The 57,671-nt window shown below is 64.3% G+C and carries 46 protein-coding genes and 1 pseudogene (1 of these 47 running past the window's edge); 17 read left to right on the top strand and 30 right to left on the bottom strand.

Going from position 1 to position 57,671, the window contains the following annotated elements:
• The 8 genes from QZ409_RS14615 to QZ409_RS14580 form a co-directional block, all read right to left on the bottom strand.
• Positions 1-784 carry the 5' portion of an NAD(P)(+) transhydrogenase (Re/Si-specific) subunit beta gene (locus QZ409_RS14615; protein ID WP_296712747.1) on the bottom strand. Its footprint begins 620 nt before the window's first position, so the window shows 784 of its 1,404 coding nt (coding positions 1-784); its start codon is at positions 782-784; its stop codon lies beyond the left edge, outside the window.
• A gap of 5 nt (positions 785-789) precedes the next feature.
• Positions 790-1,236 carry a proton-translocating transhydrogenase family protein gene (locus QZ409_RS14610; protein WP_296712743.1) on the bottom strand — a complete coding sequence of 149 codons (447 nt, stop codon included), beginning with the start codon at positions 1,234-1,236 and terminating at the stop codon, positions 790-792.
• Positions 1,237-1,329: 93 nt separating this feature from the next.
• Positions 1,330-2,466 carry a Re/Si-specific NAD(P)(+) transhydrogenase subunit alpha gene (locus QZ409_RS14605; protein ID WP_296712741.1) on the bottom strand — a complete coding sequence of 379 codons (1,137 nt, stop codon included), beginning with the start codon at positions 2,464-2,466 and terminating at the stop codon, positions 1,330-1,332.
• A 96-nt stretch (positions 2,467-2,562) separates the two neighbouring features.
• Positions 2,563-2,724 carry an aa3-type cytochrome c oxidase subunit IV gene (locus QZ409_RS14600; protein WP_296712738.1) on the bottom strand — a complete coding sequence of 54 codons (162 nt, stop codon included), beginning with the start codon at positions 2,722-2,724 and terminating at the stop codon, positions 2,563-2,565.
• Between the two features lie 167 nt (positions 2,725-2,891).
• The gene (locus QZ409_RS14595; RefSeq protein WP_296712733.1) at positions 2,892-4,235 is read right to left on the bottom strand and encodes an AarF/ABC1/UbiB kinase family protein; all 1,344 of its coding nucleotides are present in this window, start codon (positions 4,233-4,235) and stop codon (positions 2,892-2,894) included.
• 48 nt (positions 4,236-4,283) lie between these two features.
• Positions 4,284-4,838, bottom strand: coding sequence for a YbhB/YbcL family Raf kinase inhibitor-like protein (locus tag QZ409_RS14590; RefSeq protein WP_296712729.1), 555 nt, complete (start codon positions 4,836-4,838; stop codon positions 4,284-4,286).
• A gap of 1 nt (position 4,839) precedes the next feature.
• Entirely contained in the window at positions 4,840-5,805 is a 966-nt protein-coding gene (locus tag QZ409_RS14585) for an alpha/beta hydrolase (RefSeq protein ID WP_296712725.1), read from the bottom strand.
• 22 nt (positions 5,806-5,827) lie between these two features.
• Positions 5,828-7,627: a M3 family oligoendopeptidase gene (locus QZ409_RS14580; RefSeq protein ID WP_296712833.1), complete on the bottom strand. Its 1,800-nt coding sequence runs from the start codon at positions 7,625-7,627 to the stop codon at positions 5,828-5,830.
• A 249-nt stretch (positions 7,628-7,876) separates the two neighbouring features.
• On the opposite strand from QZ409_RS14580, the gene QZ409_RS14575 reads away from it, so the two are divergent.
• The 5 genes from QZ409_RS14575 (at position 7,877) to QZ409_RS14555 (ending at position 15,068) form a co-directional block, all read left to right on the top strand.
• Positions 7,877-9,361, top strand: a complete 1,485-nt coding sequence (locus QZ409_RS14575; protein ID WP_296712831.1) for a sigma-54 dependent transcriptional regulator — start codon at positions 7,877-7,879, stop codon at positions 9,359-9,361.
• A gap of 175 nt (positions 9,362-9,536) precedes the next feature.
• Complete coding sequence (locus QZ409_RS14570) at positions 9,537-11,189, top strand: L,D-transpeptidase family protein (protein WP_296712722.1); 1,653 nt, start codon at positions 9,537-9,539, stop codon at positions 11,187-11,189.
• 284 nt (positions 11,190-11,473) lie between these two features.
• Complete coding sequence (locus QZ409_RS14565) at positions 11,474-13,129, top strand: DUF882 domain-containing protein (protein WP_296712718.1); 1,656 nt, start codon at positions 11,474-11,476, stop codon at positions 13,127-13,129.
• Positions 13,130-13,644: 515 nt separating this feature from the next.
• The gene (locus tag QZ409_RS14560) at positions 13,645-13,848 is read left to right on the top strand and encodes a hypothetical protein (protein WP_296712716.1); all 204 of its coding nucleotides are present in this window, start codon (positions 13,645-13,647) and stop codon (positions 13,846-13,848) included.
• 38 nt (positions 13,849-13,886) lie between these two features.
• Positions 13,887-15,068 carry a DUF459 domain-containing protein gene (locus tag QZ409_RS14555; protein WP_296712713.1) on the top strand — a complete coding sequence of 394 codons (1,182 nt, stop codon included), beginning with the start codon at positions 13,887-13,889 and terminating at the stop codon, positions 15,066-15,068.
• A 37-nt stretch (positions 15,069-15,105) separates the two neighbouring features.
• On the opposite strand, the gene QZ409_RS14550 is transcribed toward QZ409_RS14555, so the two are convergent.
• The gene (locus tag QZ409_RS14550; protein WP_296712710.1) at positions 15,106-16,101 is read right to left on the bottom strand and encodes a MaoC/PaaZ C-terminal domain-containing protein; all 996 of its coding nucleotides are present in this window, start codon (positions 16,099-16,101) and stop codon (positions 15,106-15,108) included.
• Positions 16,102-16,541: 440 nt separating this feature from the next.
• Between QZ409_RS14550 and QZ409_RS14545 the strand changes: the two genes are divergently transcribed.
• The 4 genes from QZ409_RS14545 to QZ409_RS14530 all read left to right on the top strand — a co-directional run bounded on the left by QZ409_RS14545 (position 16,542) and on the right by QZ409_RS14530 (position 21,920).
• Positions 16,542-17,414, top strand: coding sequence for an S-methyl-5'-thioadenosine phosphorylase (locus QZ409_RS14545; RefSeq protein ID WP_296712707.1), 873 nt, complete (start codon positions 16,542-16,544; stop codon positions 17,412-17,414).
• A gap of 108 nt (positions 17,415-17,522) precedes the next feature.
• Complete coding sequence (locus QZ409_RS14540) at positions 17,523-18,161, top strand: 50S ribosomal protein L25/general stress protein Ctc (RefSeq protein WP_296712702.1); 639 nt, start codon at positions 17,523-17,525, stop codon at positions 18,159-18,161.
• A gap of 134 nt (positions 18,162-18,295) precedes the next feature.
• Positions 18,296-18,874: an aminoacyl-tRNA hydrolase gene (gene pth / locus QZ409_RS14535; protein ID WP_296712697.1), complete on the top strand. Its 579-nt coding sequence runs from the start codon at positions 18,296-18,298 to the stop codon at positions 18,872-18,874.
• A 46-nt stretch (positions 18,875-18,920) separates the two neighbouring features.
• A complete protein-coding gene (locus QZ409_RS14530) occupies positions 18,921-21,920 on the top strand; it encodes an L-glutamate gamma-semialdehyde dehydrogenase (RefSeq protein WP_296712694.1) in 3,000 nt (999 codons plus the stop codon).
• Here the strand turns inward: QZ409_RS14530 and ppk2 are convergent.
• Positions 21,917-22,702, bottom strand: a complete 786-nt coding sequence (gene ppk2, locus QZ409_RS14525; protein WP_296712829.1) for a polyphosphate kinase 2 — start codon at positions 22,700-22,702, stop codon at positions 21,917-21,919. The genes QZ409_RS14530 and ppk2 overlap by 4 nt on opposite strands.
• A gap of 327 nt (positions 22,703-23,029) precedes the next feature.
• Between ppk2 and QZ409_RS14520 the strand changes: the two genes are divergently transcribed.
• A complete protein-coding gene (locus tag QZ409_RS14520; protein ID WP_296712691.1) occupies positions 23,030-23,791 on the top strand; it encodes a hypothetical protein in 762 nt (253 codons plus the stop codon).
• Positions 23,792-23,974: 183 nt separating this feature from the next.
• Positions 23,975-24,775, top strand: coding sequence for a lytic murein transglycosylase (locus tag QZ409_RS14515; protein WP_296712827.1), 801 nt, complete (start codon positions 23,975-23,977; stop codon positions 24,773-24,775).
• 97 nt (positions 24,776-24,872) lie between these two features.
• Here the strand turns inward: QZ409_RS14515 and epsC are convergent, their stop codons facing one another.
• Together epsC and cysK are read right to left on the bottom strand one after the other, a co-directional pair.
• Entirely contained in the window at positions 24,873-25,793 is a 921-nt protein-coding gene (gene epsC, locus QZ409_RS14510; protein ID WP_296712825.1) for a serine O-acetyltransferase EpsC, read from the bottom strand.
• A 17-nt stretch (positions 25,794-25,810) separates the two neighbouring features.
• The gene (gene cysK, locus QZ409_RS14505) at positions 25,811-26,788 is read right to left on the bottom strand and encodes a cysteine synthase A (protein WP_296712688.1); all 978 of its coding nucleotides are present in this window, start codon (positions 26,786-26,788) and stop codon (positions 25,811-25,813) included.
• Between the two features lie 347 nt (positions 26,789-27,135).
• On the opposite strand from cysK, the gene QZ409_RS14500 reads away from it, so the two are divergent.
• The 4 genes from QZ409_RS14500 (at position 27,136) to cysE (ending at position 31,554) form a co-directional block, all read left to right on the top strand.
• A complete protein-coding gene (locus QZ409_RS14500) occupies positions 27,136-28,083 on the top strand; it encodes a family 2A encapsulin nanocompartment shell protein (protein ID WP_296712686.1) in 948 nt (315 codons plus the stop codon).
• Positions 28,084-28,175: 92 nt separating this feature from the next.
• Positions 28,176-30,161, top strand: a complete 1,986-nt coding sequence (locus QZ409_RS14495) for a family 2A encapsulin nanocompartment cargo protein cysteine desulfurase (RefSeq protein ID WP_296712684.1) — start codon at positions 28,176-28,178, stop codon at positions 30,159-30,161.
• A gap of 124 nt (positions 30,162-30,285) precedes the next feature.
• The gene (locus QZ409_RS14490) at positions 30,286-30,663 is read left to right on the top strand and encodes a hypothetical protein (protein WP_296712682.1); all 378 of its coding nucleotides are present in this window, start codon (positions 30,286-30,288) and stop codon (positions 30,661-30,663) included.
• 9 nt (positions 30,664-30,672) lie between these two features.
• Positions 30,673-31,554: a serine O-acetyltransferase gene (gene cysE, locus QZ409_RS14485; RefSeq protein WP_296712680.1), complete on the top strand. Its 882-nt coding sequence runs from the start codon at positions 30,673-30,675 to the stop codon at positions 31,552-31,554.
• Between the two features lie 6 nt (positions 31,555-31,560).
• Here cysE and QZ409_RS14480 read toward each other — a convergent pair whose 3' ends face one another.
• From QZ409_RS14480 to QZ409_RS14445, 8 genes and pseudogenes are all read right to left on the bottom strand, one after another.
• Entirely contained in the window at positions 31,561-32,844 is a 1,284-nt protein-coding gene (locus QZ409_RS14480) for an O-acetylhomoserine aminocarboxypropyltransferase (protein WP_296712823.1), read from the bottom strand.
• Between the two features lie 123 nt (positions 32,845-32,967).
• Positions 32,968-33,291: pseudogene (locus tag QZ409_RS14475) on the bottom strand (CoA-binding protein); the annotation flags it as partial.
• 67 nt (positions 33,292-33,358) lie between these two features.
• Positions 33,359-34,144: an enoyl-CoA hydratase gene (locus QZ409_RS14470; RefSeq protein ID WP_296712676.1), complete on the bottom strand. Its 786-nt coding sequence runs from the start codon at positions 34,142-34,144 to the stop codon at positions 33,359-33,361.
• A 28-nt stretch (positions 34,145-34,172) separates the two neighbouring features.
• Positions 34,173-34,967 carry a CoA-transferase gene (locus tag QZ409_RS14465; protein ID WP_296712675.1) on the bottom strand — a complete coding sequence of 265 codons (795 nt, stop codon included), beginning with the start codon at positions 34,965-34,967 and terminating at the stop codon, positions 34,173-34,175.
• A complete protein-coding gene (locus QZ409_RS14460; RefSeq protein WP_296712672.1) occupies positions 34,964-35,956 on the bottom strand; it encodes a CoA-transferase in 993 nt (330 codons plus the stop codon). Before QZ409_RS14460 ends, QZ409_RS14465 begins: the two co-directional genes overlap by 4 nt.
• 32 nt (positions 35,957-35,988) lie before the next feature.
• Entirely contained in the window at positions 35,989-36,780 is a 792-nt protein-coding gene (locus QZ409_RS14455; protein ID WP_296712670.1) for an ABC transporter ATP-binding protein, read from the bottom strand.
• Positions 36,774-37,796: an ABC transporter permease subunit gene (locus tag QZ409_RS14450; RefSeq protein WP_296712668.1), complete on the bottom strand. Its 1,023-nt coding sequence runs from the start codon at positions 37,794-37,796 to the stop codon at positions 36,774-36,776. Before QZ409_RS14450 ends, QZ409_RS14455 begins: the two co-directional genes overlap by 7 nt.
• A 9-nt stretch (positions 37,797-37,805) precedes the next feature.
• Positions 37,806-38,900, bottom strand: coding sequence for an ABC transporter substrate-binding protein (locus QZ409_RS14445; protein WP_296712666.1), 1,095 nt, complete (start codon positions 38,898-38,900; stop codon positions 37,806-37,808).
• Positions 38,901-39,210: 310 nt separating this feature from the next.
• On the opposite strand from QZ409_RS14445, the gene QZ409_RS14440 reads away from it, so the two are divergent.
• On the top strand, positions 39,211-39,831 hold the full coding sequence (locus QZ409_RS14440) for a hypothetical protein (RefSeq protein ID WP_296712663.1): 621 nt from the start codon (positions 39,211-39,213) through the stop codon (positions 39,829-39,831).
• A gap of 26 nt (positions 39,832-39,857) precedes the next feature.
• Here QZ409_RS14440 and QZ409_RS14435 read toward each other — a convergent pair whose 3' ends face one another.
• The 9 genes from QZ409_RS14435 to QZ409_RS14395 all read right to left on the bottom strand — a co-directional run bounded on the left by QZ409_RS14435 (position 39,858) and on the right by QZ409_RS14395 (position 54,001).
• The gene (locus tag QZ409_RS14435) at positions 39,858-40,865 is read right to left on the bottom strand and encodes a metallophosphoesterase (RefSeq protein WP_296712661.1); all 1,008 of its coding nucleotides are present in this window, start codon (positions 40,863-40,865) and stop codon (positions 39,858-39,860) included.
• A gap of 57 nt (positions 40,866-40,922) precedes the next feature.
• Positions 40,923-42,608 carry a GMC family oxidoreductase gene (locus QZ409_RS14430; protein ID WP_296712658.1) on the bottom strand — a complete coding sequence of 562 codons (1,686 nt, stop codon included), beginning with the start codon at positions 42,606-42,608 and terminating at the stop codon, positions 40,923-40,925.
• Positions 42,605-43,825, bottom strand: a complete 1,221-nt coding sequence (locus QZ409_RS14425; RefSeq protein WP_296712657.1) for a cellulase family glycosylhydrolase — start codon at positions 43,823-43,825, stop codon at positions 42,605-42,607. The genes QZ409_RS14430 and QZ409_RS14425 overlap by 4 nt, the downstream gene beginning before the upstream one ends.
• 44 nt (positions 43,826-43,869) lie before the next feature.
• Complete coding sequence (locus QZ409_RS14420) at positions 43,870-46,146, bottom strand: glycosyltransferase (protein WP_296712655.1); 2,277 nt, start codon at positions 46,144-46,146, stop codon at positions 43,870-43,872.
• Between the two features lie 54 nt (positions 46,147-46,200).
• Positions 46,201-47,472 (bottom strand): glycosyltransferase family 4 protein, encoded by a 1,272-nt coding sequence (locus QZ409_RS14415; RefSeq protein WP_296712653.1) that lies wholly within the window; start codon positions 47,470-47,472, stop codon positions 46,201-46,203.
• Positions 47,472-48,254 (bottom strand): hypothetical protein, encoded by a 783-nt coding sequence (locus QZ409_RS14410; protein WP_296712651.1) that lies wholly within the window; start codon positions 48,252-48,254, stop codon positions 47,472-47,474. The genes QZ409_RS14415 and QZ409_RS14410 overlap by 1 nt, the downstream gene beginning before the upstream one ends.
• Positions 48,241-50,271: a hypothetical protein gene (locus QZ409_RS14405; protein WP_296712649.1), complete on the bottom strand. Its 2,031-nt coding sequence runs from the start codon at positions 50,269-50,271 to the stop codon at positions 48,241-48,243. Before QZ409_RS14405 ends, QZ409_RS14410 begins: the two co-directional genes overlap by 14 nt.
• Before the next feature lie 94 nt (positions 50,272-50,365).
• Complete coding sequence (locus QZ409_RS14400; RefSeq protein WP_296712647.1) at positions 50,366-51,142, bottom strand: glycosyltransferase family 2 protein; 777 nt, start codon at positions 51,140-51,142, stop codon at positions 50,366-50,368.
• A gap of 57 nt (positions 51,143-51,199) precedes the next feature.
• On the bottom strand, positions 51,200-54,001 hold the full coding sequence (locus QZ409_RS14395) for a glycosyltransferase (RefSeq protein WP_296712645.1): 2,802 nt from the start codon (positions 53,999-54,001) through the stop codon (positions 51,200-51,202).
• Positions 54,002-54,976: 975 nt separating this feature from the next.
• Between QZ409_RS14395 and QZ409_RS14390 the strand changes: the two genes are divergently transcribed.
• Entirely contained in the window at positions 54,977-55,486 is a 510-nt protein-coding gene (locus QZ409_RS14390) for a helix-turn-helix domain-containing protein (RefSeq protein ID WP_296712642.1), read from the top strand.
• Between the two features lie 121 nt (positions 55,487-55,607).
• On the opposite strand, the gene QZ409_RS14385 is transcribed toward QZ409_RS14390, so the two are convergent.
• The coding region (locus tag QZ409_RS14385; protein WP_296712638.1) for a hypothetical protein at positions 55,608-57,671 on the bottom strand (2,064 nt) is incomplete at its 5' end.

Here is a 57,671-nt window from a genome sequence, read left to right as displayed (position 1 = left end):
ACATGATGTAGGACAGGATCGCGCCTGAGGAGCCGACCAGCGCGCCGGTGATGATCAGCGCCAGGTTGCCCAGGGTGAAGCCGATGCCCGCGGCCGCCCAGCCGGAATAGGAATTGAGCATCGAGATCACGACCGGCATGTCGGCGCCGCCGATCGGGATGATGAGCAGCACGCCGAGCGCCAGCGAGACCAGCACGATCAGCAGGAACAGGAAAGCGCCGCCCGTGCCGAAGAAGGCCGCCATCAGCAACACGAGCGCGATAGCGAGCGCGAGATTGATGACGTGGCGCTGCGGCAGCATGATCGGCTTGCCCGACATACGACCGTCGAGCTTCAGGAAGGCGATGATCGAGCCGGTGAAGGTGAGCGCGCCGATCGCCGCGCCGAGCGACATTTCGATCAGGCTGGCGCGGTGAATGTCGCCGGGCACGCCGATGCCGAAGGCCTGCGGGGCGAACAGGGCGCCCGCCGCCACCAGCACGGCGGCGAGGCCGACGAGCGAGTGGAAGAAGGCGACCAGCTGCGGCATCTTGGTCATTTCGATGCGGCGGGCGACCACCGCGCCGAAGCCGCCGCCGATCAGCAGACCGAAAACGACCAGCAGCCAGCCGGACACGCTCGACGGCGGCCGCAAGGCCAAAGTGGTGACAACGGCGATGGCCATGCCGATCATGCCGTTGCGATTGCCCTGGCGCGAGGTCGTCGGATGCGACAGGCCGCGCAAGGCGAAGATGAACAGGACGCCCGAGACGAGATAGAGAAGGGCCGCGAGATTGACGTTCATGGACCTCAGCCCTTCTTCTTGTACATGGCGAGCATGCGCTCGGTGACGAGGAAGCCGCCAAAGATGTTCACCGACGCGAGGATCAGCGCGATAAAGCCGAAGATATGCGCCCAGGCCGGGCCGCTATCGCTCGTTCCCGCCGCGTCGACGCCGACGGACAGCAGCGCGCCGACGACGATCACCGAGGAAATGGCGTTGGTGACCGACATCAGCGGCGTATGCAGCGCCGGAGTCACCGACCACACGACGTAATAGCCGACGAAAATCGCGAGCACGAAGATCGCGAGGCGGAAGACGAAGGGATCAATCGCCCCGCCGCTCGCGCCATGAGCGGCCGCTCCGGCGGCGTCGGCAATCTGGTCGGCGTAATTTTGCGCGGCGTCGGCCGCGGCGCGGGCGTTCTGCGCCGCGGACCGGGCGGCGTCGACGAGCGTTTGTGCGTCAGTAGCCATGGAATGCGCCCCTCTCTCGGGCTGTCACAATGGGATGGACCGCTTGGGCCGGGACGGCGGCCTGAGGCCGCCGCGAAAGGAAGTTGGACGGCCTCAGGCCGCCGCGAAACTGGGATGGACGATCGCGCCATCGGCCGTGAGCCGCGTCGCCTTGACCAGCTCGTCCTCGCTGTCGATCTTGAGAGCCTTGCTCTCCTTGTCGATCAGGGTTTCGAGGAAGGCGAACAGGTTCTTGGCGTAAAGCTGCGAGGCGGTGGCCGCGAGACGGCCCGCGACATTGAGATGGCCGACGATCTTGACGTGGTTGTCGGTGACAACGACCTCGCCCGGACGCGCCAGTTCGCAATTGCCGCCACGCTCGACCGCGAGATCGACGATGACCGAGCCCGGCCGCATCGAGGCGACCATGTCGGCGGTGATGAGCTTCGGCGCCGGACGCCCAGGAATGAGCGCCGTGGTGACGACGATGTCCTGCTTGGCGATATGCGAGGCGGTGAGAGCCGCCTGCTTGGCCTGATATTCCTTGGACATTTCCTTGGCGTAGCCGCCCGCCGTCTGGGCCTGCTTGAACTCCTCGTCCTCGACGGCGAGGAATTTCGCGCCGAGCGATTCCACCTGCTCCTTGGTGGCGGGCCGCACGTCGGTCGCGGTGACGACGCCGCCAAGGCGGCGCGCCGTGGCGATGGCCTGAAGGCCCGCGACGCCGACGCCCATGATGAAGATCTTAGCCGCCGGGACCGTGCCCGCCGCGGTCATCATCATCGGAATGGCGCGGCCATATTCGGCCGCCGCGTCGAGCACCGCGCGATAGCCGGCAAGATTGGCCTGCGACGACAGCACGTCCATCACCTGGGCGCGGGTGATGCGCGGCATCAACTCCATCGCGAAGGCCTGAATATTGGCGTGGGCGAGGTCCAGCACGGCGTCATGCTGTCCATAGGGGTCCATGATGGCAAGGACCGCTGCGCCATGCGTGACGCCGGCGAGCGAGGCGGAAGTCGGTCGGCGGACCGCTAGCACGACATCGGCGCCCGCGACGGTCGCGGCCGCGTCGGCGGCGATCGCGGCGCCGGCCTTTTCGAAATCGGCGTCGGTGATGCCGGAGCCTGTGCCGGCGCCGGCCTGAACCACGACATCGGCGCCGAGGCCGATGAGCTTCTTGACGGTTTCGGGCGTCGCCGCGACGCGCGCTTCATTGGCGTCGGTTTCGGCGGGAACGGCAATGCGCATGAATGACTCCACATGGCCCGCAGGGAGCGGGTCTTGAAAGGTCCAGCGCGCCTTTTTCGGCGCGCGCGTATCTTGGGGATCAGAGAAGACTTGGGATCAAAGCGTAAGAAAGGCCAGCAGGAGCACGGCGAGAACGACAAAGACCGTCCCCCATTTTATCAATGAGGTGAAAAAGTGATAGGTCGCCAGATGCGCCGGGTAGTCCATATCGGATTGGCCGAGCGCGCCATCCGCCGTCGTCACTTGGTTCGCGGCCATATTCCTCTCCTCGTTTCGTGGGCCCTGTTCTCATTTTCGAGGCCTTGCAGGCTAGTTTTCCCAAAAGGGCAGGCCCAAGGCAACTGTTATAAGGTAGGCGCCGCAATTTCGCCCCGACTTTCTGACGATGGCGCGAAAATTAAGAAAAATCCGCACGAAACCGGGGGTCATAACCCCATCCGCGCGAGAGCCTCGCCTTGCCGCGCGGCGAGGGCGCCGAGGTCGAAGTCCTCAAGGGCCTCCTCGAACAGGCGGTGGAAGTTGAGCCGCGCCGAAAGATGCAGGAAGGCTCCGCCGAGGCCGATGGCCGCGCGGTCCATGAAGACGAATTCGCGCGGGATCAGCACCGGCCCCTTCTCCCGAAGGTGACGATGCACTTCCGCCGCCTCGCGCCGGCCATAGGCGCCGGCTGAAACCCCGTCTGCAATGGTGCGCGGCCGGTCGTCAAGCAGCGGCCCGAGAATGAAACGCGCCCAGATCGTCAGCGCCTCGATCAAATCATGGGTGAGATTGCGGAAGCCCCAGATCCGGTAGGCCTCCGCGACCTGCTCCGCCCGCCCTTCGCGCAAGCCCCGGTAAAGCTGGACCACGCCGCCGACAAAAGCCGGAGGGAAAATGCGGACGCAGCCATAGTCCAGCAGATTGACGCCCGCCGCCGCGCCATGCTTGCGGAAGCCCGTATAATTGCCCAGATGCGGGTCGCCGTGGATCACGCCGAACCGCGCGAAAGGCTCCCACCAGGCGCCGAAGATCGCCCGCGCGACGGCGTTGCGCTCCGGTTCCGGCGCATCGACCAGCGACAGCACCGGCTCTCCCTCCAGCCAGTCGAGCGTCAGCAGCCGGCCGGTCGAAAGCGCCTCATGAACTCCGGGAACGCGGATATCGCCGCGCGCGGCCAGCATCAGCCGGTAAAGCCCCGCGTGTCTGGCCTCGCGACGATAGTCCAGCTCCTCGCGCAGGCGTTCGGCGATCTCCAGCGCCGCCTCGCGCGCGTCGATGGCCGGGTCGAGCCGCCGGTGCAGCGACAAAGCGAGATCGAGCTGGGCGAGATCGGCCTCCACCGCCGAGGCCATGTCCGGATATTGCAGCTTGCAGGCGACATCGGCCCCTTCGGGCGTGCGAGCGCGATGGACCTGCCCGAGCGAGGCGGCGGCGGCGGGTTGCAAGTCAAATTCGGCGAATTTGGCGCGCCAGTCCGGACCAAGCTCCGCGCTCATGCGGCGGCGGACGAAGGCCGCGCCCATCGGCGGGGCCTGGCTTTGCAGGCCCGCCAGCGCCTCGGCATAATCGGCGGGCAAAGCCTCCGGAATGGTGGAGATGAGCTGCGCCGCCTTCATCAGCGGCCCCTTGAGCCCGCCGAGCGCGCGCGCCAGCGCCTCGGCGTCGCCATCCCTGCCCTTGCCGAACAGCCGCCCGCCGGCGACGCGCGCGGCGAAGCCGCCCGCCCGCGCGCCCACGGCGAGATAGCGGGCGGCGCGCGCCCCAAAGCGATTGGCCTCGTCATCCTTCATGCAACGCCCTTCCCGACCGGACTTATACGCGCGAAAGGCGACAAAGGCTCAGCGTCCGTAGGTTCCCGTCAGGCTGGCCTTGCCCAGCGAATTGGCGTTGATCAGGAAGCCCGCGAGCGAGGCCGTCGCATGGGGCGGCAGGTCGAGCTTGTCGGTTTTCAGCGCATAGACCGTGAAATTGTAATGATGCGGCTTGTCGCCCTTGGGCGGACAGGGGCCGCCATAGCCGGGAACGCCGAAATCGGTCGCGACCTGGAGCGCGCCCGCCGGCAGGCCCTTGCCGTCCTTGCCGACACCCTGCGGCAGGCCCGTCGCGCTCGCCGGGATATTATAGACGATCCAATGCCAGAAGCCCGCGCCGCCGGTAGGCGCGTCCGGGTCATGAACCATGAGGGCAAAGCTCTTGGTCCCGGCCGGAGGATTGCTCCAGGACAGGGCCGGCGAAAGGTCGCCGCCCGCGCAGCCGAAGCCATTATAGACAAATGTCTCGGCGATCGGGCCGCCGCCGGGCGCGATGTCGGGGCTTTTCAGCGCAAAAGCCCAAACGCTTGTCGCGGAAGCCGCCAGCAGAAAAACCGAAGCCGCGAGCCTTTTCAAAGTCATTTCATTCTCCCATGTCATCCAGCCGCGCCAGAACGCCGCGTATAAAAGCTTCGGTCTCGGCCGGACGCGTCACCGGCAGCATATGGCCGCCCGCGATCCGCGTCAGCTTGGCATCGGGCGCGATGGCACAAAATCCCTCGCCCTGCGTGCGGGGGTCAAGCACGAGGTCTCCCGCGCCGAAAAGCACGCCGATGGGCAGATCGAGCGCGCCATAGCGCAACGTCATCCTCGGCAATTCCTGCGGTTGCGTAACAATGTCGCTCGAAGCGGCAAGCAGGGCGGACGGCCTGGCGGCGAGCAGGCCGCCGCCGTCGTTCCAGAACCGCGCCGGCATGGGATCGGGCGCGAAGACCTCGTCGCGCGCGACCCGGGAGCGCAACAAGGTCGCGACCGGGCCGAGCGTCCAGGCGCCGAACCATAGCGAGAGCCGGCTGCGATTGGACAGAGCCGCGAATGGCTTGGGCGGCTTGGCCACCATCAGGGTCAAGGGCGCGATTAGAGCCAGTCCGCCAAGTTTTTCGCGATGGTCGAGCGCAAGCGCGAGCGCGACCGCGCCACCGAACGAATGGCCGACCATGAGCGGCTTGTGCAGGCCAAGCCGCTCGATCGTCTCCGCGAGGACATTCGCCTGGGCCGCAAGCGTCTGCGGATGGGCGGTTTGCGAATAGCCCGAGCCGGGACGATCGATCAGGACGACGCGCCGCTCCGGGAAGCGCGCGGCCAGCGCGAAGGAAAAATGATTGAGCTGTCCGAGCAGGCCATGCACGAAAACCAGCGGCGGCTCGCTCTGCTCCGCCTTCTCGCCGGTGTCGACCAGATGCAGGCGCAGGCCGCCCACGTCCACGAAACGTCCGACCGGCGGAACCAGCGACTGGATGAAGCGGACCAGAACGAGATTAACCAGCGCCAGCGCGCCGACGGCAAGCAGCCAGTAAAAGACCAGTAAGGTCAAGGCTGAGGTCAGCATGAGCGGTCGCCGGCGCCGCCGCTCACGAGGACAGGCTTTCCAACTCGTCTATCAGACCTTCGATCATCGACAGGCCAATGCTCCAGAACGCCGGATCCCTGGCGTCGAGGCCGAAGGGCTTCAGCAACTCGCTGTAATGTTTCGAGCCGCCTGCCGAGAGCAACGCGAAATATTTGTCCACGAAGCCCGGCTCGGCCTTTTGGTAGACGCCATAGAGGGAGTTCACGAGGCAGTCGCCGAAAGCGTAAGCGTAGACATAGAAGGGCGAATGGATGAAATGCGGGATATAGGCCCAGAAGGTCTCGTAGCCGGGGCCGAACTCGATGGCCGGGCCGAGGCTTTCGGCCTGCACGCTCATCCATAGCTCGCAGATCTGCTCGGCGGTCAGTTCGCCATTCTTGCGCTCGCTATGCAACTTGCGCTCGAATGAATAGAACGCGATCTGCCGCACAACCGTATTGAGCATGTCCTCGACTTTGGAGGCCAGCAGCGCGCGGCGTTCGCGCGGGTCCTTCGCCTCGGCGAGAAGGGCGCGGAAGGTCAGCATTTCGCCAAATACCGATGCGGTTTCCGCCAGGGTCAGCGGCGTCGGCGCCATCAGCGCGCCATTGGGCCCCGCCAGCACCTGATGCACGCCATGGCCAAGCTCATGGGCCAACGTCATCACGTCGCGCGGTTTGCCCTGATAATTGAGCAGTACATAGGGATGCACGGAGGGCGAGGTCGGATGGGCGAAAGCGCCGGGCGCCTTGCCGGGCCGCACCGGCGCGTCAATCCAGTTCTTGTCGAAGAACTGCTTGGCGATCTCGGCCATGCGCGGCGAAAACCGGCCATAGGCCGAGAGCACCGCCGTGCGCGCCTCCGCCCAGTCGTAATTCTTCTGCGGCGCGTCCGGCAGCGGCGCGTTGCGGTCCCAGTGATACAGCTTGTCCTTGCCGAACCAGCGCGCCTTGAGCTTGTAATAGCGGTGCGACAGGCGTGGATAGGCGGCGCGCACAGCCGCGACCATCGCGTCGACGACTTCCGGCTCGACGCGATTGGACAGATGCCGCGATTCCGCGACATCCTTGAAGCCGCGCCATGTGTCCGCGATTTCCTTGTCCTTGGCGAGAACATTGGAGACGAGGGCGAAAATGCGGAGATTTTCCTTCAGGGTCTTGGCGATGGCGTTGGAGGCCTTTTCGCGCATGGCGGGGTCGGCGTCCTGAAACAGGTTCAGCGCCGGCTCCAGCGTCAATTGCTTGCCGTCGACCTCGAAGCGCAGTGAGGCGATGGTCTCGTCGAACAGCCGGTTCCAGGCGGAATGGCCGGTGACGGACTTCTCGTGGAACAATTGCTCGATGCGATCTTCGAGCTGATAAGGCTTTTCGAGGCGCAGGTCCTCGACCCAGGGCCGGTAATGTGACAGGGGCGCCTGCTCCAGCGCGGCGGCCAGAGCCGCGTCGTCGAGCCGGTTCAGTTCAAGCTGGAAAAAAAGCAGATCGGTCGAGGCGGCGGTCACCTTGTCCTGCGCGTCGCCGTAAAACTTGGCGCGGGCCGGATCGACGGTGTTCTCGGCATAGGAAAGGCCGGCGAAGGACATGATTTTCGTGATGAGGTCGTCGATCGCCTCGAAGCGGACGATCGCCTCATAGAGCTTGCGCGGGGCGTCCGCGCCCGCAAGCAGGCCGGCGAGCGCGCCGCGATAGCTGGCGGCGAAGGCCCGGCATTCATGGACCATCCGCTTCATGTCCTCGGCAAAGCGCGGGCTGTCCAGCCCCTCATAGAGATCGTCGAGCCGCCAGCAGGGCAGATCCTCGGCCGGCGCCGCGCCGGAAGACATGCTGAAGCGAACGGGAGGCGCGGAGGGATCGATCATGGACGGGCCAGGCCTTTGCAGGAATTTCAATTACAACTGGACACCATATTGGCGAGGGGCGGCGGCAATCAACCTGTTCCCGTAACCTATTCTCGCGACCCGGTCTCTCAACAGGGTCCCGCAAGCCAAGCGCCCGCCGCGCGTTAACACCGCATTTACCGTAATGGCGCAGCATGTCGCCAAGCGGCAAAACGGCCCGCGCGAAAGAAGATGATGACATCGACCATCCTGATCGCCGACGACGACCCCGTACAACGGCGGCTTCTCGAAGCCATGGCGCGCCGTTTTGGCTATAATGCGGAATGTGTCGAGGGCGGCGAGGCCGCCCTGGCGCGGCTACAGGCCGTCGATCAGCCTCATATCGACCTTCTCATTCTCGATCTCGTCATGCCCGATCTCGACGGCATGGGCGTGCTCGCCCGGATGCGCGACGGAAAAATCGCCACGCCCGTGATCGTCCAGACCGCCCATGGCTCCATCGAGGCGGTGATTTCGGCCATGCGCGCCGGGGCGACGGATTTCGTGGTCAAGCCCGTCGGCGCCGAGCGGTTGCAGATTTCGATCAAGAACGCGCTGCGATTCGGCGCGCTTGAGGGCGAAATCCGCCGCATCGGCCGCAAGGCGACCGGCAATCTGACCTTTCGCGACATTCTGTCGCGCGGAGAGGAGATGGCCCGCGCCATCCGGCTCGGCGAGCGCGCCGCCAAATCCAACATTCCCGTCCTGATCGAAGGCGAATCGGGCGTCGGCAAGGAATTGATGGCCCGCGCAATCCAAGGCGCCTCTGACCGGCGCGGCAAGCCCTTCGTCACGGTCAATTGCGGCGCGCTGCCGCAAAATCTCGTCGAGTCCATCCTGTTCGGCCACGAGAAGGGCGCCTTCACCGGCGCGTCCGACAAGCATATCGGCAAATTCGTCGAGGCCAGCGGCGGCACGCTCTTCCTCGACGAGGTCGGCGAACTGCCATTGGAGACCCAGGTCAAGCTGCTGCGCGCGCTGCAGGAAGGCGAAATCGACCCCGTCGGCGCCCGCAAACCGGTGCGCGTGGACGTCCGCCTGATCTCGGCGACGAACCAGAACCTGATCGAACTGGTGAAACAGGGCCGATTCCGCGAGGATCTCTATTACCGGCTCAATGTCTTCCCGATCTCAATCCCGCCGCTGCGGACGCGCCGCGCCGACATTCCCGACCTGGCGCGGCGCTTCCTCGCCCGTTTCAGCGCCGAGGAAGGCAAGAGGATTCGCGGCCTGACCGCCGAGGCCATGTCCATGCTCTCGACCTATGACTGGCCGGGCAACGTCCGCCAGCTCGAAAACGCCCTGTTCCGCGCAGTGGTGCTCTCCGACGGCGACGAACTGACCGTGGCCGAATTCCCGCAAATCGCCGCCCATGTCGACGGCTTCGACGTCCGCGTTCCGCCGGCCCCGCCGCCGGTCGGGCAGCGCGAAGTCCAGCGCGAAATCGTCCGCGTCGAGATGCGCGACCCCAATTCTCTCAAGCTTCTCGACGAGAATGGCGACGTCCACCGGCTGGAATGGCTGGAAGAAAAGGCCATTCGCTTCGCGCTCACCCATTATCGCGGCCAGATGTCCGAAATGGCGCGCAAATTGGGCATTGGCCGTTCGACGCTCTACCGCAAAATGAAGGAATATGGCCTGGCGGAGAATATCGCGGGCGACGGAGTCGACGCCGCTTGAGCGGGCGCCTCCGCCCGGCCCTGTGGCCTTCGCGCGACAGTCACAATATTGCGAGCCGCGCCCATTGCGGCAAGGCGGCATTTGAATTTAACCGTAAGGGCGGCCAGATCCTGTAAGGTCGCGCGAACGGCGCGCGGCGGGCCCAGGCCCCGCCCCCGGCTTGAAAGGCTTTTGGATGTTTCTGCTTGGCGCGTCCGCCGCAAAGTTTCGGACGGCTCTGGCCGCCGCCGCGCTCGTCGCGGCCGTCCCCGCTTTAAGCCAGGCCGCGCCCAACGCCGCAGTGGATGCCGCGCACAGCGCCGCAACTGATGATTCGACGGCCGCGATCGCGCCTGCGAAGGCGCCCGGCGCAATTTGGACCATCCCGCCCGCTTCGCCCGAGCCAGCCAAGGCCAATGAGGAGTCGGGCAAGGAACATGGCCTGACTTCGGCCAGCCAGGATTCGCCCGAGCCCGCCGCCGAAGCCCAGACCGTTGGCGCCGAGCCAGCACGCACATCGGAAATTGTCGCAACGGAGCCGCTCGGCCCGGCCAAGCCGGCGATGAACCAGGCGATCCGCGCCGCGCTCTCCCGCGAATCCGCCGAGGGCCTGCGCCAGCCCGCGCCAATGCGCGCCCTGCGCCAGGCTGTGGACGCTTTTTACGCCAGCCGCGGCGACGCGCCGGTCTGGCTCGCCGACGGCCATTGGACCCCGGCGGCCCGCGCCGCTTTCGAACGCCTCCAGCAGGCGCCGGACGATGGGCTCGATCTGCGCGCTTTCCGCGTCTATTCGCTCGACCAGGGCCCCGACGCCTCGCTCGCGCTTGGCGACATCGCGCTGTCCGAGGCCGTGGCGGCTTACGCCCTCCAGGCCAGCGGCGGCCGGATCGACCCCAGCCGGATCTCTCGCCTGATCGGCGCGCACGCCCCTGTCGTGAGCGCGGCGCAAGCGCTGGACGAAACCTCGAAATCCGCCGACGCCGACAAGACCCTGCACGATTATAACCCGCAGCATCCCGGCTATCTTGCCTTGCGCGACAAGTTGGCGGAGGTCCGCGCCGCGCCCGAGCTTCAGGCCCGGGTCGCAGCCACCGAGCGCGGACGCGGCGTGAGCGACGCCTCTCCGGCGCTCGGCGCGCGCCGCAACGCCGATCTAGAAGCCGAGATCCTCACCAATATGGAATTCTGGCGCTGGCTGCCGCGCGAACTCGGGAGCGACCGGGTCGTGGTCAACATCCCGGAATTCACCGCGCGGCTCTATCGCGACAATGCCGTGATCCTGCCTATCCGCGTCATCACCGGGAAGCCGGACAAGCCGACGCCTTTGTTCTCCGACAAGATGGAATATCTGGTCGTCAATCCGTCCTGGAACGTGCCGCAGTCGATCATCAAGAATGAAATGATGCCAAAGCTCGATGCGCTGCGGGCGCAGGGCTATGACATCCGCACCGTCAATGGCCGGCTCACGGTCCGCCAGCCGCCGGGCGAGCGCAATGCTTTGGGCCAGATCAAGTTCATCTTCCCCAATGATTATGCCGTCTACATGCACGATACGCCGACGCGCAACCTGTTCGCGACGTCCCGCCGCGCTTATAGCCATGGCTGCGTGCGCGTCGACCAGCCCTTCAAGCTGGCCGAAGACCTGCTGCGGCCGGAGCGCGGCTGGACCGAAGCGCGGCTAAGAAAAATGGTCGGCAAATCCGAGCGCAGGGTCAACCTGCCCGAGCCAATGCCGATCCATATCGTCTATTTCACCTTCGCCGTTGACCAGGGCGGCCAGGCGCAGCGCTTCGAGGATATCTACGGTTACAGCCGCAAGACGCGCGAATTGCTCGGCCTCGGCGGCTGAGCGCTTTGGTTTGGGGCCGCCGCTGGGGGACAGCCGCAATTCTGCCCTAGAATCGCCGCGAATTTTGTTAATTTGGCCACAAGCGACAAAAAAGCGCAGGGCGGAACTAAGTTTCGCCCTGCTGTGGCTTTGCCGCGACAGATGATGTAATCAGATGCGCCGCCAGGCATGAAAAACCGACGTTCGTGAACCTGACGTCAACCTATTCGCGCAATAATTTCGTTACCATTTTCGCCAAGTTTGCGTCCGGACGAAACGTCAAGACAAACACGATGGGAGCGCGTTTGATTTTGCCCAGCCTCGCCGCAAGCCTCGCCGCGGCCCGACGCGTTCTCAAACGCGCAAGACGGCCCGCCGGCAAACGCGTCTGCGTCGCCGCCCTCGGCCTTTTCGCCGTTCTAGCCCCCGAGGCGCTGGAATCCGCCGCCGCCAATGGCGACACCCGCACCATTTTTCTCTACCACGCGCACCGCAAGGACACGATCGCCGCGACCTTCCGGGTCAATGGCCATTACGACGCGGAAACGCTCGAAAAGCTGAATTGGTTCCTGCGCGACTGGCGAAATGACGAACCAACCAAAATGGACCCCCGGCTGTTCGATGTGGTCTGGGAGGCCTACCGCAGCGCCAACCGCCTCGGGCCGGACGATCCGATCATCGTGATGTCCGCCTATCGCTGCCCTTCCACCAACGCCATGCTTCGCCGCCGCTCCAGCGCCGTGGCCGAACATTCCCAGCACATGCTCGGCAAAGCCATGGATACCAGCATGCCGGGTCTTTCCATGGAGAAGCTGCGCGAGATCGGCATGCGCATGCAGCGCGGCGGCGTCGGCTATTATCCCACCGCCGGGACGCCCTTCGTCCATCTCGACGTCGGCGGCGTGCGCCACTGGCCGCGCATGAATTACGACCAGCTGGCGCGGCTGTTCCCCGACGGCAAGACCGTCCACATCCCCTCCAACGGCAAGCCGATGGAGCGCTACGAGGAAGCTCGCGCCGAAATTCTCGCGCGCGGCGGCGAGGCGGCGACCTTTGCCGAAGCCACGTCCCCGGGCGGCATCTTCGGCTTCTTCGCCAAGATTTTCGGCGGCGGCGAGGACGAGGAGGAGGCCCGCCAGATGGCGCGGGTCACCCGCCCGACCCGCGTCGCCTCGGCGCGTTCTGCTCCGGCCAGCGACGCCCCCGCCGCCAACGCCCAACGCCGGATGGTCGCGAGCGCCGAGGCCGACCTGCCGCGCGGCGAAACCTATATGGGCGCCCCGGACGATTCCGGCTTTGGCCGTCGCGCGGTCGCCGCGCAGCAGCCTGCGCCCCCGCCGGCGGTCCAGGCCGCGCCGGCGCAACCGGAGCCCGTCGCTCAGCCCTCCCGTTCGGCGCCGCAGGAAGCGCCCCAGCAGGCGGCTGAAGCCGACGACGCCCCGGCCGTCAATCATCCCGCGCCGCCGCGCCGCCCCGACAATCTGGTTGCGGCCCTCGACGCGCCCGTTCCCCCGCCCCGGCCAGCCGAACTCGCCCGCTTGCCCGACGTGATCACGCGCGGCTCGTCGCTGGCCTTGCGTCCCTCCGCCAGCGAGACCTCCGCCCTCGCCTACGCCGCCCCCGCGAGCGTGGCCGTTCCGCTGCCGCCGCCGCGCCCCCCGCTGCCGCCGCTGCGCGCCGCCGCGCAGAGCAAGGCCGAGGATCAACGCGCCGCGAAAGCGGTCGCCAGCCAGATCACGCCGGCCCGCCTGGACCGCGCCACGCTACAGGCGATGACGACGCCCGCGCCCCAGATCGAGGCCCGGCCCAAAAACAGCGCCGGATTCGCCCCCGCCCTGCGCTCCGCCGCAAAGACTGACGCGCTTGCCGCCAATGCGCCACGGCGCGGCGCGCAGACGGGGTTCAGCGCGAAAGCGACTATCCTGAGCGCCAATTCCTTCTCCCAGAAGGATGACGACTAGCAAGCGAAAGCGGAACGTTTCAGGCGCAAGTCTGCCGCGCGACAACTTGCCCCCCATCGCCTTCGTCGGGCCGTTTTCGACATCTTACAGATAGACATGACCGAGCAACGCCAGCCCCACATCCTTAATGCAGCCTCGAATCTTCTCGGAATATGCTTTGTATTGATTACGGCAATCAAATTAAGCGGATCATCTGATTGGACCTATTTGGATGAAATATGTATAATTGCAGCGCTTTGATTCATGAGCACATGCCTTTTGTCATTTTACTCCATCAGAAACTCTGTAAATACAGATAAGGTTGAGCTGTTTGCAGATTATATATTCTTTTCGTCCATGATTCTCCTTTTTTCCGCCGTCCTGCTTTACGCCCGGCATATCATTTAGCCAAACCACTCCACACGTTTAGCTCGCGCGTGCAGCCTGATGGTTAATGTCCTGTTAAGCCTGAAGTCCTAGCCTGATTGAGAGCGCCGTCCGAGGTGGCGCGCCGATCCCGCTGGAAAGATCGAGCAATGATTCAGGATGCGATCAAGTCCGAGGAATTCTTCGTGGAGCGCCGGCGCCGCGCGGATAGCCCGGCCGCCTGCCGCTGGCAGCAATTTGTCCGGCTCGTGATGCTGATGGCGATTGGTTTCGGCCTCGTTTCGCTCACTCTCAACCCCAACAGGGTGATGTCGGCGACCTCCGATATCGAAATGCGGCTCAAAAAGGCCTGACGCTCGCTTCGCCGGCCGGAATCGGCTAGCATCGCGCGATGCCGATCATTCGCCGTCTGCCCGTTCTTCTGCTCGCGCTCGTCTGCCTGGCCGGCTCGGCTCCCCCGGCGGCGGCGCAAAATCCGTTCTCCGACTTTTTCGGCTCGATTTTCGCGCCCCGCCGCGCCCGGCCTCCCGAGGAGCCGAGGCCGCGACCGATCCATCGTCCGAAGCCCAAGCCCGCCGCGACGGCGCCCAATCCGGCCATTCCGGGCGCTCCCGGCGGCGACGTACAGACGGTCAAACAGGCGCCGACCTTCTTCGTCGCCGTCATCGGCGACAGCCAGGCCAATATGCTGGCCCAGGGCCTCGCCGAAGCCTTCGCCGGCGACCATCGCGTCGCCATCGTCAACAAGGCGAAGGAAGATACCGGCCTCGTCCGCAACGACTTTTACGACTGGCGCGCGGCGGCGCGGACCCTGCTCGACGGGCCGCAACATTTCGACGCCGCCGTGGTCCAGATCGGCATCAACGACAATCAGAAGCTGCGGCTCGGCGGCGAGCCGAGTCCGGAGCCGCTGAGCAAGCCGTTCAACGAAATCTACGCCAAGCGGGCCGAGGAGCTTGCGGCGATTTTTCAAGAAAAAAAGGTTCCGCTCATCTGGGTCGGCCAACCGATCATGCGCAGCGAATCCCTCTCCAACGCCGCACTCGTCTTCAATGACATCGACAGACAATATGCCGAGGCGCAGGGCGCGCGTTATGTCGATCTCTGGGAGGCCTTTTCCGACGAGGATTCGGTCTATCGCGCGTCCGGCCCCGATGTGAACGGCGTCATCGTCCGCCTGCGCGCTGCCGACGGCGTTCATTTCAACAAGGCCGGCGCGCGCAAGGCCGCGCATTTCGTCGAGCCCGAAATCCGCAAATTGCTCGAAGCCGCCTTGCAGCCGCCCGAGACGCCCGCTGGCGCCGCGCCCGAGGCTCCGGCGACGCCCGCGCCCGGGGTGCCGGCGATGCCCGGCGGCAATGAAACAACGCCCCCCGCCGCGCCAGAGGCTGCCGCGCCGGTCGCGCCGCCGCCGAAACCCATCGCGGGAAAGATTGAGAGCCTCACCGAAACAGCCGTTTCGCCCGGTGGCGCCCTCGCGGCTCCGCCGGTTGGTCGCGCCCAGCCCAAGGCGATCGAGGCCGCGCCCGCGCAGCCCGGCCGCGCGGATGATTTCGCTTGGCCCGCTAGATAGGCTGGTTCCCCAAGCGGCCGCTCCAAAACGCGGATGTTCAGGCCGGCGCCACCGGCGCAAAAACCGCTGCGACGAAGTCGATCACGAGTTCGCCGCGCTGGTTGACGCCGCGATTGCGGCTGGTGATGAGGCCGACGCCGGGTTTGGAGGTCTCGCGCTTGGCGATGACCTGGGTCGAAAAAGCGATGCGGTCGCCAAGGAGCACCGGCCGGCGCCACAGCATGTCCCGAAAACCCGGCGACGCGCGGCTGGCCAGTTCGCCGCCGGCGAGACGGCGGCGCGTTTCGATAAAATGGCTCATCCAGCAGGAAGCGGTATGCAGCCCCGCCGCCGACATGGCGCCGAGGAGATGCGCCTTGCCGGCCTCTTCATCGATATGGAAAGGCGCGGGATCATATTTCAAGGCGTAATCGCGGATCAGCTCGGCGGTGAACAGGGTCTCGCCCAGTTCCGCAAAAGCGCCGACGCGCGCCCGCGCGAAATCCTCCGGCATTGCGCCCAAAGGGTCGTCGATCCGCTCTGAAGGCGCGGCGTCCTGGGCATTTGGCGCGGAGCGGCGCGGCGCCCCCGCCAGCGCCTCCGCCAATGGGGTCCTGCGCGCGAAAAGATTCGAAATCGTCTGGGTCATGACCTCGCGGCCATCCTGATTGCGCAATGACGTCTGCACCTTGACGATTCCGGCGCCGGGCCGCGAGCGCAAATCGGATTTTTCCAGCGTCGTGGTGGTGGCGGTCAGTCGGTCGCCGGCGCGGACAGGCGCCAGCCAGCGGTTATCCTCAATGCCTATTCCGGCCAGAACGGAGCTTTCGCCGAGCCAGGAATCGATCATCATGCGCATCAGCGCTGAGCAAACCTGCCAGCCCGACGCCGCCAGACCGCCGAGAATCGTATCCTTCGCCGCCTCGGCGTCGAGATGGAAGGGCTGCGCGTCATAAGCGGCGGAAAAGGCCAGAAGCTCCCCCTCGTCAATCAGATAATCGCCATAGGTCCTCGTCTCGCCGGGGCGAAAATCCTCGAATGTCAAAAGACTCATCTATGTCTCCGCCGCTGGCGGCGACTTTGGCGCAGGAGCGGAGCGCGAGCAAGACGCAGCGCGAAAAAGCAAGCTATGCAATAGTCGCATACCAGCCCAGACGATTGCGAATTTGTTGTGCGCCGCACAATCAGCCATAAAGGTCTCACTCCACAAACGGACCAGCTGTCCTCCCCTGCTGTCTCCGTGTGGAAAAGACTACGCCCTGCCTTGTGCTGGCGGCGCCGGACGCGAAAGCGTCCGGTTTTTTTTGTCTTGAGCAGGGCGTCTTGCTCCGCCGGGGCTTTTTTCAGCCCGCCGGGGGCTCTTTTCTCTCTGCCGGGGGCTCGTTTTCTCCCTGCCGGGGGCTTGCCCGCCCGCCGGGCTTGCGCCACTTTGCCGCCCCAGGAATCTACCCAAAACAATCGACCCAAAAGAATCGGCCCAAAGGCGACAGCAAAATGACCAAAGCGCTTCTCGGAATTATTGGCGGCTCCGGCGTCTATGACCTGCCCGGTCTGGAGGACGTCCGCGAGGAAGCCGTGGCGACTCCCTGGGGCGAGCCTTCGGATCTGCTGCGCTTCGGCCGGATCGGCGGCACGCAGGCCGTTTTCCTGCCGCGTCACGGGCGCGGCCATCGCCTGTCGCCCTCGGGCATTAATTACCGCGCCAATATTGACGCGCTCAAGCGCGTCGGCGTGACCGACATCATTTCCGTCTCCGCCTGCGGCTCGTTCCGCGAGGAGCTGCCGCCCGGCCTGTTCGTCGCCGTGGACCAGTTCGTCGACCGCACCTTCGGACGGCAATCCTCCTTCTTCGGCAATGGCTGCGTCGCCCATGTCTCCATGGCGCATCCGGTCGCGCCGCTGTTGCAGCATCGCATCGTCGCCGCCGCCCATGCCGAGCAGATCGAAATCGTCAAGGGCGGAACCTATGTCTGCATGGAGGGGCCGCAATTTTCCTCGCGCGCGGAATCGCTCGGCTACAAGGACGCCGGCTATCATGTGATCGGCATGACCGGCCTGCCTGAGGCCAAACTCGCCCGCGAGGCGGAAATGTCCTACGCCACGCTCGCCATGGTGACGGATTATGATTGCTGGCGCGACGATATCGCGGCGGTCGAGGTCCACGACATTCTCGCCGTGGTGAAATCCAACGCGGAAAAGGCCTCGAAACTGCTCGCCCGGCTGATGCAGGATTTTCCCGCCGAACACGCGCCCTGCCCGATCGGCTCAGACCGCGCGCTGGACTACGCGCTGGTCACCGCACGCGACGCCTGGGACCCGGAATTGGTGGGCAAGCTCGACGCGATCCTCGCGCGCGTTCTCGCCTAATGAGCCGACGCGCCTTGCCATAAGGGCGCTCGCCTTTTATAAGCCGCGCTTCGCGTTCGTTTCCGACACCCCTGGAGGCGTGAGCGCGGCTTTATAAAGGATTGAACTATGGCCGAGATCAAGAAACTCGCCGCCACGGTTCGCAGCGGGACCGGCAAGGGGGCCGCCCGCAGCGTTCGTCGTGAAGGCAGAATTCCAGCCGTCATTTATGGCGGCGGCGAAGCGGCGACGCCGATTTCGCTTTCCTACCGCGACGTTCACAAGCTGATCTACGCGGGCCACTTCCTGACCACGATTTTCGAGATCGAGATCGACGGCAAGGCCGAGCGCGCCATTCCGCGCGACTATCAGCTGGACGTCGTGCGCGACACCCCGATGCATGTCGATTTCCTGCGCCTGAAGTCCGGCTCGAAGCTCAAGGTCGGCGTGCCGGTCCATTTCGCCAATGTGGAAACCGCCCCCGGCATCAAGCGCGGCGGCTCGATCAACATCGTGCTGCACACGGTGGAGCTGCTGGTTCCGGCCGACAACATCCCGGAATCCATCACCGCCGATCTCACCGGCCTCGACTTCAACGATTCCGTGCACATCGGTTCGATCGCCCTTCCCGAAGGCGTGACCCCGGTCGACAAGTCCAACTTCACCATCGCCACGATCTCGCCGCCCGCCGGCGGCGCCGCGGCGGCGGAGGCGGAAGCTGCGGCGGCCGCCGCGGCTGCGGCCGCTCCGGCCAAGGGCAAGAAGTAAGCTTCTGCTTCCAAAATTTTGCGCCGCCCGCCAAGGCCCGTCGACAGACGGGCGTCCTTCCCCAAGGATCCGGCGGGCGGTTCTTTTTCCGCCAAATGATTTCAGACAAGAGATTTCAGACAAGAGCCTTGGCCATGCTGCTGCTCGTCGGACTGGGCAATCCCGGAAAGAGCTACGCCGGCAACCGGCATAATATCGGCTTCATGGCGGTCGACGCCATCGCCCGCGCCTGCGAGGGCGCGCCCTTCCGCAAGAAATTCCACGGCGAATTCAGCGAAGCCCGCTTGGGCGGCGAACGCGCGCTGCTGCTGAAGCCCGAAACCTACATGAACGAGAGCGGCCGCGCCGTGGCCGAGGCCGCGCGCTTTCACAAGATCGCGCTCGCCGACATCGTCGTGTTCCATGACGAACTGGATCTCGCCTCCGGCAAGCTGCGGGTCAAGCGCGGCGGCGGCGACGCCGGCCATAACGGTTTGCGCTCCATCACCGCCCATATGGGCGGCGATTATCGCCGCGTGCGGCTCGGCATCGGCCATCCCGGCGACAAGGCTCTCGTCCACAGCCATGTGCTGAGCGATTTCGCCAAATCGGACAAGCCCTGGGTCGAGGCCCTGTGCGACGCGATCGCGAAAAATGTCGCGACCCTCGCCAAGGGCGACGACGGCCTGTTCCAGACCAGGATTCACGCCGCCATGCAGGCCGCGGGCTTTTAGCCCCGGCCTTTGCTATCATGGCGCCGTTCAGCTGCGGGCGGCGCGCATGAAATTCGAACCCATCGCTCCATTCAAACCCTTTTCGGCGGTTTTCGCGCCGCCTGACGAAGATTTTGCCACGGACTGGCTCGCCGCTCCGGCGCGGCCTGAAGAGCGCGAGCAGGAGCGCGCTCTGGCGGCGGAGCTTTTGCGCGCGATGCGCGCCAAGCCGCCGGGCGTCGGCGGCGTCGATGATTTCCTGCGCGAATTCAAGCTTTCGTCGCGCGAGGGCCTCGCGATCATGGCGCTGGCCGAAGCGCTGGTCCGCGCGCCCGACAATGCGACCGCCGACCTTCTCGTCGCCGACAAGCTGGCCGCCGGAGATTTCGACCATCATCACGCGCTTTCGCACGCCCCGCTCGTTCAGGCCAGCGCCTACGCGCTCGGCCTTTCCGCGCGCGTCGTCGAGGCGGAAGATTCGCCTCATCGCGTCGTCGCCGGTCTTGCGCGGCGTCTCGGCGTCCCCGCGCTGCGCGCCGCCGCGCGGCAGGCCATGCGCCTGCTTGGCGGCCATTTCGTGTTCGGCGAAACCATCGAAGCCGCGCTGGCGCGCGCCGCCTCGTCCGCCTGCCGGCGCGACCTATATTCCTTCGACATGCTGGGCGAAGGCGCGCGCACGGCGCTGGACGCCGAAAGCCATTTCGACGCCTATGACCGCGCCATCGACGCCATCGGCAAGATGGCAGAAGGCGCGGCGCCCGCGCAAAGACCCGGCATTTCGGTCAAGCTCTCCGCCCTGCACCCGCGCTATGAGGCGATCTCGGCCGATCGCGTCCGCGCCGAGCTGACGCCCCGCCTGCTGGAGCTGGCGCAACTGGCCCGGCAGAAAAATATCGGCCTGACCGTGGACGCCGAAGAGGCCGACCGGCTGGAATTGTCGCTCGACATCATCGCCCGCGTCGCCTCCGATCCCTCGCTCGGAGACTGGGAGGGATTTGGGCTCGCCATCCAGGCCTATCAAAAGCGCGCCGGCGCAGTGATCGACCATGTCGCGGAACTCGCCCGAAGCCTTGGCCGACGCATCAATGCGCGCCTGGTCAAGGGCGCCTATTGGGACAGCGAAATCAAGCGCACTCAGGAGCGCGGGCTGGCCGATTTTCCCGTCTTCACTCGCAAGGCGATGACCGACCTGAATTATGTCGCCTGCGTCGAACGCCTCTTCGCGGCGTCGCATCTCTATCCGCAGATCGCCACCCATAACGCCCTGACCGCCGCAGCCGTCGTCGCCCGCGCCAAAGGCCGGACGGATTATGAATTCCAGCGCCTGCACGGCATGGGCGAGGCGCTGCACGACGAACTGCGGAGGCATTCGAGCGTCGCCTGCCGGGTCTATGCCCCGGTCGGGCCGCATCGCGAGTTGCTCGCCTATCTGGTGCGGCGTCTGATCGAGAATGGCGCCAACGCCTCCTTCGTCGCCCGCGCCGCCGAGCCGGACTTTCCGCAGGAGGAATTGCTCGCGGACCCGCTCGAGCGTCTGCGCGCCTCGGGACGCGCGCGCCACGCCCATCTGCTGGCGCCGAGCGAACTATTCGCGCCGGAGCGCAAGAATTCCGCGGGCGTCGAATTCGGCGATTCAGCCGCTCTCGCTGCCTTGCTGGCCGAAATCGAGCCCCATCGCAAGGCGCTGGCGGCGATCGAGCCGCGCGCGCTTGGTCCCGGCGTCGCTATGGAACAGGCGCAAAAAGCTTTCGCGGCCTGGAGCGCAACGCCGGTCGATCAGCGCGCTGACAGCCTATTGCGCGCAGCCGATCTCATCGAAGCGCAGCGCGGAAAACTGATCGCTTTGTTGCAGGCCGAAGGCGGCAAGACCCTGGACGACGCCGTCGCGGAGGTCCGCGAGGCCGCCGACCTCTGCCGCTATTACGCCAGCGAGGCGCGCAAGCTCTGCGCCGAAGCCCGCCTTCCCGGCGTCACCGGGGAAGACAATCTTTTCAGCCGTCGCGGACGTGGCGTCTTCGTCTGCATCTCGCCGTGGAATTTCCCGCTGGCGATCTTTTCCGGCCAGATCGCGGCGGCGCTGGCGGCGGGCAATTGCGTCGTCGCCAAGCCGGCGGAACAGACGCCGCGAATCGCTGTCGCGGCGGTCGAGCTGTTCAAGGCGGCGGGCGTTCCGGAAGGCGCGCTGGGCTGCGCGCCGGGCGACGGCGCCCTCGGCGCCGCGCTGCTATCCGACCCGCGCGCAGCCGGGGTCGCCTTCACCGGCTCCGTCGAAACAGCGCAGGCGATCCAGCGCGCGCTGGCGGCGCGGAGTGGGCCGATCGTCCCGCTGATCGCCGAGACCGGCGGGGTCAACGCCATGATCGTCGATTCCACCGCGCTGCTCGAACAAGTTAGCGACGACGCGCTGACGTCGGCCTTCCGTTCGGCGGGCCAGCGCTGCTCGGCCCTGCGGCTGCTGTGCTTGCAGGAAGACATTGCGGAGCCCGCGATAAAAATGCTGATCGGCGCCGCGCGCGAATTGCGCGTTGGCGACCCGCGCAACATCGCGACCCATGTTGGCCCTGTCATCGACGCCGAGGCCAAGGCCAGCCTCGATTGCTATCTTGCGCAATGCGCGGCGACGGGGCGCATTCTCTTCGCCGGCGCGGCCCCGGTCCTTGGCAATTTCGTCGCGCCGCATATCGTCAGGCTCGACCGCCCCCGCGATCTCGCCCGCGAAATCTTCGGCCCGGTGCTGCATGTCGCGACCTGGCGCGCGGAGCAATTTTCGGAACTGATCGACGAGATCGCCGCCTCCGGCTACGGCCTGACCCTTGGCCTGCACACGCGCATCGAACGCCGCATCGTGGAACTCGCGCGCAAGGCGCCGGCGGGCAATCTCTATGTCAATCGCAACATGATCGGCGCGGTTGTCGGCAGCCAGCCATTCGGCGGCTTCGGCCTCAGCGGAACCGGCCCCAAGGCGGGCGGCCCGGACTATCTGCGCCGCTTCTGCCGGGAAATCGCGCTCAGCGTGAACCGGGCGTCGCTTGGCGGCGACGCCGGCCTGCTGGCGCTGGACGATTAGGCCTTATCCGCGCCCCAGGAATGTTCCGTGACATATTTATACGGATAATCCGGCTCGACATAGTCCTCGCTGTCCTGGCGCTTGGGGAGCTTGACCTTCTCGCGCTTCATATCCTCGTAGGGAATGTGCCTGAGCAGGTGCTCGATGACATTCAGGCGCGCTCGCTTCTTGTCGTCCGAACGCAGGACATACCAGGGCGCCCAGGGTGTGTCGGTGGCGGCGAACATGGCGTCGCGGGCGCGCGAATAATCGTACCATTTGCTGAAGCTTTTGAGATCCATCGGCGACAGCTTCCAGATCTTGCGGCCATCGTCGATGCGGGAAGCAAGACGACGCTCCTGCTCTTCCTCGCTGACCTCCAGCCAATATTTCAGCAGGATGATACCCGACTCCACCATCGACTTTTCGAAACTTGGCGCCTGCTGCAAGAAGCGCTCGACCTGCGCATCGTTCGCGAAGCCCATCACGCGCTCGACCCCGGCGCGATTGTACCAGGAGCGGTCGAAGATCGCGATCTCGCCCGCGGCCGGGAAATGCTCAATATAACGCTGAATATACATCTGCGACTTCTGGCGCTCGGTCGGCGCCGGCAGCGCGACGACACGGAAGATGCGCGGGCTGACGCGCTCGCAGATCGCCTTGATGCAGCCGCCCTTGCCAGCGCCGTCGCGGCCCTCAAAGACGATGCAGACCTTCAGGCCCTTGGCCACGACCCATTGTTGCAGCTTCACCAGTTCGACGTGAAGCTTCTCAAGCTCCTTTTCATAGATCTTGTTCTTCAGCTTGCCATTGGTTGCCTCGGCAGACTGCTCGGCGGCGTGTTCGGCGTGTTTCTTTTTTTCTTGCCCATTTCAGATCCTCCTCACGGCCATTCCGCGCCTTTGCGCGAAGCGGCGCGCGCTCCGTCCCCTCGGCTTCGCCGTCTTGACGCGCGGCGAATTCCGGACGCACAGCATAGCATGGGCAAGACTTTCCGTCGCTTCAAGACGTCGCGCGGCCGCGCGAGTCGCGCTGTTGCCGAAACATTTCTCCGCCGCCATCATGCTTGACGGCGATTCCCTTTTTGACCGCCGCAAAGTTCCGCACGAACCGCCCGCCCCGGAGAAACGATGTCCCCGCTTCTCGACAATCCCTTCGGCCTTTTCGTGTTGGCCCTCGCGGGCCTGTGGCTCATCGCCCTTGGCGGCTATTATTGCCAGCAGATCTGGCGGCCGCTCCGGCGCGAGGAGCAGGACGAATTCAAATCCGTGCTGGGCGCGTCGCTGACCCTGCTGGGCCTCATCGTCGGCTTCAGCTTCGCCATGTCGGTCAATCGTTACGACATGAGGAAAAGCCTGGAGGAATCCGAAGCCAATGCGATCGCGACGGAATTCGCCCGCGCCGACCTGCTGTCTCTGCCGGCCGCGACCGCGCTGAAGGACAAGCTGAAGCCCTATCTCGATCGCCGCATCGCTTTCTACGAGACCCAGGATCAGGCCGCGCTCGCCCGGATCGAGCAGGAAACTGCCAAGCTCCAGGCTGACATCTGGTCCATCGTCCGCGACGCCGCGGCGGCGCAACCCACGCCGATCGTCGCATTGGCGGTCGCCGGCGCGAATGACGCCATCAACGCGCAGGGCTATGTCCTCGCCGCCTGGCGCAACCGCATTCCCGTCGCCGCCTGGGGATTGATGGCGATCATCGCCTCCGCCTGCAGCGGCCTGCTCGGCTTTGGCGGCCAGCGCTTCAACGCCTTTCTCCTGCTGGTCGTCCCAGCGACGATTTCGATCTCCTTCCTGCTGATCGCCGAAATCGACAGCCCGCGCGGCGGCTTCATTCGCGTGTTGCCGATCAACCTCATCACCGTGGCGGAAAGTTTCAAAGCCCCGTGACGGCGCGCTCAAGACCGGGTATTAGCGCTAGGCGCCCGGGCGACATTTTGCCAATATGCGCGGCAATTCGCAGGCGCGAAACGGTTCTGCAAGCGTTGTCCGCTGACGTCGCGCCGCGCAAAAATGATTGTAAGTGCGATTGCCAAAGCGATTGCAAGAATGATCGCAAGCCAGGGAACCTGCATGATGAAGGCCAGGAAGTTCGGAATATTCGCAGCCGCCGTCGCCGGCTTAGCCTTGACCGCGGGCGCCGCCGCAGCCGCCCAATGCGGAAACACGTCGGCGGGTTTCGACGCCTGGAAGCAGGCCTTCGCGCAGGAAGCCAAGGCGCAGGGGATCGGCCCGACCGGCATCGCCGCCCTGATGTCCACCACCTATAACCAGCCGACGATCAACGCCGATCGCGGCATGAAGAGCTTCCACCTGTCGCTCGATCAGTTTCTGGCCAAGCGCGGCGGCTCGATCATCGTGTCGCGCGGCCGCAAGCTGAAGGAATCCAATGCGGCGCTCTTCGCGCAGATTCAACAGCGTTACGGCGTCCCGCCAGGACCGCTGCTCGCGATTTGGGGCATGGAGACGGGCTTTGGCGCGATTTCAGGCCAACAGAACATGCTCTCCGCCGTCGCCACCCTCGCCTATGACTGCCGCCGGCCGGAATTCTTCAAGGATCAGATCTATGCGGCGCTGAAGCTGGTGGACCGCGGCACATTCTCGGCCGGAACGCGCGGCTCGATGCATGGCGAAGTCGGCCAAACCCAGTTCATGCCCAAGACCGTGCTGGAATATGGCGTCGGCAATCTCGACACCTCCAGCGGCGCCCTGATGTCGACCGCGAATTACCTCAAGGCCCATGGCTGGGTCGCGGGCGCGGGCTATCAGCCGGGCCAGACCAATTTCGCCGCCATCCAGGCCTGGAACGCTGCGAGCGTCTACCAGCAGGCGATCGCCCTGATCGGCGCGAAGATCGACGGCGGCGACCACTAAGCTCTGCGATATCGCCCGGCGCCTGCCGGGGCGATGGACGCCAAATGAAAAACCCTCCCGGAATTTTTCGGGAGGGTTTTTTTATTGCCAAGAAGCCTCAGATGCCGCCGCCGCCGTGAAAACTTTCCTCGCGGGCGTAGGCCTGGGTGACATTGCTGTGGGGCGGCACGCTGTGGGTCAGCCAGACATTGCCGCCGATGGAAGATCCACGCCCGATGGTGATGCGGCCGAGCACCGTGGCGCCGGCATAGATCACGACATTGTCCTCGACGATCGGATGACGCGGGTAATTCTTGAGCAACGCGCCGTCGCCATCGGTCTCGAAGCGTTTCGCCCCAAGCGTCACGGCCTGATAGAGTCTGACCTTGCGGCCGATGATCGTGGTTTCCCCGATGACCACGCCGGTGCCGTGATCGATGAAGAAGCCTTCCTCGATCTGCGCGCCGGGATGGATGTCGATGCCGGTCTGCGAATGAGCGCTTTCAGCGACGATCCGCGCCAGCATGGGGACGCCGAGGCGGTGGAGCTGGTGGGCCAGCCGGTGGCGGATGATGGCGAAGACGCCGGGAAAGCAGAAGATGATTTCATCGATGCTTTTCGCGGAAGGATCGCCCTCAAAAGCGGCGCGGATATCCGTATCAAGCACGGCGCGGACCTTCGGCAGCGTCGCGGCGAAGGCGGCAACGATCTCGCCCGCATGCCGCGCGACCGCGTCGTTAGGTCCGCTCTTCTCGCCGGAAAGCCGCAACTCCAGCTCGACCTGCCGGCGCAGGGCGGTCAGGTTATCCGCGAGCTTGCGCTCGACAAAGCCGTCAACCTCGCGCGCTCGCAAGCCGAATGGTCCGAAATGGCGCGGATAGAGCGCCGCCGTCAGGCCATCGACAAGGCTGATGGTCGCCTCGCGTGAAGGAAGCTCCGGCGGCGCGCCGCGATAGCGCCGCTTCTGCGACGCCGTCCGCAGATCGCGCAAAGCCTCGACGAGCCCCGGAACGCCGAGATCGTCGAGCTCGCTTTCGATGGCGCGATGAAGAAGGTTCAAGCGGCGAGTCCCTTGGCGTCGAAGACGCCTTCGAACAGGATGGAGCTGAGATAGCGTTCGCCGGAATCCGGCAGGATCACCACGATCGTCTTGTGGGCGTTCTCGGGCTTCTTCGCCAGCCGAGCGGCCGCAGCCACGGCGGCGCCGCTGGAAATGCCGGAGAGAATGCCTTCTTCCCGCGCAAGGCGGCGCGCGTAATGGATGGCTTCCTCATTGCTGACGCGCTCGACCGAATCGATCAGCGAGAGATCGAGCACGTCCGGAATGAAGCCGGCGCCAATGCCCTGAATCTTGTGCGGGCCGGGCTGGATCGGCTGGCCGGCGAGCTTTTGCGTCAGGATCGGGCTCGCCTCTGGTTCTACCGCGACTGACTGGATCTGCTTGCCCTTGGTCAGCTTGATGAAGCGCGACACGCCGGTGATGGTGCCGCCGGTGCCGACGCCCGAGATGAAGAAATCGACCGCGCCATCGGTGTCGTCCCAGATTTCCGGGCCGGTCGTCGTCTCGTGGATCGCCGGGTTGGCCGGGTTCTTGAACTGTTGCAGCAGAACATAGCGCGAGGGGTCGGAGGCGGCGATGCGCTCGGCCTCGGCGACGGCGCCGGACATGCCCTTGGCGCCTTCCGTCAGGATCAGCTTGGCGCCATAGGCGATCAGGAGTTTGCGGCGCTCCAGGCTCATCGTTTCCGGCATGGTCAGCGTGAGCGGTATGCCGCGCGCGGCGGCGACGTAAGCCAGAGCAATGCCGGTATTGCCGCTGGTCGGTTCGACGATTTCCTTGCCGTGGCCGAGCAGGCCCTTCTTTTCGGCGTCCTGGATCAATGCCGTACCGATGCGGTCCTTTACCGAATAGGCCGGGTTGCGGCCCTCGATCTTGGCCAGGACGGTCGCCGGGGCGTGGTCGACCACGCGATCCAGCCGAATCAGAGGGGTATGTCCGATGGATTGGGAATTGTCTTCAAACCAATGCGCCATGATTGCCTCCGTCGCTCCCGTGGAGCCGAGCGATATATTGTGTCTATAAAATTAGTATATTTAATTGGAAAGGCAACCGGAAATCTCACGCGTCCGGTCGCCACGACGCGGTCTTCCTTCACCGCGTCGATTTCCGCGCGCGGGTTTGGCAATGAATATTTTCCATGGTTTTTCTATATTTTACATACTATCGAATTTCGTCGCCGCGTCGATTTGCCTCTTGCCGCAGCTAAAAATTGGCATTACTCAAGCAATCATAAGATACATACAAAGTATAGAATAATTTTCTTCTTAAAAAGAAGATTATTTTACGCCTATCTATTCTTAGAGCATGCAACGAGGGTCATATGGCCGACGATACCGAAATTCGTAGAACACTGAGCGAATCGGCCGCAAGGCAGCTCGCCAACGCCACCAAGACGCGGGCGCAATGGTCCGGCATCACGCCGCGCTGGCTGGTGTCCTTTCTGCCCTGGACCCCGGTCGAGGCCGGCATCTACCGCCTGAACCGCGTCAAGGAAGGCGAGGCGCTGACGGACGCCGACGTCCAGTGCAGCCCGGCGCGCGACCGCGACGCCGACCTGCCCGAAACCTTCGTCGATTACGAGGACGCGCCGCGCGAATATTCGCTGAACGCCGTCACCACGGTTCTCGACGTCCAGACCCGCGTCTCCGATCTCTACAGCCATCCCTATGATCAGATTCAGGAACAGCTGCGCCTGTTGATCGAGAAGGTGAAGGAGAAGCAGGAATATGAAATCCTCAACAATGGCGATTATGGCCTGATCGCCAATGCGGCGCCGTCCCAGATCATCAGCACGCGCTCGGGCGCGCCGACGCCCGACGACCTCGACGACCTGCTGGTCAAGGTTTGGAAGGAGCCGGCGTTTTTCCTGGCTCATCCGCGCGCCATCGCCGCTTTCGGCCGCGAATGCACCCGCCGCGGCGTGCCGCCGCCAACCGTCACCCTGTTCGGTTCGCCCTTCATCACCTGGCGCGGCGTTCCGCTCGTCCCCTCGGACAAGCTGCCGATCGACGAGAACGGCAAGACCAAGATCCTGCTGCTGCGCACGGGCGAGAAGCGCCAAGGGGTGATCGGCCTATTCCAGCCGGGCATTCCTGGCGAAATCGCGCCAAGCCTGTCGGTGCGTTTCATGGGCATCAATCGCAAGGCCATCGCCTCCTACCTGATCTCGCTCTATTGCTCGACGGCGGTCCTGACCGAGGACGCGCTCGCGGTGCTCGAAGACGTCGAGATCGGCAAATATCACCAATATCCCTTCACCTATGCGTGACGGACGGGCCGGCGGCGCTTACCCCGCGCCGCCGGCCGCCTTTTTTGCCTGCGGCTACATAGCCGCCCCGAACCATTCGCAGGACCGACGAAATGCCGCTTGGCCTCACCGCGTCAGAAGCTTCCACGAGCCCAATTCAGGACGGCCCTGTCGCGCCCGGCGTGGCGCCGGGGTTTCCCGACCCTTCGATCATCGCGCGAATGGCCAACGTGTTCTTCCATCTCGCGCCGAATCAGAGCCTGACGCCGACCGCCGACCCGGGCATTCCGATCGCGCCGCCGAACCCGGCATTTGCGCCCGCGCCAAATGTCGTCACTTCCGTCGCGCCCCACACGCCCGCCAATCCGATGGTCGGGCCGCCGGACCTGCCGCCCACGACCATTCCCTCGATCGTGCCGACGCCCAATCTCGTCGCGCCGCAGGCGCCGAGCCCCTCCAGCCTGCCGCCGGGATTCAGCCCGCCGCTTCCGGGCGCCTCGGCCGGATCGGCCGCTCCGGTCGACCCGCCATTCGCGCTCGGCGAGACGGCACAGCTCGTTCCCGCCGCCCATCGCGCCAATCCCTATGATTCCGCTGCGAGCGCCGGCGCCGGCGCGGAAACGTCTTATTTCCTGAGCGAGGCGACCTTGCTCGCGCCCTCGGCGCAACCCGTCGCCGCGCCCGCCATTCCCCAGGCGCCGCCAGCAATTCCCATTGCGCCGCACGCCGTCCTCGCGCCGCAATCGGGCGCGACTGCCGAAGCCCCGGCTGGCGCTCCGGCATCGGCGCCCGCCGCGCAAAAGGCGCCGGCGGCCAGCTATAATTTCCTCGAACTGGACCTGCGCCCCCTCGCCGCTCCCGCCCGCGGCGCCGCCGGCTTTCCGCTCGATCCGGAAGCGATCAAGCGCGACTTCCCGATCCTGCAGGAGCGCGTCAACGGAGGCAAAAAGCTGATCTGGCTCGACAATGCCGCAACGACGCAGAAGCCGCTGGCGGTGATCGAGCGGATCTCGGATTTCTACAAGCACGAGAACTCCAACATCCATCGCGCGGCCCATGCCTTGGCGGCTCGCGCGACCGACGCCTATGAAGCCGCGCGCGAAAAAACCCGCCGCTTCCTCAACGCGCCGTCCGTCCGCGATATTATTTTCGTGCGCGGCGCGACCGAGGGCATCAATTTCGTCGCCCAGTCCTGGGGCCGCGCCAATGTGAAGGAAGGCGACGAAATCCTCGTCAGCCATCTGGAGCATCACGCCAATATCGTGCCCTGGCAGCAGCTCTGCGCCCAGACCGGCGCGAAATTGCGCGTCGCCCCGGTCGACGATAGCGGCCAGATCATTCTCGAAGCCTATGAAAAGCTGCTCGGCCCGAAGACGAAGATCGTCGCGGTGACGCAGGTCTCCAATGCGCTCGGCACGGTGACGCCCGTCACGGAAATGACGGCGTTGGCCCATCAGCACGGCATTTGCGTGCTGGTCGACGGCGCGCAGGCCGTCTCGCACATGCCCATCGACGTGCAGGCGATCGGCTGCGATTTTTACGTCTTCTCAGGCCATAAGGTGTTCGGCCCGACCGGCATTGGCGCTGTTTACGGCCGCGATTCGGTGCTGGCGCAGACCCCGCCGTGGCAGGGCGGCGGCAACATGATCGCCGACGTGACTTTTGAGAAAACCGTGTTCCAGGGGCCGCCGGAGCGTTTCGAAGCCGGCACCGGCAATATCGCCGACGCCGTGGGCCTTGGCGCCGCGATTGACTATGTCGAATCGCTCGGCATGGCCAATATCGCGGCCTATGAACACGGCCTGCTGGAATATGCGACCGCAAAAATGCTCGCCGTTCCGCGCCTGAAGCTGATCGGCACGGCGCGCGAAAAGGCAAGCGTGCTGTCCTTCGTCATCGAGGGCAAGGAGACAGTGGAAATCGGCAAGGCGCTCGACGCCGAAGGCATCGCGGTGCGCTCCGGCCATCATTGCGCCCAGCCGATCCTGCGCCGCTTCGGGCTCGAAGCGACGGTTCGCCCCTCGCTCGCCTTCTACAACACCTGCGAGGATGTCGACGCGCTGGTAGACGTGCTGTTCAAGCTGCAGGGCCGCAACTAGGCGCACAAAGGGCAAAAATCTCCCACGCTGAAACGCGCGGGTTTGCCTCGGATAATAATTGACTATTATTATAGACTATGTATTTTGTTTCCTGTCGGAGCTAATCGCCAGGGAGCGGCGCCAATTGAGGCGCATGATCAATCGCATGACCCATGCCTATGTCATTCAGATCGCCGGACGCACCGCTGGCATCGTCGCGCGCGACCATGCCGATCAGGCCTTCCGCTTCTTCGCTTCGAACCAGACCTTTCTGCCGCTCGAAGGCGTACTTTTCGCCGAGCCCGAATATGCCGAACGCGCCGCGCGCCGGCTGTTCAAGGCGCGCGGAACGCTCGGGCGGCTGTCCATCGACGAGCTGACGGCCTTCGGCGGCGCCGCCAGCGGTCGCGCCCTCGCTGGGCCAGGAGGCGGAGCCGTCGTTGCGCCAAGAGGCGGAGCCGTCATTGCGTCAAGAGGCGGAGCCGTCATTGCGTCAAGAGACCGCGCCCTCTCTGCACATTGAGCACACGCGATGTCCACCGCGCCGCGTCATCTCATTCTCGTTGAAAGCGTCAGGCGGCCGCTGCTGGATTCGCGGGGGCCGGCGCATGACGACCTGCTGTGGAGCAAGCTCCGCGAGGAGGCCGAGGACGCCTATGAGCGCGAACCCACTTTGTCCGCGCTGCTGCGCCGCGCCATTGTCGACCGCGCCAGTTTCGAAGACGCCGTGATTCACCGGGTCGCGAGCCGTCTCGCCAGCGATCTGGTCGCGGGCGCCCAGATCATCGCCGCCTTCGGCCGCGCCCTGCGCGACGACCCCGACATCGCCCTCGCCTTCCGCGCGGACATCAACGCCGTAATCGACCGCGATCCCGCCTGCGACCGCTTCATCGAGCCCTTCCTCTATTTCAAGGGATATCACGCGATCCAGACCCATCGCCTGGCCCATTGGCTCTGGGACCACGGGCAGACCGATTTCGCGCTTTACCTCCAGAGTCGTTCGTCGGACGTCTTCCAAACCGATATCCATCCCGCCGCGCGCATTGGCAAGGGCGTCTTTCTCGATCACGCCACCGGCTTCGTGGTCGGCGCGACGGCGGTCATCGACGACGACGTCTCGATCCTGCAGAATGTGACGCTGGGCGGAACCGGCAAGGACTCGGGCGACCGCCATCCCAAGGTGCGGCGCGGGGCGATGATTGGCGCCGGAGCGAAAGTTCTCGGCAATATCGAACTGGGGGAATTTTCGCGCATCGCCGCCGGGTCGGTGGTGCTGCGTCCCGTCCCGGCCTATTCCACCGTCGCGGGCGTGCCGGCGAAGGTCGTCGGCGTTTCGCGGAAAAGCGAGCCCTATCGCGACATGGACCAGATCCTCGGCCAGCTTGCCTATGACTCGTTCACCTTCGAGATCTGACCCGCGTTAGTCCCGCAGCGCCTGATCGAGATCGGCGATGAGGTCGGCGGCGCTTTCGAGCCCCACCGACAGGCGGACAACGTCCGGGCCAGCGCCGGCGGCGAGACGCTGCTCTTCGGTCAGCTGCCGGTGGGTCGTGCTGGCGGGATGCAGGATTAGGCTGCGCGTGTCGCCAATATTGGCGAGATGCGAGAACAGCCGCACACGCTCGACCACGCGCAGGCCTGCCTCATAGCCGCCCTTGACGCCGAAGGTGAACACCGCCCCCGGACCGAGCGGCAGATATTTTTGCGCCAGGGCCCTGTAGGGGCTGGTCGGCAGGCCGGCGTAAGACACCCATGACACGGCGGGGTGCGTCGCGAGAAATTCCGCCACCGCGCCGGCGTTGGCGACATGGCGCTCCATGCGTAGCGGCAGGGTCTCGATTCCGGTCAGGGTCAGGAAGGCGTTCATCGGCGACAGCGCCGGGCCGAAATCGCGCAAGGCCACCGCCCGCGCCTTGGTCGTGAAGCCGAAATCGCCAAAGGTCTCGATGAAATTCAAACCGTGATAAGCCGGCTCGGGTCCTGCCAAGGACGGAAACTTGCCGGATTTGGCCCAGTCGAACCAGCCGGATTCGATCAACGCGCCGCCCAGCGAATTGCCGTGGCCGGCGAGAAACTTCGTGGTCGAATGGCAGATGAGATCGGCGCCCCAGTCAAACGGCCGGCACAGGAAAGGCGTCGCCAGCGTATTGTCCACGATGAGCGGAATGCCCGCTTCATGCGCCACGCGGGCGACCGCTTCGATGTCCACGATGATCCCGCCCGGATTGGCGAGGCTCTCGATGAAGATCGCCCTGGTGCGTTCGGTGAGCGCGCGGCGGAAATTATCCGGATCGTTGGGATCGACGAAAGAACAGGTCCAGCCGAGCTTCTTGAAGCTCAGGCCGAATTGCGTCAGCGAGCCGCCATAGAGATTGCGCGAGGCGACGAAGGCGTCGCCCGGCTCCAGCAGCGTGAAAAAGGTCAGGAATTGTGCGGCGTGGCCCGAGGCCGCCGCCACCGCCGCCCGTCCGCCTTCGAGATTGGCGATGCGTTCTTCCAGCGCCGCCACCGTCGGATTGGACAGGCGGCTATAGACATGGCCGAAGCTGTGCATGTTGAAGAGCGAGGCCGCCTGTTCCGAATCCTCGAACACATAGGAGGCGGTCTGGTAGATCGGCGTGATCCGCGCGCCGGTGGTCGGGTCCGGCGCCGCGCCCGCGTGAATGGCGCGCGTCTCGAAGCCAAAGGCGCGATCCGCCTTCACCGGCTCCTCAGAAGCTTTTTTCAGCGGCGGCTTTGGCGCCTGCCGCCGCTTGGCGGAGACGATGCCGGAATCGACGCCCGACCAGGACAATTCGCCACCAAGGCGGCCGAATTCGATCTTCGGGCAGCGGTCCATGATGACGGTCAGCCCGGCGGCCTGCGCCTTCGCGGCGGCCTCGTCATTGCGCACGCCTAATTGCATCCAGACCACTTTGGCGCCGATGGCGATGGCCTCGTCCACGATGGGCGGGACGGCGTCGGAACGGCGGAAAATATCCACCATGTCCACCGGTTCGCCGATCTCCGACAGGCTGGCGCGCACCGTTTCGCCGAGCAGCGTCTGGCCGGCGGCGGCGGGGTTCACGGGGATCACCCGATAGCCCTTGCCCTGCAGATATTTCATCACGAAGAAGCTGGGCCGGTTCCAGTTCATGCTGGCGCCGACCATGGCGATCACGTTCACCGAACGCAGGATGCGGGAGATCAGGGCGTCCGGGTAAACGAGGTCGGACATGTCAGCTTCCGGTCCAGACCGGCGCGCGCTTGTCGAGGAAGGCGCCGATGCCTTCCTGCGCGTCCTGCGCCTTGAGGTTTTCGGCCATCACCTCGCGCGTGAAGGCGTAAGCCTCGGCGAGCGGCAGCTCGGCCTGGCGATAAAAGGCCTTCTTGCCGATCGCCAAAGTGAGCGGCGATTTCGAGGCGATTTTTTGCGCGAATGCGCGTGTGCGCGCCTCCAGCTCGGTCGCCGGAACGAGTTCATTGACCAGCCCGAAGCGCAAGGCGGTCGGGGCGTCGATCAAGTCGCCGGAGAGCAGCATCTGCATAGCGTGTTTATGCGCCACATTGCGCGACAAGGCCACCATGGGCGTCGAGCAGAACAGCCCGATATTGACGCCCGGGGTGGCGAAACGCGAATCCTCGGCGGCGAAGGCGAGATCGGCGCTCGCGACCAGCTGCGCCCCCGCCGCCGTCGCCACGCCATGCACCCGCGCGATGACCGGCTTCGACAGATTCACGATCGCCTGCATCACCTCGCCACAAAGCGCAAAAAGCTCGTCCACATAGGCCGGATCGTAATTGCGGCCGCGCAATTCCTTGAGATCGTGCCCGGCGCAAAAGGCGGGGCCGGCGCCGGCGATAATCACTACGCGGGCGCTGGAATCCTGTTCGATCTCGGCAAGAGCCGCGTGAAGGGCGCGCAGCATCCCGAGCGACAGGCCGTTGCGGGCGTTGGGCCGGTTGAGCACGAGCGTGACGACGCCCGCGTCGTCGGAGCGGATGAGGAAGGGCTCCTCGGTCATGTCTGTCTCCATTGTTTCGGCGGGGCGTCTATTTCTTGCGCAAGGCCCCAGTCTGATCAACCTTGCGCAAATTGGCCAGTTCTTCCGCCGTCGGCTCGGGAATGAGACGCGCGTCCGGCGAAACCTTCAGGTTCCAGCCGGTATTGGCCTTGATTTCCTCGATGCCGGAAAAGGCGAACCAGCCATCGAGCACGAATTCATTCGTTCCCGGCTCGGGGCGCAGAATGCCGAGCGTGGTGATGATGGCGGAAGGCCCGCCGCCGACAAAATGATGGCGCGCGCGGGAGTCGCCGCCGTCGAGATAGCCCGGCGAGGAAACATAAGTCACCTTTTCGGCGAAACGCTTCGGCTCATGGGTGACCATGATGATGTAGCGCTTGGCGCCGCAGGCGATGTCATTGGCGCCGCCCGCGCCGGGCAGCCGCGTTTTCGGCGGGCGGTAATGCGGGCCGATCTCGCCGTCCCAGATCCCGGTCGTGTTCACATTGCCGTATTTGTCGACCTGCGCCGCGCCGATCACGCCGACGTCGCAGCGGCCCGAGGCGACGAGAAATCCCAGCGCATCCAGCGCCGAGGTGAAGCTGGTGGCGTTGGAGGAAATGCGGTTGCATTCGATGCCCCAGGGCAGGCCGCCGACCGGCGCCGCGCCGTAGACGCCGCCTTCCGTCATGCTGCGCAGATTAGGCGCATGATTGGCCTGGGCGAAGAAGCCCGCGAGCATGGACAGGCCGACGCCGAAAATCGCCAGTTCGCCGTCGCGGATCTCGCGGCCGGTGGCGATGGCCATCATTTCCTGACGGCTGTAGTCGAGGGCGGCGCTCATGCGGCAAGCTCCGAAGCGGCCAGACCGGCGACGTCTTCCGGCGTCAAGATCCAGCGCCGATAAGGGTCGAGCAGGAAGCTGGAGCTGCCCTGCGACAAGGCCTTGGCCTTGTCGCGCCCGATCAGGTCGAGAAAAGAGTCGTGATCGTCGAAACCTTCGACAAAATCCCGGAGATAGGCGGCGGTCCCCTCTTCCGTCGCCAGCGCCTTGTTCATGAAGGACATGTGAGACTCGTCAATGTCATACATGCCGGGCGAACCTTGCGGCCAGGCGGCGAAGGGCCAATGGACCACGGCTTCGACGATGATGTCGGGGATGCGCACGAGATTGGGAAATTGCCGGATGCAGCCGGGATCGACGATGGAGTCGGCGATCAGCACCACTTTTTTCGCCGCGCGCGAAAGCTCGGTGCGGCTCCATTCGGTGCCCAGAATAATCGCGTTGCCGGCAGGATCGGCCAAGGTGACATGGATCGCGGCAAGATCGGGCCGCAACGGTTTGAGCGCGCCGTATTCCCTGCCGGTGAAGGGATCGACCACGGCGGGGATTTTGGAGCGCGCGGGATATTCATCGGGCGCGAAGGCGCTGCGGTGCTGCAGGTCCGAGCCGATATTGACCGTCGCCGGCACGAAGGGCCAGTTCAGCGCGCCGCCGAGAAAGCGCAGCGCCATCGACAGATTGGAATAATCCTCCAGCGCGAGCTGGCCGCTCTCGACCGCACGTCGCAGGCCATTGGCGAAGCCGAACACCTCGAGCGCGGAGAAGCCGCATTCGGCTTTAGTCACGGCGCCGGCGGCGGCGAGCAGGTTGAGCTGCTGGCTGTTGCAATGGAAGATGGCGTGCAGGTCCTTGCGCTTCTGCCGCAGCAGCTCGCGGCCGAAAATCACTGCGTCCGAGCCGACCGGAAGCGCGGCGCCGCTCGCATATTGCATGCCGTCCCAGGCGAAGCGGCGCGCCGCTTCGCTGAGCGAAATCAGTTTGCTGGTCATGGATTTGCTTGTCTCTCGTGCAGGCCGCGCGCTTACCAGGAAGCGTCGAGGCCGAGCAAAGTGAGGATTTCCCGGCGACGCGCCACGAGGTCCGGGTCGTCGCGATGGCGGGGATAGGGCTTGTCAATCCGAATATCGGCCTTGATCGAGGCCGGGCGCGCGCTGAAGACGACGACGCGCGTCGCCATCAGCAGAGCCTCTTCGATGTCATGGGTGACGAGCAAAGCGGTGAAGCCCGCGCGCCGCCAGAGATTGACGATCTCGCCCTGCATGGAGAGCCGCGTCAGCGAATCCAGCTTGCCGAGCGGCTCGTCGAGGATCAGCAGCTCGGGGTCGTTGACGAGCGCCCGCGCCAGCGCGACGCGCTGCGCCATGCCGCCCGACAATTGATGCGGAAAGGCCTTGGCGAAATTCTCCAGCCCGACGAGGCGCAAGGTCGCATCGATCCGCGCGCCGCTGGTCTTGAGCAGCCCCTGAGCCTCCAGCCCCAAAGAGACATTGTCGCGGACATTGCGCCAGGGGAACAGGGTCGGGTCCTGAAACACCACGACCCGCGACGGGTCGGGCCCCGAGATGCGCTGGCCGTCTGCCGCCACCTCGCCCTTGGTTGGCGGCTCCAGCCCGGCGACGAGCCGCAGCAGCGTGGATTTCCCGCAGCCCGAGGGGCCGAGCAGCGCGACGAATTCGCCGCGCGCCGCCGTCAGGCTCACATTCTCCAGCACCGGCAAGGGCGCGCCTTCGAGATCGAAGCTGTGCGACACGTCGCGGATCGCGATCTCGACGCCCGCCGAAGCCGGGGCCGATTTCAGAGCGGCGCTTACCATTTCACGTCCGCCTTCTGATAGGAGAGCACGCGGTCGCGCAGCTTGAACAGCAACGTCACCAGCCCCGAACACATCAGCGACATGATCAGCAGCGCCGCATACATATTGGCATAGGCCGCCCAGCCCTGCGCCCATTGCAGGTAGAAGCCGAGGCCCGCCTTCACGCCCATCATCTCCGCCGTGACCAGCACGGCGAAAGACGCGCCGAGCCCCATGAACAGCCCGACGAAGACATGCGGCAGAGCGGCGGGGATGGCGACCTTGAAGATCAGGAAGGCGGGGCTCGCGCCGAGCGTCCGCGCCACGTCATAATAGGCCGTATTCACGCTGGCGACGCCCGACCAGGTCAGGATCGCGACCGGGAAGGCTGTGGTGAGGCCGATAAGGAAAATCGACGCGCTCCAGCTCGATGGAAACGCGAAGAAGGCGATGGGCAGCCAGGCGATCGCCGGCAGCGGGCCGATCAGCCGCATGACCGGATGCGCCCAATAGCCGAACGCCCGCGACCAGCCGAGCAGCACGCCGATCACGAAGCCCGCGCTCGCGCCAGCGGCGAAGCCCAGCATTTCAAGCCTGATCGAGGCCGCGACGCTTTCCGCGAGCTTGGCCCAATCGTCGATAAAGACTTCGAGCATGGCGTGAGGCGGCGGGAAGAAAGGCTGCGGCAACAGCGTGGATTTCGCCGTCGTCGCCTGCCACAACGAAAAGAACAGGCCCAGCACGAGAAACCACGGCGTCGAGCGCCGCAGCCGTTTCGCCGCGCGGGGCCAGAAGCCGCCGAACAGGCCGCCCGCCACGAGCAGGCCGCCGAAGATCGCGGCGGCCCAGGCCAGTTCCGGCCCACGTCCCCAATCGCCAATATCCGGCCAGCGCAGGGTCAGGAAAGCGAAGCCGAGCCAGACGGCCCCCGCGGCGAGCGCCAGAGCCGACTGCCCGAGCGAGGCGCGCGAGGCGAAGGCCCCGAACGCGGCATCATCCGACGCGCCGCGCGCCGCATCGAGGGAGGCGAGAGACATGGCGAGCCCTCAGCTCAACACGTCGACATAGATGCGCTCGGCATATTTCACCGGATCCGTCGTGGGCTTGAAGATCGAGATGAGCTTCAGCTCCTCGGCATAGGCGGCCAGCTCTTTCTTGAGGTCGGCGCCCGCGGGATGGTGATGATGGGTGTGGTATTTCGCCAGCGTGATCAGATCGGCGAGCTCGATCTTGCCCGGCGCATAGGGGACATAGGTCGCGGCCGCTTCTTCCGGGTGATGCGCGGCGAATTCCGCCGCCTCCACCAGCGAGCGCGCGATGGCCGCGGCGGTCGGCTTGTCGTCGCGGATCAGGCTGCCGCGCACGCCGACGATGCAGCAGACCCGGTTGGCATATTCGCTGTCCAGATTGCTCGACACCTCGCGGAAGGCGCCGTCCTTCTGGAACAGGAAGGTGATCGGGTCGTTATCGGCCAGCGCATGGGCCTCGCCCTTCTCAACCGAAACGCGCAGCAGCGGCCCCGGGAACTGCTTGAACTCGACGTCGGTCTGCGGGTCCAGCCCCGCCTTCTTCAGGCGGATCGAGAAGAAGTTCTTGCCGGGCGAATTCATGTCGCTGACCGCGATGATCTTGCCCTTGAGGTCCTTCAGCTCCTTGATGCCGGAGGCGGTGGGCGCGAGCAGGCGCAGGCAGCCGCCATGGGTGCTGGCGATGATCTTGACGTCGAAGCCCTGCTCCATCGGCTTGAGCCAGCGCAGAGCCATGCCGGCGGCGGCGTCGGCCTTGCCGGTCGCGAGCGTTTCCAGCAATTGATCGGTCGAGCCGGAATAATTGATCAGATCGACGTCGAGACCGTTGCGGGCGAAGAAGCCTTTTTCTTTCGCCACCGTGACGCCGACCAGACAGGGCGCGCCGGCGTTCCAGGCGAAGGAGATCTTCTTCAGCGGGCCGGTCGCGGCGGCGGCGTCAGTCGCGGCGGTCTTGCAGATCGGCAGGTCGCCGATCGGGGGAACGGCGATTTTCGGCGTGGCGAACACTTTGGAGGCGCCGAGTCCGAGCGGCGCGGCCGCGCCGACCGTAGCGGCGCCAATGAGAAAGGCGCGGCGCGACCGCGTTCCGGCGCTTTCGTTCTGATCAGTCATGAGATTTCCTTTCGGTCCCGCGTCTCAAGGCTTCGCGCGACCGCGTTGCAAAGACGTACTCAGCCCTTCGCCCCGACCAGGGAGCGGCAGAGCCATCCGTTGCCACCTTTATATAGTCTATTAGATTTATCGACAAGCTGTCATTGCGACGGGGCAATCGGCGTTGGGAGCAGCGTCAGCCTTCAACGGCCTTTACAAACCGGGAGTCATTCGCCGACAAAAGCCCTGGCCAGCAACCGGAACCGGCGCGTTTGCGCTATGCTGGAGCCGCCCGCATGGATGATCGGCCATTTGGCGAGGAGCGCGTAAAATGACGAGCTGGCATTCGCAATTGGCATGGCTGCCGACCGACGCGCCGCAAAACCCTTTTCCCTTCGCCGTGCTCGATTGCCGCGCCGCTTGCGCCGCCCTTGCCGAAGCCACCGGCCCCATCGTCGACTCGCAGGGCCAGACTGCGATCGAGGACATGGTCCGCTCCTCGCAATCGACGCCGCTCCCGACCGACAGTTTGAGCGCCAATTGCTCGATCCGGATTCGCCTGCGCGAACCGCCCTCGGCGCTGGCGAGTTTCGCCACGGCCGAACATGGCGGCAAGTGGATTTTCCATATGTTGCCGCGCATTATCGTGGCGCGCCGCCGTTGGACCGGACAGACGATTCATGTCGCGGAATTCGAACTCGACGGCGATCTTCTGACGATCACCCATGTCGCCAGTCAAAAAGACTTCGTCCATGGCAGCGCCGATTACGCCGTCGCCGAAATCGAGTTCCTGTTGCGGAAATATCTGGAAGACGCCCCCGCCGCCTTTCCGATCCCGCCCGGGCTGAGCGAAAAGGACGGCGTCAGGATCGCCTTGATTGGATGGAAGGCCTATGGGGCCATCGCGGAATTCGGCAGAATTCTTCCCAAGCCCTTTCGTCGCCGAGCCTGATCGAGACGCCTGATCGAAGTGTAGGCTCAGACGGCGCCGGTTTCCTGCGCGACGTCCGAGCCTTCGATGACAATGTGGAGAACTTCAGGCGGAACGCCGATTCGGACCGGCCACCACGAACATCCCAGCCCCCCGGACACGATCAGATGCCGGCCATCGTCGTTGTAATGCCCATAATTATAAACGAGGCTCAGATGGGACGGGGCGACGATCGGCCGGCCGAGCAGACGGACCTGCCCGCCATGGGTATGGCCCGAAAGCGTGACCGCGACGCGCTTGGGAACTTCGGGGAAGATATCGGGCTCATGAGCCAGCAGAACGACGGGCGAGTCGTCTGAAATCCTGCTCAGGGTCAGGTCGAGGTCGTCGACGCCGGGGCCCGCCGAACTGCGCAAGCTTCGTCCGTGGAGAAAAGCCTGCTGATCGCCAAGGCCGGCGATCCAGTAGGAGCTGCCGCCCTTGTCGAGTTTGACGCAGTCGTTTTCGAGCACCGGAATGCCCGCGCGCTCAAGCGCGATGCGCGCCCCGATCGGGCCGCGCCCGCTCAATTGCGCGCGTTCGTCCTCCCACCAATCGTGATTGCCGAGCACCGCGAACACCCCGGCCGGCGCGCGCAAGGCTCCAAGCGCGCCCGCCCAGTCGGCGTCCGGCACGATGGCCGTGATCTTCTTGTGCCCGGCGACATAATCGCCGAGCAGCACGACGGCGTCCGCGCCCAGCAGATTGGTCACATGGACGATCTGCTCGATCTGCCCGACCGTCATCCACGGATCGCACGCATGGAGATCCGCGATCACGGCAAGGGACAGCCGCAGCTGCGGCGGCCAGCCCTCGGGCGAGATGCGGTAGCGGGTGATGCGCGGGAGAAGCAAGGGTTCAATCGCGACGGCGTTGACCGCAGTCCCCGCCCCGACAAGCCCGACCGCGGCGAGCGAAGTCGCCGCGATCAACTGGCGTCGATTCAGCAGCCGCCCGTCGCCAGCTGGGCGACGCAGTTCCGCTTCAAACGATTTCGCGTCCTTCCGACCTGCCATCAATTGCAGCCCAACCGCCCTTGCGGCCCTTGTTGCTGCCCCTGGCGAGACGAATTGTCATGCATGCGTCATCAACCCCTCGCCGCCATCCGTCGCCGCCAGCCCAGCGGCGGCGGGCGCGGTCACGCAGCTGTCCTGCAACTGCGCCTCGATATGATCGGCAAGACGATGCGCGAGCGCCATCAAGGTCAGCGTCGGCATGTCATTCGCGCAGGTCGGAAACACCGAGCTTCCCGCGACATAGAGATTTTGCATTCCGTGAACCCTGCAATTGGCGTCGACCACGCCTTCGGAGGGATTTTCGCTCATGCGCGTTGTCCCCATATGATGCCAGACCCATCGCGGCGTATCGAATTTCTGGTTCGCGAGCGGCCCGCCCGAACCCTCAACAAAGGCGTTCAAGCCGTTCTTGCGCAAGGCGTCGACAATCAGCTCTTGCGTGACGTTCAGCGTGTGCTGCGCCAAAGACGTCAGCCGCCAGTCCAGCTTTACACGCGGCAAGCCCAATGCGTCCGTCCGGTCATCCAACATGACCCGGCTGTCCGGATTGGGCTCCGGTTCGAGAATGGTCAGGAACTGCCAATGATTGCTCCGTCCGGCGATGGAGCGAAGATGGGCAATCGCCGCCGCCGCAGCATTCGGGATATCGCCGATGATTTTCTTCCCTCTCAAGACAATGTCGGACGGAATGCGACGCCGCGTCGCCCAGAGAACGACTTCGCGCAGCTCCCGTCCGCCGTCGCGTTCGCCCTGCGGCGCGACGGGCAGAATCCAGGTCCGGGAGGCCAGCGTCCTCTCGCGTTGCTGAGCGGCTTCGCTGAGCGCAATGCCCGCGCCAAACAGCGGAGCGGCCCCCGGCGGCGGCACGCCATAACGCCTCTGGCCGACGCCGTGGGTGGGGTTGTAGCGTTGCAAAATGGCAGGATTGCGAACCGAGTTGATCTGACCCCAGGCATAACGCGGATGGTCCATGAAACAACGCCCGACCCATCCGCTGGCGTTGCCGAGTCCGCCCGCGACTGTCTGGTTGGAGAGCAGCAACAGTCTCGCGTTTTCTATGCCGCCGCTGGCGATGATCGTGAATCGCGCCGTGACGCGATGACGCCGCCCGTCGAGCGTGGCAAACCGAACCGCCGTCGCGATGCGGCCGTCGGAATCGGTTTCGATTTGCGTGACATTCGCGTGCAGGATCACCTGCACATTGGCCGACGCCTCGATGCTTTCCAGAAATGTTTCGGAAAGATGCGGCGCCGTGCTCAGGGCGACCGGGTCATTGACGCAGTCGCCGCCAAGCGGCAGGCAATCCCCGGCGCTCCCGTCGGCCCGCGCGAGCTGCTCGATGTCCGGCGGCAGCATGACGCTCGCCAAGGCCTTTTCGTAATAGGGATTGAGATCGCCCTTCGTGATCGGCCAGCCGCTGTGCTGAACCCAGTCGCGTTTTTCGAGGTCGAACTGACTGAATGTCTTGCACCAGCCCGCCCAACCGCGCCGATCCGTGCTGCCGCCGAAAATCCGCACCCGGCAAAGGTCCAGCGGTTCATAGCGCAGGCCGACATTTTCGCCACGACAAAGCGCCTGAGTCGAACTCTCATAGGTCAGCCCTCCGCTTTCGAGGATCAGGACCTTGACGGGCTTGTCCAAAAAATTCGTCGCCAGCGAAATGCCCGCGGCGCCCGCGCCGATGATCAGGATATCGGCATCGATCGATGTGTTGTTCGCAAGTGTTCTGGCGTCTTCAATCATGGCTGCCCCCTATCCTCTTGCTGACGAACGAACTTGCGGCGGGTTTGAGCCATGGTCATGAGGCCGGCGCTGTCCTGCAGCGCGAGCCACACCGGACTCCCATCATTGTGGATATCGAATTGGTCGTGATCGTCCTGCGGATATTCATTGCTGTCCTGTCGCGAAACCAGCCGCCAGACCAGCCAGCCGGCGCAGCGGTCGTCGGCGGCGATCCGCGCCATCCAATTCCGATAGATCTGCGGACGGTCGGGGTCGGACCGGGGGACGCCGAATTCTTCCAGAATAACCGGCTTGCCGTAGGAAACGGCGTAAGCGCAATATTGCGTTATCTGGTCCGCGAATTGCTCGGCGGAGATCTTCTGATAGCTGGCGTAGCCGTGCCAGGTGCCGAAATCGACTTGCGGCAGGCGCAACTCGGCCATCTTGTACTGGAGGCTGGACTGTCCGCTGGCGAGCAGATGCCGGTGGTCTAGGGACTTGACGAAGGCCGCCATTTCCGCGACCCAGCCATTGAACACCGAAAAAGGCTGTATGTCCGGCTCGTTCGCCAGCTCCCAGGCGAAAATCGTCGGGTCGTCGCGGTAGACCACATTGGACAGGCTATTGCGCCGCGTGACGATCGCTTGAACCAGCCGCTTGTAATCGGCCCTGGCGCGCGCATCTTCCGCGAAAAAGCGATCGTCGCCCTTGTTGCCATACCAGGCGCTGATCTGCCGCGAGCCGCCCGTATAGGCCCAATAGTCGACGAAGGCGACGATCAGGCGCAACTTGCGCTTCGACGCTTCCTTGACGACGAAATCGAGTCTCTGGAGACCATTCGCGCCTTCATTGATCTCCATAGCCTGCGTCTTGGGATTGAACGAGGCCATATAGACGCCGTTGACGCCAAGATTACTTGAATCGGCATTGCTGTTCCAGTTGAAGACATTGGCGACGCTTCCATCCGTGGACCCGATGATCGGCGAGACGAAAATGCGCACGACATTGGCTTTCATCGCGACGGCGTCGTCGAGAACGCGGGTCACTTCGACGGGAGAGCCATAGGTCAGGTAATGGTTGTTCACGCCCGCGACGCGGAAAATCTTGCCGTTCAGCGAAAATTCATGGCCGTTGCGGGTTACGAAGCCGCGCGATCCCTTGTCCGGCGCTTTCGCCCTCGCCGCCGCGTCATGGCTGATGGACAGCCAGGCGAAAAGCCCCAGCCAGAGCAAACGCAAGACTGCCGCGCCTCTTGCCGTTTGGCGATGTTTCGAGGAAGCCCTCATAGGGGCTTCTCCAGCCTCTTTGAAGCAAAAAACTCGGACCTGGCCGCCACCGTTGCATAGGCAGGTTGCGGCGCACCGCGCGGGGCGAGGCCCTGCGCCGTCGCGCCGATCTGCAAGGCGCGAAAGACAACGGGGGTCATGGCGGCGGTTTCGATCAGGAGGCCCAGCAGCCAGCCTAGCGTCAGGTCGTGCAGATCGCCGCCGCGACCGCCAAACAGCGCGCCCCCCAGCTCCAGGACGCAGCCCAGCGACACCAGCACGCTGGCGCTCAGCATCTGATTGCGGACCCGCTGGATCGCGACATAGTGATATTTGATCGCGATCAGGAAGAAGCTCAGTCCGAGAAGCCTGAAGCTGTCGGCCGCGACCGCCGCATAGGCCGGCGAAAACAGGCTGAGGATGAATTCCGCGCCAATCCAGCAGACCGCCGCGACGCCCAGTCCTATGACCATGGACACGCCGAGCGACGTGCGAATTCGCCCGGCCAGCTCCGCCGGATTTTTCGCGCCAACGGCATAGACCATTGTCGCCAGCGAAGCCGGCGCGAGATAGGCGACGTTGATGAGCGTCCAGGAGGCGTAAAAGGCGGCGTTGATCGACGGCGAGAGCACCACAGTGACCAGAAACGGCAACAGCAGGCTCGGCGCGAGATTGGCCATGTTCAGCCCGTGGTGACCCAGGACGTCGCCAAAATGAGACCCGAGCAGGTGAAAATCGGGACGGCCCACCACCTCCTTCGCACTGCCGCGCCGAAACGCCGCGAGCAGGAGAATCGAGGCCAACTGGCCGGCGAACCAGGTCAGGAAGATGGTTTTCTCATCGAGACCGGCGGCGCCGAGCAGCAGCGGCGCCCCTGCGAGCAGAATGAGCTTCGTCACCGCGAAGGCGACATTGCGCGACACCTGCAACTGGCTGCGCATGAGGCCGACCAGCGATTGATCGAGAACCAGCGTCAGGCCGGTCAGGCCGCAGGCGAGGATGAAAATGACGGCGCCGCTGGAGCTGGCGATCTCGCCGAGCGACACCTTGAACAAAGCGTTGAGCGCGAGATAGACGAGGGCGAACAGGGCCGAAAAGGCGCAGCTCAACAATAGCCCGGCTGTTATGAAATTTCGCGCGCGGGCGCCCTGGCTGCGGGCCTTTCCCATCAGCAACGCGCCAAGCCCCACCTCGCCGAGATGGCCGATGAAATTCATCAGCGAGATCGCCGCCGCGGCATAGCCGACAGCCTCGGCGGGAAAACTGCGGGCCGCCAGAAACCAGTAGAAGAATCCGAGCGCCGCGGAAATTCCCGTGCCGAGCGACAACAGCGCAGCGTTGAACAGGAGCGCGTGTTGGGCGCCCAGCGCATTGCTGAGCCGGCCCCGCGCATATCCGGCCCCGGCGCATCCCAGACCCAGCGCGACCGCGCCGGCGCGACCCAACCCGGCAGGGTCCATGCGGCGCGCAACGTCGCCGAGATTATGCGCGACCGAGCGCGTCAGGGTTTGCGCAACATAGGAGCGTTCGCTCGCAAGCGAGCGCTCGCTTCCGGCCAGCGTGCTCAGGCGAGCCTTGGACATTCCTTCGGCGTAACAACGCTTCGAGAAATAGGACAGCGTCAACCGCGCGGCAGGAACCTTGTGCAGGATGCGCGCGGCCGGTTCATGGATGAAAAGGCCGCCCGTCTCCCTGGTGGCGCGAATGCAGAATTCGGTTTCCTCGCAGCCATGCGGCAATCCCTTTTGGGACCGCCCCAAACTGGCGTCGAAGCCGCCAATTCTATCGAAAATATCGCGGCGCAGGCACATTGCCGCGCCGAGGAGATTGCGGGTCGGGCCGGCCTGCAATCCTTCATAGGAGCAGCCCACGACCCATAAAAACTCGGAGGGAAACCAGCGCGGGCGGGCGGCCAGAAGAGCCGGCTCGATATGCGCGCTGGCGCCGATCGCGCCGGTTTCGACGCAACGGCGCGTCAGCAGCGCGACGCAATCCGGCGCGGCCACGGCGTCATCGTCGAGAAAGAAAATATACTCGCCGCCCGCCTGCGCCACGCCGGAATTTCGCGCGCCGGACAGGCCGGGATCGAAGGCATTCTCGATCACGATGATCTCGTCGGCGAGGCGGCTTCGGATTTCCACCTTGAGGTCGGGATTGTGATCGACCACCACGATGATCTCGGCCAGCCGCGGCTGCTGGCCTTCGAGCGACTGAACCGCCTCGACGACGTCGTTCAACCTGTCGAACGTATAGGCGCAGACGACGGCGCTGACTTGTGGCGGCTGTGAGGTCATGGCTTTGTTCCCCGATGCCTTAACGACGTAATCCTGGCGGCGGCGGCAGCGCCGTCACGACTGATGCGACACATGCGCGACGCGCGCCGCGCCGCCTCCTGGCTGCCGTACCTTGTTCGGGCTGCCGTAGATGGTTTCGATCTTGGGCACGACCGATCTGGCCTTGAAGCTTTCCGCCCTGGCGAGGGCGCCCTCCTCCAGCCTCCGTCGCAAGTCGGGGGAATCGATCAGCATCCGCATAGTTTCGGCCAGCGAGTCGACATCGCCCGGCACGACATGCAAGCCGCTGCGGCCATGTTCGACCAGTTCCGCCAGCCCGCCATGATTGGCGGCGATCATGGTCTTGCCGACCACATTGGCCTCCATCACGATGGTTCCGCACGGCTCGATGAATGTGGAGGGCGCAAGGCCGAACAGGCATCTCCGCCATGCATGCATGACCGCGTGATGCGGCCAGCTTTCGAACAGGAAGACGTTTGGGGGGAGTTCGTCCGGCGTCCCCGGGGTGCGCCGTCCGATCAGCACAAGAGGCGGCGCCTGTTCCAACCGCGCATAGGCCTGGAGAAGAATATGCACGCCTTTGTGGCGGTTCAGATCGCCGACGAAGAGCAGGTAGCCGTCGGGCGGAAGCTGGCGCAATCTTGGATCAATCGAGGCTGGAGGGGAGCCCAGATCGTCCGGGATGAAAGTCGGGATAACGCTATACGGGGTCGAACCGTCGACCAGCCCCGATTTTTCCGCGACCGCGTGACTGACCGCGATGAAATTATCGACGCCGCGGTGAAGCAAAGGCTTCGTGACGAAATGCGCAGCCGCCGTGATCTGTCCCTTGACGGGGCCGAAATGCGCGCCCGCGCAGGAAAGGCATTTGGCCACTCCCGGTCCGCTGCAATAGTCGCCGTTGTGAAGAAGAGTCTTGATCGAACAAGTGAAACTGTAATCGTGCAATGTCGACACGAGCTTGGCTTTGTTGGCCAGCTTCAGCGGCAGATATTGATGGATCATCCAGTTGTGGCCGTGGACGACATCCGGCTTGAATTTCGAAACCAGCCGGCTGAGGCGAAATGTCAGCTCCGGATCCGGAAAGGGCGGCACGTGCGGACGCTCCTCTTCGCTGAACAGCGCCGACGCGCGCTGCATCGAGCCTTGCAGGCTGTGAACGGTGACGCCATTCAGATATTCCACTGGCGCCCGGTCCGGGTGCGGCATGGTTGCGACCGCCACCTGATGGCCTCGGGCGACCAGCGCCTCGCTCAGCGAGAAGACATGGCGCTCTTCGCCGCCGATCACCGGCGGATAAAATTGGGCGAGCATCAAGACACGCATTACCGCACCCCCGCTATTTGCTTGGACAAGGAAACGCGGCGGTACAGGACCGGCTGCGAGCCGTTCCGATAGAGCCGCGCTTCAATTCGCTCTTCTGGACTGGTTTCATCGCCGGGCGCCGTCATCTGCTCGACGATTTGTTCATTATCCGCAAGGACCAGATTGGGATGGCGCGCGACGATCTTGCCATTGAGCGTCAGCTCGAGATCATAGCTGACCGGCTGCTTTTCCTTGTTGTGGACGCCGACGACGACCCGGTGATGGTCGCGGCCGTCAAAAGGCGTGATCCAGAATTCCGTATAGGCGAATTGCTGGTGGGCGAGCGCGCCATTGCGGGCCGTCACGAGCGCAAATGCGACCAGCGCGATCACGGCCGCAAGGCTTGCCATCTGATAGCGGTTGACGGCGATTTCACGCAAAGGCGCCTGCACGGGCGCTGCTTGCGCGTCGCCGGCGTTGCGTCGGGACAGCAGCCAGGCCGCAAGGCAGAAGGCGGGCAACAAGACCCACCATCCTGACGGCGAGAGGGCATTGAACCTGTGCAGGACGAGCGCCAGGACAATGACCAAAGCGACGCTCATTCCCAGGGTCAAAATGACGTTTTCGAAACTCGGCGCTGGTCTGGGCCGGACGTTCCGCAGCAGCAGCAACCCCGGCAACACAAAGACGAGCGCGATGGCAAGGGCCGGCCTGAAGCCGAAATAGACCAGCGCGATCGCGCAGGCCGCGGCGACGAGCCAGCCGAAAACATAAGGGGTCGGGGCGGCGTTATGGTCGTCCACTGAGCGCCCTCACGTCATAGATGATGGAATAGCCGTTATCGAAGATGCGGTTCACGCCCTCGATTGAGTCATATTTGAACGTTGCGGCGGGCAGCGGCGGCGCGTCCAGCATCTCGTCGGCGCGCGCGCCGTCGAAATAGGCGCCGACGACCGGCCGTCCCGTGGTCAGGCGCAGGTCCGCGAAGAGATATTCCATGCCCAGCTTGCGAATGACGTCCAGCTCCTCGTCGCCGAAAGTCGGCGCGGCCAGCGTGACGCCCGCGTCATAGCCGTGCTGGAGCGTCGTCGAGACGAGCTGGCGCCCGAACCCGGCCAGCAACAGCCGGTTGACGCGATCGGCGGCGAAACGATTGCCGGGGCCGAGCCATTCCTTGGTCCATTCCGCCGCGCGAATGCCCATGGGCTCAATCGAGGCGCCGTCCGCCGAGACCTGATAGCGCGCGGGCACCAGAATGCGCGGTCCTTCCGAACTGATGATTCCGCCGATCAGGATCACCGTCATCGCCCCCCCGATCGCGGCGGCGCGCAGAACGTTGCCGGATTTTCCCTGCAACAGGCTTGTCACGCAGATCGCCAGCACGAGGCCGACGCCGAGGAAGGCGAAGGGACCGATGCGATTGCCGATTTCCCAACCGCTTCGGGTCATGCGGAACACCATGCTGACCGGATAGCCGATAGTGATGAGCGTCAGCAGGATGTGCCGGCTATTGCTCCAGCAAAGGATCGCCGGCCAGGACGAGGGACTGCGGCGGCTGAAAAGCCCCGCCCAGGACAGGCTGCGAAAGAACCCCAGCGCCAATCCCACGCAGATGAAAGCGACCGATCCGAGCGTCAGGAGCCGTTGCCATAGCGGCGCCACGACGCCGTCGTCGCCGGTGAATAATTTGCGGTTCGACTCGCCGAGGTGAGTGAGAAACTGCGTCACTTCCCTGAGCCCATTCTGGAACACCGGTCCCAGATAGCCCGCGCCGGGATTGCCCATCGCTTTCGACCACAGCACGGGAACGAGCACGGCCAGCGCCGCCGTGACGCCGTAGCGCCACAAGGTCCCCTTGCCGTGATCGCGCCGGATCGCCTCGACGAGGAAAAAGCCGACCAGCAGAAATCCCAGCGCATAGGCGGTGACATGATGCGTCATGGACAGGGCGCCGATGGCAATCACGAACAGCGGCAGGCGCAAGAGCCAGCGGCCGCCGTCGTCGCCGAGCCGCAGATCCAGCAGCAGCGCCAGCGTCATCAGGAACATGGCCAGGCTGGCGTAGGAAAAATTGGTGTCGAAAAAGACGAAGGTGGACGAACCCATGTAAAACAGGCATCCGAGCGCCGCGACCCGGGCCGAGCCCGAGATCCGTTCGTAAATGAGAAACAACGCGCCGATGAACAGGGAGCGGGCGACCATCAGCACGAGAATCGCGGATGCGAAAAACGACAGGCCGGAGAGATTGGAGAAGGCGGTCGCCAATATTTCCAGGCCGGGATAATAGGGGCCGATGGGAAACAGCACATTGGGCGCAAACAGATGTCCGTCTTCCATGATCTGCTGCGCGCCGACCCAATGAAGATATTCGTCATGCCCGACGAAGACGACCGGCGCCCGAATGACGCGCAGCGCGAACAGGCCGAGCGTGACGATCATCACATCAGCGATGCGCTCGGTTCTCGAAACATTCACCAGAACGAGCCGCGCCGCGATGGGCGCGAACATCAGGGCGATGGCGCAATAAAACCCGGGGACGGCCCATGACTGACCGATCCGGCTGGCGTTCGCCGCGCAAGCCGCAAGCACCAGCGCCGCAGCGACATTGATCGCCAGCAGCTGGGGCCAGACCAGCCCGCCGGATTCGATCTGCGCATCCGCCTCGGGCTGCACGGCGCCAACGCCGAGCCACCGCATGATCAGCCGCCAGACGCCCAATTTTTCTGCGCGACGGGAAGGCGGCTGGTAGGACGCCCCGTCGGCCGTTCCCAGCGCCCCGTCGATGAACTGCAGAACAAGTGGGCGACGAGCGCTCGACATTTTCACGTCATTCCTGATGCATCGCGCAATAAGATGTTCGGCGCCAATTCAATGGATCAACACCACTCGGACATAGCCTCGAAATCGATCGAAGCTATTCCGCCGGCGCCGGCGCCAGGGCTTTCGGCGTAACCCGTTCCCGCAGGATGGCTTTCAGGATGCGCCAGCCGTCGGGCAGCGCGCGCAGATTGCTCTCGCCATGGATGCGGACGGATTCGAAGCTGGCGACCTCGACAATCTTCAGCTTGTTCTGCAGCGCCTTGATGTTCAGGATTGTCTCGACTTCGAAACCGGAGCAGTCCGAGCGCAAGACGGGGAAACAGCGTTTCCAGAAGGCGACATATCCGTAGCAGAGGTCGCTGAAGGATCCGCCATAGAGCGTGCGGACGGCCATGGTGAGGCCCCAGTTTCCGAGCTTCCGGATCAGGGTCATGTCAACGGTGCCGGCGCCCTGGATGAAGCGCGAGCCCTTGACGAAATCGGCGCCCGACATCAGCGTCGCGACATAAAGAATGATCTCTTCCGGGTCCATCGACCCATCGGCGTCAAGCATGACGATGATATCGCCGGCGGCGGCTTCGAAACCCGTCATCAGCGCGACGCCCTTGCCGCGCCGCTTCTCGGTAATGATGCGCGCCCCCGGATAGAGCCGCCGCACCACTTCCACCGTGCCATCGGTCGAGCAGCCGTCGACGATGAGCAGTTCGAAAATCCAGGACGGCAGTCGCGGCAAGAGCCAGGCCAGATTGTCGGCTTCGTTGAGCGTCGGTATCACCAGCGAAACGCGGGGCAATGGCATATTCGACGATATATCGCTATTGGCGGAATTCGTCGCTAACGCTGTTGAGCCTGCATATGACGCATTTTGCATGATGCTCTCCTACACTTTACTTCAAATATGTGAGAAACCTCGAGTATTGACGACGCGCTAATTTGCCTTGGTCGCCGGACGTGTCCGCGCCTGGACGAGATCGCCCGGCTGCAGCACGGTGGTCCCCGTGGCGGAAAACTCGGCCACGCCGTCTCCCCGACGCCGGACGATCACGAATTCCGTATCGAGCGCCGCAGGGGTCGAAAGCCGCGTCCGCGCCATGGCCCTCAACACATTGGCCGCCGCATCGCTTTCCCCCGCCGCGATCGTCGCCTCGGCGCGGGCTTCGCTCGCGTCCTTCTGGGAGTTGACCTCGGCCTGGTCCTGACGGGCCTGCAATTGCTGACGCGCCTGGTTGTAACGGTCGCGCGCCAGATTGAGCGAATTCAGCGTCTGCTGATTGCGATCCTGGACTTCCATCAATTCTGTCTGGGCCTGGATCACCACGGGCCGTGCGATCGTTCCCGAACTCATGAGCTTGTTCAGATTGGCGACGCGCTCTTTCCTCATTTCGATGGACTGGTTCAGGATCGGCAGACGCGCCTTCTGCAATTCCATTTCGGCGGAGGCCGATTCGACTGCGCCCTTCATGGACGCTTCATCCGAGGCGAGCGCCTGCATTTCCGCGCGACGCGGCGCGAACTCATTGTAGACGAGCGCTTTCGCCTTCTCTTTTCCGGCAAGATTGGCGAGTTCAGCCGGGACGGACGGCCGCCCGTCTGTACGCGCCGCTTCAATCGCCGTGCTGCGCGCCATCATGCGCATCGCGCGGTCGAGCGCGGTTTGAAGCCGTTCTGTTTCGCGGGTCAGCTCGGCGACGACCCATGGCTCGACAGGTGCCTTGTCGAAGCCGCCCGCCAGCGCGACGGCGTGAAGCACCGTCATGCCGGGCGTATAATCATAGCTGCCGGCGTTCTTGATCTGACCGATCACATAGATCGGCGGATTGACGACGCTCAAAACATTGACGAAGCCCTTGCGGCCCAGAAAGGCGTCGAAAGCGCATTCGACCTGCCGCTGAAAATCGCCTGTCCTGCGGCCTGCGGCGTCGAATTGCCCCAGCATAGGGATCGCGACGGCGCCGTCGTCCTGGACGATATATTCGGCGGATAATTCGGCGCGCAACTGGAAGGCTTTCGCCGGCTCTTTCAACTGCTGGCGCTCGCCGCCCCATTTGCCGTCCTGGGTCGGCAATACTTCATAGAAAGACATCTTGATCTTGTCGCCGCGGCCAATCGCGACGCCCTTGCCGCTCGCCCCGGTTGGATCGGCCACATCCTTCTGCGAGCAATCCTGCGCCGGCGACGTGACCGACGCCACGGCCGCGTTTGCGTAAGACGGGACGGTGGTCACGGGCGCGACCGGCGCGGCCTGGTCGGCCTGAACCTGAACTGGGCGCTTGGATCCACTCTCCTGGGCGGCCATGGCAGGCGTGTAGGCGGACCTTCCATCGGCGCAAATCATGACAAAGCCGGCTGCCAGGCCCAATGCGACGAGCGACGTGCTCTTCACCTTGTTCGACTTGGCCGACTTTGGCAGGTAGCCGCCCTCAACTAGGGGAGCGGCGAAGGGAGCGGCAAGGGGCGCGACAAGTGGCGCGGCTTGCGCCGCCGTCGCGTGGATGTCCGCCGCGAATTTTTGGCGGACCTCCGGGGCGGCTGCGGCGCCCAAAGGAGCCGCCGGCTTTGCTTCGAGACCCGATCTGGCCGCGATGACGGCTCGATAGATATCGAGGAGATTGCTCGTGCAATCGTCCCAATTGGCGATCTCGACATTCGGCGGGCGGGAGGGCGGGCGGTCGATCAGGTCGAGCACGGCCTGAGCGATTTCGGCCGGCGGCGCGTCGGGATCGATGGTGCGCAAGAGTCCCTTCGCGGCCATTTCGACGAAGCCGGTCGAATTGCTCGCCAGCACGGCCCGGCCGAGCGAAATCGCCTCCAGCGCCGCGACGGGATGGGCTTCATAATCGCTCAGCAGAACAACCGCGGAAGCTCCCGCGAGGAAGTTCGACATATGTTGGCGATTTTCGGGCGGGATGCCGCCGATCGTCACACGGTCTTCGATCCCCAACTCACGCGCCGTCTCGACCAGAGTCTGCTTGTAGGGCCCCTCGCCGAGCACGCGCAGCCTTGCGCCGGGGCGCGTTTTCAGCACTTCAGCGAAGGCCCGAATGACGCGGTGATGCCCCTTGTAGCGTTCCAGCCTGCCAATCGTCACGATCAGGGGCGACGCCGGGTCCAGCGCAGGCGCTTCGTCCCCCGGCTCAATCTCGGCGCCATTCGGCACGACGGTGAATTTCTCGCGAGGGATGCGAAGCGTGCGGGAAAACAGATCCGCCTCGAATTCCGACACGCCGATGAGCTTATCGGCGCGCCGGATCAGCGGCCTCAACACTTCGCGCTGAACGCCCCGGATAAGATTGCGCAGGTTCGACGAATGGCCGCCGCTGTGGAAGGTCATGACGAAGGGCGCCTTCTTGCGGATCGCGGCCAGTTGCGCAATCGGCGGCACGAAGGTGTGAAAGCCCTGAACGTGAATGATGTCGCAATCCGCTTTCAAAACCTCGCGGTACAGCTCCGGAGCGAAGAAAGCGTCGCTGGATTGAGGATAGACCGGGACGCGGGTGACGCGCATTCCCGCGACGATCTCTTCCTGGGGCAGCGCGCCCGTGGGATCGCCGGTCAGAACCCGCACCTTGTGGCCCCGAGCGGCCATTCGCCGCCCGACCTCGAACGTGTGCATTTCGATCCCGCCGATGAAAGGCAGAAATTTATGCGCGACCAGAAGAATATTAAGAAGATCAGCCGAACTGCCCGCAGGATTCGAATCGCCCAAAACGGGCTTACCAGAAGTTTTCATCGACGACTTTTCCATTGGAGCCTCGTCTAATTTTGAAACGACGCCGTGCATTCAATCTAAGCCGACTAATTTGTCGGCATTACCTGTTGCGATCTCGGTCTTGCTCGGAAGAAAGCTGCATATGCGCTTCGCCCTTTAATGAACTCGTTAATTAAGTGTTAGCTAATCATTGATTAAATTAACTGTCAAGGCGCTACGAATTAAGCATGGCCTTGAGCCCTGGCTTTGTAAGGCTGAAGCTTGCCGCGCAAGCGGGGCCGCAATTCCATTCCGCCTTGGAATCGCCGCTTTTCCGCCGAGTCTTGGGCTTTCCGCGCAAATTTTTGGGCGCCAAGACCAGAGAAGCGCGCCAAAAACATAAGCGAATTGGCGGTTGACCCCCCTTCAAGAGTCATGGGTCCGCAACTTCCGGAGCCTGGGACCGGAAGCGCGATCTAGATCATTGCTTTCATTGATGATCTTGGAAGGGGCAGCGCCGCTCTCTGGCGCCGTAAATAAGGAAGCTGTGACTAATGAAGCATTGGCCTTGACGTCCAGAAGTGCGATAATTAATTATCACGTTTTAGTGAGGCTTTCCGAGGCTGCTCGGCTGACAAGGCCAGAGGACCAGCCGGCGGCGCGGCTTCTGCGAGAATGCGCTTGATACGCTGCGCGACCTTGGAAGGAATTTGCGCCTGCAGCTGGAAACGGACATGTCCGCCAGGGGCGCCGCTCAGTTGGACAACTAACTTGCACGTAACGATCATGGACGCCCCAACGATGTTGTAACACGCGTGAGCAGGACCTTTAATTAAGAAGGCGTACGCTTAAATAGGGATGCCGCCTAAGTCATATGACCGCAACGCTATCATATCTATTATTGCACTGCAACAAAGCCGCCCTTAAAAATCAGCGGGCGCAATCCGAATGAACCGGGATGGCGATTTGCCGTTAATTTGGAATGCGATTAATATGAAGCATGAAGAGCGAAACCCAATGCTGATTCCTCAGACGCCCGGCCTTCCCGGCACGGCCCCGAATGTTGGGAAAAAGGCCCTGTTTGCCGAGCGTTTGCGCGCCGTCATGGCGGAAAAGCAGCTGTCCGTTTCTTCATTGGCCAAGCTTGTACAGAACGAACTGCCGGGCGAGGCCTTCAACCCGGTGAACATCTCCCATTACCGCGCCGGACGGTCCATGCCGCGTCCGCGCATCTTGCGCGCGCTGACACAGGCGCTTGGCGCCAGCTTCGCGGATATCGCGCCATCGGCCGCCGAGGACGCGTTTCGCACCCCGCCTGCCATCACGGGCGAGCAAAAAGTTCCAGTCGACGACGCGGGAGCGGATCCGGATCTCGCCTTGCTCGCCGCCAATGATGCGACTGCGGGCGCCATTCCTTCTTTCCACCTCGAGGATCTGGCGGGCGGCGAAGCCTGGCTGCAAATCAACCAGCGCCTGTCATGGTCGACGGTGATCAAGATTCTTCAGGCGTTGAAGGGCAAGGACTGAGCCGGAGGCGCTTCGCTTCCTGGCTCGAACAGCCGATCGGATAGCAAGATCGAGAAAACGCGGCGGTTGAAACTCCTTCGGCGTCGGGAGCCGAAACGCCCGACGCCGGCGAAGGATGCCATCAGGAATGTCCCGGCCGGCTCAAAAACGAGTCGTCGTGCGAAGCCGCCGCCATTGTCGTCGTCACCTGGGCAGCGCCCTGATCCTTCTGGAAGCCGCTGGCGATATATTGGTTCAGCAGGGCAACCGCGTTGGCCGTCGAAGCCGGCGGATCGACGACCACGATTGACTGCTTGGCTGAAGTCGCGACAGAACCGCCAATTGTGTCGCTCGCCGTCACCGACAGCGTCGCGATCGGATGCTGAGAGCCGGTGTAATGCGACGTCAGCGTCAGTCCGCTATTGACCTCCGCGGCGCTCAGCGTGATCGACTGGCCGGAGTAGGTATGGCCGAGACCGTCGGAAATGGTTTCGTAGGACGGGAGTCCGGCGATCGTGACCTTCACGTCGGTTGCGGAGGCTGACGCCGCCACCTTTATACCCAAAGCGACTGTTCCGCCGCCGCCGGTGACGTTCAGGCTCGGGTCCGCGATCGTGAGCGTGGGCGCCATGCTCGCGTCCGTTTCCGAGCTGATCCTGAAATTATTGCCGCTCAATTGGTCCGGCGTCACGCCTGCGATATCGATCGATCCCGTCGTCCCGAGCGTGAGCAGCGCGCCACCATGTCCATCGCTCTTCAAGGCGGCGAGAATGCTGTTGACCGACGTATATCCGCCGGCGCCGTTGCGCAACTCGATATAGCCGTTCCGGTCCTGCGCGAATCCATTGACGACGCTGGTCCCTGAACTGGTGTCGACCGCGATGCGCAGGTTGAAGCCGGTGTCGAATATGGTCGCATTGACGCCGCCGCCGAGGATCGCCGTCTCGTTGTTGCCGCCGAACTGAAGCGTCGCCGCGCCGCCGGTCAGGGTGATCGTGTCATTGCCCTGGCCGCCTTTGACGATATTTGCGCCTGCGCCAAGCGTCACCGAATTGTTCCAACCGGCAAGGGTGATTGTGTTCGAGCCTCCGCCTGCGACAATGGACGCATTGCCTTGTCCGCCGCTGACGACGTTCGTTCCCCCTCCGAGGGTCACCGAATTGTTCCAGCCGGCAAGGGTGATCGTGTTGGCGCCATTGCCCGCAACGATGGTTGCGTTGCCAGCCCCTGCGTTGATCGCGTTCTTGCCATTTCCCGCGGTAACGATGTTGTAATAGCCGCCGAGCGTCACGGTGTCGGAGCCGTCGCCGAGCGTGACATTGTTGTTTCCGCCTCCGCCGGCGACCGTGTCGTTTCCGCCGCCGGCGGTCACGACATTGTAATAGCCGTTCAAATTGATCGCATAGGGATTGTCGCCCAGTGACAGTGTCTGATTGCCGGAATTGCTGTTGATGGTGGTCACAGTAGCGACCGGCGCCGTGGGCGTGACGGGAGCTGTCGGCATTACCGGGGCCGTCGGAATGACCGGCGCTGTTGGCGTGACCGGCGCAATTGGCGTGACTGTGCTCAGATTGAAGGTCACGGCATTGGACGTTCCCGTCCCGGCGACATTGGAATCCGTCGCCGTCAGGACATTGGCGCCCGCATGGGCCAGCGTCACATTCGTCGACCACTTCCCGTCCGCGCCGACCACCGCCGTTCCGACCTGCGTCGTCCCGTCCAGAATTTTCACCGTCGTGCCGGCGTCCGCGACATTGACCGTGCCCGAGATCGTCTGGCTGGCCTGAGCGACCGTGCCGCCTGCGCTCGTGATCGCAACCGTCGGCGCTGTCGTCGTCAGGTTGAAGGTCACCGCGTTGGACGTTCCCGTCCCCGCGACATTGGAATCCGTCGCCGTCAGGACATTGGCGCCCGTATGGGCCAGCGTCACATTCGTCGACCATTTGCCGTCCGCGCCGACCACCGCCGTTCCGACCTGCGTCGTCCCGTCCAGAATTTTCACCGTCGAGCCGGCGTCCGCGACATCGACCGTGCCCGAGATCGTCTGGCTCGCCTGAGCGACCGTGCCGCCCGCGCTCGTGATCGCAACAGTCGGCGCCGCCGTCGTCAGATTGAAGGTCACGGCGTTGGACGTTCCCGTCCCCGCGACATTGGAATCCGTCGCCGTCAGGACATTGGCGCCCGTATGGGCCAGCGTCACATTCGT

Source organism: Rhodoblastus sp. (assembly GCF_019449565.1).
In the GTDB taxonomy this organism is placed as follows: domain Bacteria; phylum Pseudomonadota; class Alphaproteobacteria; order Rhizobiales; family Beijerinckiaceae; genus Rhodoblastus.
The sequence above is the reverse complement of the archived record's forward strand: the minus strand, read 5'-3'. Positions and strand labels throughout refer to the sequence as shown.

Coding starts and splice junctions, on each gene's coding strand:
- QZ409_RS14610 (WP_296712743.1), bottom strand. CDS start 1,236: ATGGCTACTGACGCACAAACGCTCGTCGACGCCGCCCGGTCCGCGGCG.
- QZ409_RS14605 (WP_296712741.1), bottom strand. CDS start 2,466: ATGCGCATTGCCGTTCCCGCCGAAACCGACGCCAATGAAGCGCGCGTC.
- QZ409_RS14600 (WP_296712738.1), bottom strand. CDS start 2,724: ATGGCCGCGAACCAAGTGACGACGGCGGATGGCGCGCTCGGCCAATCC.
- QZ409_RS14595 (WP_296712733.1), bottom strand. CDS start 4,235: ATGAAGGATGACGAGGCCAATCGCTTTGGGGCGCGCGCCGCCCGCTAT.
- QZ409_RS14590 (WP_296712729.1), bottom strand. CDS start 4,838: ATGACTTTGAAAAGGCTCGCGGCTTCGGTTTTTCTGCTGGCGGCTTCC.
- QZ409_RS14585 (WP_296712725.1), bottom strand. CDS start 5,805: ATGCTGACCTCAGCCTTGACCTTACTGGTCTTTTACTGGCTGCTTGCC.
- QZ409_RS14580 (WP_296712833.1), bottom strand. CDS start 7,627: ATGTCTTCCGGCGCGGCGCCGGCCGAGGATCTGCCCTGCTGGCGGCTC.
- QZ409_RS14575 (WP_296712831.1), top strand. CDS start 7,877: ATGACATCGACCATCCTGATCGCCGACGACGACCCCGTACAACGGCGG.
- QZ409_RS14570 (WP_296712722.1), top strand. CDS start 9,537: ATGTTTCTGCTTGGCGCGTCCGCCGCAAAGTTTCGGACGGCTCTGGCC.
- QZ409_RS14560 (WP_296712716.1), top strand. CDS start 13,645: ATGATTCAGGATGCGATCAAGTCCGAGGAATTCTTCGTGGAGCGCCGG.
- QZ409_RS14555 (WP_296712713.1), top strand. CDS start 13,887: ATGCCGATCATTCGCCGTCTGCCCGTTCTTCTGCTCGCGCTCGTCTGC.
- QZ409_RS14550 (WP_296712710.1), bottom strand. CDS start 16,101: ATGAGTCTTTTGACATTCGAGGATTTTCGCCCCGGCGAGACGAGGACC.
- QZ409_RS14545 (WP_296712707.1), top strand. CDS start 16,542: ATGACCAAAGCGCTTCTCGGAATTATTGGCGGCTCCGGCGTCTATGAC.
- QZ409_RS14540 (WP_296712702.1), top strand. CDS start 17,523: ATGGCCGAGATCAAGAAACTCGCCGCCACGGTTCGCAGCGGGACCGGC.
- pth (WP_296712697.1), top strand. CDS start 18,296: ATGCTGCTGCTCGTCGGACTGGGCAATCCCGGAAAGAGCTACGCCGGC.
- QZ409_RS14530 (WP_296712694.1), top strand. CDS start 18,921: ATGAAATTCGAACCCATCGCTCCATTCAAACCCTTTTCGGCGGTTTTC.
- QZ409_RS14520 (WP_296712691.1), top strand. CDS start 23,030: ATGTCCCCGCTTCTCGACAATCCCTTCGGCCTTTTCGTGTTGGCCCTC.
- QZ409_RS14515 (WP_296712827.1), top strand. CDS start 23,975: ATGATGAAGGCCAGGAAGTTCGGAATATTCGCAGCCGCCGTCGCCGGC.
- cysK (WP_296712688.1), bottom strand. CDS start 26,788: ATGGCGCATTGGTTTGAAGACAATTCCCAATCCATCGGACATACCCCT.
- QZ409_RS14500 (WP_296712686.1), top strand. CDS start 27,136: ATGGCCGACGATACCGAAATTCGTAGAACACTGAGCGAATCGGCCGCA.
- QZ409_RS14495 (WP_296712684.1), top strand. CDS start 28,176: ATGCCGCTTGGCCTCACCGCGTCAGAAGCTTCCACGAGCCCAATTCAG.
- cysE (WP_296712680.1), top strand. CDS start 30,673: ATGTCCACCGCGCCGCGTCATCTCATTCTCGTTGAAAGCGTCAGGCGG.
- QZ409_RS14470 (WP_296712676.1), bottom strand. CDS start 34,144: ATGACCGAGGAGCCCTTCCTCATCCGCTCCGACGACGCGGGCGTCGTC.
- QZ409_RS14465 (WP_296712675.1), bottom strand. CDS start 34,967: ATGAGCGCCGCCCTCGACTACAGCCGTCAGGAAATGATGGCCATCGCC.
- QZ409_RS14460 (WP_296712672.1), bottom strand. CDS start 35,956: ATGACCAGCAAACTGATTTCGCTCAGCGAAGCGGCGCGCCGCTTCGCC.
- QZ409_RS14455 (WP_296712670.1), bottom strand. CDS start 36,780: ATGGTAAGCGCCGCTCTGAAATCGGCCCCGGCTTCGGCGGGCGTCGAG.
- QZ409_RS14450 (WP_296712668.1), bottom strand. CDS start 37,796: ATGTCTCTCGCCTCCCTCGATGCGGCGCGCGGCGCGTCGGATGATGCC.
- QZ409_RS14445 (WP_296712666.1), bottom strand. CDS start 38,900: ATGACTGATCAGAACGAAAGCGCCGGAACGCGGTCGCGCCGCGCCTTT.
- QZ409_RS14440 (WP_296712663.1), top strand. CDS start 39,211: ATGACGAGCTGGCATTCGCAATTGGCATGGCTGCCGACCGACGCGCCG.
- QZ409_RS14435 (WP_296712661.1), bottom strand. CDS start 40,865: ATGGCAGGTCGGAAGGACGCGAAATCGTTTGAAGCGGAACTGCGTCGC.
- QZ409_RS14430 (WP_296712658.1), bottom strand. CDS start 42,608: ATGATTGAAGACGCCAGAACACTTGCGAACAACACATCGATCGATGCC.
- QZ409_RS14420 (WP_296712655.1), bottom strand. CDS start 46,146: ATGACCTCACAGCCGCCACAAGTCAGCGCCGTCGTCTGCGCCTATACG.
- QZ409_RS14415 (WP_296712653.1), bottom strand. CDS start 47,472: ATGCGTGTCTTGATGCTCGCCCAATTTTATCCGCCGGTGATCGGCGGC.
- QZ409_RS14405 (WP_296712649.1), bottom strand. CDS start 50,271: ATGTCGAGCGCTCGTCGCCCACTTGTTCTGCAGTTCATCGACGGGGCG.
- QZ409_RS14400 (WP_296712647.1), bottom strand. CDS start 51,142: ATGCAAAATGCGTCATATGCAGGCTCAACAGCGTTAGCGACGAATTCC.
- QZ409_RS14395 (WP_296712645.1), bottom strand. CDS start 54,001: ATGAAAACTTCTGGTAAGCCCGTTTTGGGCGATTCGAATCCTGCGGGC.
- QZ409_RS14390 (WP_296712642.1), top strand. CDS start 54,977: ATGCTGATTCCTCAGACGCCCGGCCTTCCCGGCACGGCCCCGAATGTT.